The organism is Brevundimonas sp. GCM10030266 (assembly GCF_042666595.1).
Lineage (GTDB): Bacteria > Pseudomonadota > Alphaproteobacteria > Caulobacterales > Caulobacteraceae > Brevundimonas.
Genome location: NZ_JBHTCY010000006.1, coordinates 110,068 through 162,494 on the forward strand (window position 1 = coordinate 110,068; position 52,427 = coordinate 162,494).

The window sequence follows — 52,427 nt, forward strand, 5'->3', positions numbered from 1 at the left end:
CGGCCGGTGACGGATCATGGCCTCGCTGACGCCGTAGAAGGCCAGCACGCCTACGGCGATCAGGGCCGCGAGGCCCGCCACTACCCGCACGATCCATTTCCGCATCGTCACCCCTCCGGCGCGACTGGAAGATCATTGGTTTTTGGAAAGATGTCGAGCGGCGGGTGCTCAAGTCGGGGATTAGGGATCAGGAGGCCCCGGAGCTTCCTGCGCGGTCGGAGCCACAGGCTGGATCAACCTTAGTCCCTAATCCCTAGTCCCTAATCCCTCACCGCGCTAAACCGCCCCCAAATCCATCCGGAGAATCCCATGACCGTCGCCGCCCGTCTCGCCGAACTCGGCATCGAACTGCCCGAACCGGCCAAGGCCGTCGCCAACTACGTGCCCTACGTCCAGACCGGAAACCTGCTGCACATCTCCGGCCAGCTGTCGAACGACGCCTCGGGCGGGCTGAAGGGCACCGTCGGCGCGGACGTGTCGCAGGAAGACGCCGTGAAGGGCGCCCGCATGTGCGGCGTGAACCTGCTGGCCCAGATCTCGGCCGCGCTGGACGGCGATCTGGAGCGCGTGGTGCGCGTGGTGAAGCTGGGCGGCTTCGTCCAGGCCGCCGGCGATTTCGAAGCCATCCCCGCCGTCATCAACGGCTGCTCGGACCTGATGGTCGAGGTGTTCGGCGACAAGGGCCGCCACGCCCGCTCGGCCGTCGGCGTCTACAAGCTGCCGCTGGGCTTCGCGGTCGAGGTTGATGCGATCGTGGAAGTCCGCTGATCCTGAAAACGGCCCTCACATCCCGCTCATCCCGGCGAAAGCCGGGACCCAGTCCTGTCCAGCCTGACGCTGGCGTTTCAGGACTGGCGATCGCGCACACCCGGCAAGGACGGATCACCCAAAGCACTGGGTCCCGGCTTTCGCCGGGATGAGCGGAACGGGGTTCCAGATCCGCGTCCACAACACCGTCGCCGAGATCGGCCGGGAGGCTTGGGACGCCTGCGCCGGGCCGACCGGCGATCCCTTCGTCAGCTATGACTTCCTCGACGCCTGCGAGGCCTCGGGCAGCGCGGTTCCGCGCGAGGGCTGGGCCGGGCGGCATCTGGCGCTGGAGGACCAAGACGGACGTGTCATCGGGGTCATGCCCCTCTGGCTGAAGGCCCATAGCCAGGGCGAATACGTCTTCGACCACAGCTGGGCTGACGCCTATGAGCGCGCGGGCGGGCGGTATTATCCCAAGCTGCTGGGCGCCGTGCCGTTCACGCCGGTGACCGGGCCGCGCTTCCTGAGCCATCCCGACGCCGATGCGGCGACGGTGCGCGAGACCCTGATTCAAGGGGCGCTGACCCTGACCGAGCGGCTGGGCGCCTCCTCCCTGCATGTGACCTTCCCCGACCGCGCCGACTGGGAGGCTATGGGCGAGGCCGGGCTGCTGAGGCGGCAGGACATCCAGTATATCTGGCGCAACGGCGGCTATGCGACCTTCGACGACTTCCTCTCCGCCCTGTCGTCGAGCCGCCGCAAGACGGTCAGGCGCGAGCGGCGCGAGGCCAATACGGGGCTGGATATCCGGGTGCTGACCGGGGCGGAGATCCGCGAGGAGCACTGGAACGCCTTCTTCCGCTTCTACATGGACACGGGCGACCGGAAGTGGGGGCGGCCCTATCTGACGCGGGACTTCTTCAGCCGGATCGGGGCGACCATGGCCGACCGGATCGCGCTGGTCATGGCCTTCCGGGACGGGGAGCCGCTGGCGGGAGCGCTGAACTTCATCGGCCGCGACGCCCTGTACGGGCGGCAGTGGGGCGCGCTGGACGAGGTGCCCTTCCTGCATTTCGAGCTCTGCTACTACCGGGCCATCGACTTCGCCATTGAGCACGGCCTGTCGCGGGTCGAGGCGGGGGCGCAGGGGGACCACAAGATCGCGCGCGGCTACCTGCCGTCAGCGGTGTATTCAGCGCACTACATCGCCGACCCGGCCCTGCGCGGGCCGGTGGCCGACTATCTGGAGCGGGAGCGCCCGGCGGTGGAGGCCGAGATGCACGCCATGGCGGAGGAGCTGTCGCCCTTCCGCAAGGATGTGACCTAGCGGACCGGCTCGGGCCCGATGAACCAGCCGGCGATCCAGCTGACGATGCCGGTGACGATGGCCGCGCCAATGCCGGCGCCGAGGCCTGCGACAGCGAACCCGCCCAGCAGCCAGGCGACCAGACCGATCACCGCGGCGTTCACCACCAGCAGGAACAAGCCGAAGGTGATCATGGTCAGGGGGAAGGTCAGCACCGTCAGGATCGGCCGCACCACGGCGTTGGCGATGCCCAGCAGGATGGCGGCGAGGGCCAGGGAGCCGTTGTCGCTGAACGACACCCCCGGCACGATCCGCGCCGCCAGCCACAGGGCCAGACAGGTGACGAGGAACTGGACGATCAGGCGGATCATGGCGAACTCCGTGGGTGAACCTTGACCATAACACCTGAAGGCCGCGAGGGCTCCCCTCCCCGCGCGCGGATTGCTAGCCTGTCGCAAGACCGGAGCCCGACATGACCCTTCACGCCCCCTACGACCCCGACAACATCTTCGCGAAGATCCTGCGCGGCGAGATTCCGTCGGTGAAGGTGTGGGAGGACGACGACGTCCTGGTCTTCATGGACGTCTTCCCGCAGTCGGAAGGCCATACGCTGATCATCTCCAAGACCTCGACCGCCCGGAACCTGCTGGAGATGGAGCCGGAGGTGCTGGCCAAGGTCGCGGCGGCGACCCAGCGGACGGCGAAGGCCATCGAAAAGGCGCTGAAACCGGAAGGCTTCCAGATCGTGCAGTACAACGGCGAGGCGGGCGGCCAGACCGTCTTCCACCTGCATTTCCACGTCATCCCGCGCTGGGCCGACCGGCCCATGAAGGGTCACGGCCATGCGCCGATGGCCGATGCGGCGGTGCTGCGCGGACTGGCGGACCGGATCGCGGCTGAGCTTTAAACGCTAGCGTCATCCCGGGGGCGCGAAGCGAACCCCGGGACCCGGCGGCGCCGCGACGGCGGCGAAACACTGACGATCGACGTTCACGCGGCTGTGCTCTCGACAGCTTCGCGCTCTCGCGCGCCGCTGGGTCCCGACTTTCGTCGGGATGACGATAGCAGTGGGGGTGGTCGCAGCTACAGCGGCCCTCTGAAAATGAACCAGGCCCCGGCGATGATCAGCACGAAGCCGACCGCATGGTTCATCGTCAGCTTCTCGCCGAGGAAGGTGACGGAGAAGACGGCGAAGACGATCAGGGTGATCACCTCCTGCATCGTCTTCAGCTCTGCCGCCGAATAGACCTGATGGCCGATGCGGTTGGCGGGCACGGCCAGGCAATACTCGAAGAAGGCGATGCCCCAGCTGACGATCACCACGATCCACAGCGGCTTGGATCCGAACTTCAGGTGCCCGTACCAGGCCAAGGTCATGAAGATGTTGGACGCGACCAGCAGCAGCACCGGCGCGATGTGAGGAATCGAGATCGGCACGAGAGCCCCCGCTTGCGTATCGCCCCATGCGCCAGCATAAGGACCGCCCGTCAAGCGGGACGCCGGCTTAGCACAGCGGTAGTGCAGCGGTTTTGTAAACCGAAGGTCGGGGGTTCGATCCCCTCAGCCGGCACCATCCCCCTGCAGAGCCCCGTCGCTGTGTGCGTTCACCACGATGGGGCCGGAACGGAAATCTTACCCGTCGATTAAGGAAGGGCTCTGAAAGCGCCCTCTCATGATCGCACTCGTCCTCGCCTCCGCCCTGCTTTTCGACCCCGCGACCGTGGCTCCGGTCGCCGTGAAACCGGTTCGCCCGGCGCCGGCCCGCTCTCTCACAGCCGCTCCTCCGATCCTGAGCAGCGTGATTGTGACGCTGGAATGTACGGCGCGCGCGAATGGCCGGGTCGAGAACTGCCAGGTGCTGGAAGAGACCCACCCCGGACTGGGGTTCGGCGAGGCGGCTATCGCGCTGATGCGGGATGCCGAGGTCGCCCCCGGTCCGCGCGACGTTCAGTTCGCCCGCACCATCCAGTTCACGCCCTGATCGCGGTCTGTCAGCCCCCGCCCAGCGCCACCGCGACCCGGTAGGTCACGAAGGCGGCGAGGTAGGCCAGACCGAACATGTAGACGATCATGATCCAGGTCCAGCGCAGGGAGTTGGTCTCGCGACGGACCACGCCCAGCGTCGGCAGGCACTGGGGCGCGAAGATGTACCAGGCCAGGAAAGCCAAGCCGGTGGCCAGCGACCAGTTGGCGGCCAACACACCGGCCATGGCGCTGGTGGCGTTCTCGGCGTCGGCGACCGAATAGACGGTGCCCAGGGCGGCGACGGCCACCTCGCGCGCCGCCATGCCGGGCACCAGCGCCACCACCATCTGCCAGTTGAAGCCGATCGGGGCGAACAGGGGCTCCAGGGCGTGACCGATCATGCCGGCGAAGGAGTAGTCGATGGCCGGGCCGGTCGCGCCTTCCGGCGGATAGGGGAAGGTCGACAGGAACCAGACGGCGATCATCAGCGGCAGGATGATGCGGGCGGCGCGGTTGATGAAGATCTTGGCCCGGAGCCACAGATTGAACAGGACGTTCTTCAGGTCCGGCATCTTGTAGGCGGGCAGCTCCATCATGAAGGGCTCGGTCGAGCCCCTCCAGAAGATCTTGCGGATGACGAAGGAGACGGTCAGGGCGCTGAAGATGCCCGCGGCGTACAGGCCGAACATGACCAGACCTTGCAGGTTCACGAAGCCCCAGACGGTCTCGTTCGGGATGAAGGCGGCGATGATCAGCACATAGACCGGGATACGCGCCGAACAGGTCATCAGCGGCGCGACGAGGATGGTGGTCAGGCGGTCGCGGCGGTTGTCGATCACCCGCGTGGCCATGATGCCGGGGATGGCGCAGGCGAAGCTGGAGAGCAGCGGGATGAAGGCGCGGCCGTGCAGTCCGGCCCCGCCCATGATGCGGTCCATCAGGAAGGCCGCGCGGGACATGTAGCCGAAGTCCTCCAGCGCGATGATGAAGGCGAAGATGATCAGGATCTGCGGCAGGAAGACCAGCACGCTGGCCACGCCGCCGATCAGGCCGTCGACCAGCAGGCTCTGCACCAGACCCCACATCCCCTCGTCCGGGATGAGGGCGGCGACGCCCGTACCCAGCAGGCCGATCCCGGCCTCAATGCCGTCCATCGCGGGGGCGGCCCAGGCGAAGACCGACTGGAACATGACGAACAGGATGCCCAGCAGGATGATCAGGCCGGCCACCGGATGCAGCAGCACGCTGTCGATCTTGCCCGTGATCGTGTCCGGCCGCTCGGGCGGCAAGACGTAGGCCTTCATGATGCGCTCGGCCTCGCGGGCCTTGCCGCGCAGGGCCTCGGCGTCGGGGGCGACCCAGTCGCTGTCGCCGAAGGAGGCGTTGGCGGCCAGCGTGTTTTCGACCTCGGCGACCAGATCGCCGATGCCCCGGCGGCGGGTGGCCACCGTGGTGATGATCGGCACGCCCAGTTCGGCGCGCAGGCCTTCGAGGTCGATGCGCAGGCCCTGACGCTGGGCGATGTCGAACATGTTGAGCGCCAGCACCATCGGGCGCCCGATGGCCTTCAGCTCAAGGATCAGACGCAGGACGAGGCGCAGGTTGGTGGCGTCGGCCACGGCCACGATCACGTCCGGCGGCGTCTCGCCCGCCAGCCGGCCCAGAACGGCGTCGCGGGTGACTTCCTCGTCAGGGCTGCGGGCGCGCAGGGAATAGGTGCCCGGCAGGTCGAGGACGGAGATCGACCGCCCCGAGGCCGAGCGGATGAAGCCCTCCTTCCGCTCGACGGTGACGCCGGCGTAGTTGGCGACCTTCTGGTGCGAGCCGGTCAGGGCGTTGAACAGGGCGGTCTTGCCGCTGTTCGGATTGCCGACCAGGGCGATGCGGGCGGTCTTCAGCGCGACGTCCATCAGGCGGCGTCCAGCTGAATGATCAGGCTGGCGGCCTCGTGGCGGCGCAGGGCCACGCGCATGTCGTCCACCTTGATGGCGATGGGATCGCGGCCGAACAGGCCCTCATGCAGCAGTTCCACCCGCGCGCCCTCGACGAAGCCCAGCTCGATCAGGCGACGCTCCAGCTCGACCGCATCGTTCTGGTGATGGCAGTGCTCGCCGACCTTGAGGATGACGCCGCGGTCGCCCTTGCGGGCGTCGCTCAGTTTGAGGGTGTCGGACATGGAACTCATTCGGTCGTCGGCGCGAGGAGCGCTCTAATTTGGTGACAGTGATTATCAGGTGCGAAGCGTCAGCGTCCACCCCGCACAAGCGTCGCAGGGAGTTGTTCCGGCAAGCCATTGGTCTATCACTGGCGCGGAAATCCGGAGCCCGTCCATGCGCCGCCACGTCCCCCTGCCCCTCCTCGCCGCCGGCGCCCTGCTGGGCCTGTCCGCCTGTGGCGACGGCGGCGCCCCGAGCGCGCCCGCCCCGGTGAAACCCGCGCTTACGCCCGAGCAGAAGGCCGTGCTGCTGGCCGCCCTGCCCGCCCCCTACAACAGTGGCGATCTGGAAAGCGGACGCCGCGTCTTCGCCCGCTGCAGGTCCTGTCACACGGTCGCCGAGGGCGGCGCCAACCTGACCGGCCCCAACCTGTACGGCGTCTTCGGTCGTCAGGCGGGCGGCGTGGAGGGCTACAACTATTCCAACGCGGTGAAGTCGGCAGGCTTCGTCTGGGACGCGGAGAAGCTGGATCACTGGCTGGAGAACCCGCACACCTTCCTGAAGGGCACGAAGATGAGCTTCGCCGGTCTGGATAGTCCGGACGACCGCCGGGATGTGATCGCCTGGCTGAAGGTCGAAACGGGATATGTACCGGAAGGTGCGGCGGCGGCGGCTCCGGTGGCGGCGCCCGCTCCCGCGACGGTTCAATAACCGCAGGCGGTCGTCGTTTGTCGACGTCCGCTATCGGCGCATCGGCTAATAGCCGCTTTCGACCCACTAGCGACTTACGGACTGTCCGCTTTGGGCGAGGGGTGTGGCGGCGTGAGAGTCCCAGAACGCCTCCATGAATGAACGAAACCACCCGCTGTCCATCCCCATCGACCGGATTCCCTGATGGGGGGCGGCGAATACCAAGCCCCACGGCGACAGGGGGCCGAACCCATGCTCGCAGTAGACGATCAAGGTATCTGACTCCGCTTCGTGGTCGAACACGACCCACCCCTCAAACTGCTGTCCGCGAATTCCGTAATCCCAGCCGAGGGTGATCGGGCGGGGATCGACAAGCCCATGAAGAACTGCCTGCTTTACGTTGTCGTCTGTGAGGACGGACAACTCGCTGGCGATCAGCGTGGCGATATCGGCTGGTGGCGTCGGCATGTTTGGAGGCTAACTCCGCTCGATGCGAATGTCTCCTTTCCACCCTTAGGCGAACTTCGTCTCCCGACCCATTGCGGACGTTGCCGTCTCGCACGGCCCATTTGTGTCGGACGCTTCGCCGGTCTCACCGGGCGGCGGCACAGCCTGTAACTTCTTCGAAGTCCACTTCAGGCGATCGGTAGGCCTTCGTGTAACAAACACGGTCGCCAATTCGGCGTTCAGGTTGCCAACCGCTAGCATCGACTTCGATGGTGACGATCTCTCCCGGCAGCAGTGCCCGACACGAAGGTCCTCTATAACCAATAAATGGGTAGGCGCTGTTTCCCGGGACCTCTCGCGCCCGCCGGCGCACGCTAATTGACCTAACATCGGTGAGGCGTTCCGAAACGCAGATGCTACTGGAGGACCGATTGCGGAGGTCCACCTCGATGATGCCGGTTTCCGTCCAATTCTCGATGCGTAGATCGATAGTCAGGGCGGGCGGTGTCAGCGCCAACGTAAGGAGGGGTAACATCGTGACAATCGCGGCAATCATAGTCGGCACGATACCTGATCTCATCGGATATGTCCGCTAACCACCCATGGCGGACATCGCTGACGTCCGGGCTCAGCGGGCTCAGCTCCATACCCCAAATGCTATCATCATCCCGGCGAAGGGACCCAGCGGCGCGCGAGAGCGCGAAGTTGTCGGGAGCGCGGTTGATCAGTCAGCGAACTCTATCCGGAGGCGCCGGTGTTTCGCCGCCGTCGCGGCGCCGCTGGGTCCCGGGGTTCGCTGACGCGCCCCCGGGATGACGATAGCGATGGGGCTTCGCCCTACTCCGCCGCCGCCAGCTTGTCGTTGGCCGTGGCTTCCTGGGCTTCCCATTCCTCGATCTTGCGGGCGGTGTATTCCGGCGACTTGGTGAAGCGCGCCAGGACGCCGTAGATCACCGGCACGATGAACAGCGTCAGCACCGTCGCGAACATGGCGCCCGAGAAGATCACCACGCCGATGGTCTGACGGCTGCCGGCGCCCGCTCCCTGCCACAGCATCAGCGGCAGGGCGCCGAAGGCGGTGGCGATGGAGGTCATGATGATCGGGCGCAGGCGCAGGGTCGAGGATTCGATGATGGCGTCCCGGATCGAGCGCCCCTGATCGCGCAGCTGGTTGGCGAACTCGACGATCAGGATGCCGTTCTTGGCCGCCACCCCGATCAGGATGATCAGGCCGATCTGCGAATAGATGTTCAGGCTGGAGCCCGCCATCACCAGACCGAACAGGCCGCCCGCCGCCGCCAGAGGCACCGTCAGCATGATCACCGCCGGGGTGATCCAGCTTTCGAACTGGGCGGCCAGGACAAGGAAGACCAGCAGCAGGGCCAGGGCGAAGGCCCAGACCACCGCGCCGCCGGCTTCCTGCTGGTCGCGCGCCGCGCCGCCCCACTGGATCGTGCCCACGCCCTGCGGCTGTTCGGCGACGACGCCGTTCAGGAACTGGACCGCATCGGTGATGGTGTAGCCGGGGGCCAGGTCCGCCGCGAGGCTGATGGACCGCTGGCGATCCAGACGGCGACGGTCCGGGGTGTCGCCCGAGGTCTGGGTGGTGACCACCGACGACAGCGGCACCAGCTGACCCGAGCCGGTATTCACATACAGGGCCTCGAGGTCTCCGACCGAGCGACGGTTCTCGCGATCCGTCTGCAGGATGACGTCATACTCCTGCCCACCCTTCAGATAGGTGGTCGCGGTGCGCGAGCCGAACATGGTCTCCAGCGTGCGGCCGATGGCTTGCGACGACACGCCCAGCACGGCGGCCTTCTCCGGATCGACATCGACCAGCAGGCGCGGCGAGTTGGGCTCGTAGTTCAGACGCGGGCGCGACAGGTTCGGGTTTTCCAGCGCCGCGGCCAGAACCGGCTGCAGCCAGTTGTAGATTTCCTCATACTCCGAGCCGGTGACGACCATCTCGATGGAGTTCGAGCTGCCGCCGCCGCGCTGGAAGGCGCCGGGGGTCGAGGCGTTGACCTGGGCGTCCGTCTGGCCGCGCAGCTTGCGGTTCAGGTCCTGCGCGATCTCGTCGGCCGAGCGGCTGCGCTCGGACCAGTCCTTCAGCGTCAGGGTGGCGTTGCCGGAGTTGAAGCTGCCGCCGCCGAAACCGGGCGCGGAAACCAGATAGCTCTCGACCTCGCCGCCTTCCGCATACTCGGCCAGGATCGGCTCCATGCCCAGCATGATGCGGCGGGTGTAGTCGAAGCCGGCGCCCTCGGGGCCCTGCACACGCACGGTGACGCGGCCGCGATCCTCGGGCGGCACCAGTTCGTCCGGCAGGACCGCGAACATGACCACCGCCCCGGCGGCGACCAGCAGGATGACGCCGATCACGCCGATCAGGGCCACCCGCACGCCCAGCAGGGCGGACAGGGAGTTGCCGTAGGAGGTCTTGAGCCGGTCCATGGCCCAGTCAACGCGACGGGCGAGCCAGCCGCCGGTCTGGGCCGGCTTCAGGATCTTGGAGGCCAGCATCGGCGACAGGCTGAGCGCCAGGAAGGCCGAGAAGGCCACGGCCGCGGCGATGGCCGCCGCCAGCTCGACGAACAGACGACCGACGTAGCCGGGCAGGAACAGCAGGGGCGCGAACACCGCCAGCAGCACGATGGTGGTGGCGACGACGGCGAAGAAGACCTGACGCGCCCCGCGCTCGGCGGCGACCAGAGGCGGTTCGCCGTGGTCCAGGCGACGCTGAATGTTCTCGACCACGACGATGGCGTCATCGACGACCAGACCGATGGCCAGAACCAGCGCCAGCAGGGTCAGCAGGTTCAGCGAGAAGCCCAGCGGGGCCAGCACGATGAAGGTCGCCAGAAGACAGATCGGCGCCACGATGGACGGGATCAGGGCGGCGCGCAGGCTGCCCAGGAAGATGAAGTTGACCAAGGCCACCAGCGCCATCGAGATGCCGATGGTGATCCAGACCTCATCGATGGCGTGCTTGGTGAAGACCGAGTTGTCCGATCCGACCACCAGCTCCGTGCCCTCGGGCAGGCTGGGGCGGATCTCCTCGATCATCTGGTTCACGCCCTCGGAGATGGCCAGGTCGTTGGACTGGGCCTGACGGGTGACGGCCAGACCGATCTGGTCCAGCCCGTTGCCGCGGAACAGGCGACGGTCCTCCTCCGGCGCCTCCACGACGCGGGCGACGTCGCCCAGACGGGTGACATAGCCAGCCTGGCCCTGGATAGCCCCCGTGGCGCCGCTGGGCAGGCCCGCGCTGTTCGAGGCCTGACCGCTGGTGTTGTTCGAGGCGGCGGCGTTGGAGGCCGAGCCGCGCGTGCCGATGGGCAGCTGGCGGAAGTCCTCGGCGCGGGCGTAGTTGCGCGCCACGCGGACGGTGTAGTTCTTCTCACCGGACTCCAGCGCGCCGGCGGGCAGCTCGACGTTCTGGGTGGTCAGGGCGGTTTCGATGTCGGTGACGGTCAGGCCGCGCGCGGCCATGGCCGCCGGGTCCAGCCAGACCCGCATGGCGTAGCGCTGCTCGCCATAGATCTGCACCTGGGCGGCGCCGGGCACGGTGGCCAGACGGTCGATCAGATAGCGGTCGGCGTAGTCCGTCAGCTCCAGCCGGTTCAGGCTGGTCGAGCGCAGGAACAGGATGATGATCGGCTGGCTGTCGCTGTCGGCCTTGGCCACTTCGGGCGGATCAGCCTGATCCGGCAGGCGGCCCAGCACGCGCGAGACGCGGTCGCGCACGTCATTGGCGGCGTCGTCGATATTTCGGTCCAGCGAGAACTCGATGCTGACGCTGGAGCGGCCGTCGCGGCTGGTCGAATTGATGCGCTCGACGCCCTGGATGCCGGCGATCTGCTGCTCGATTGGCTCGGTGATCCGGCTTTCGATGACCTCGGCGGAGGCCCCGGCATAGCTGGTGTTGACCGAGACGATCGGCGGATCGACGTCCGGCAGTTCGCGCACCGGCAGGAAGAAGAAGGCCGCGGCGCCGATCACGCAGAGCACGATCGCCGCCACCGCCGCCATGACGGGGCGGCGGACGGAAACGTCGGACAGCATCATTGGGCGGCGCCCCGCTGGGCGGGCTGCTGACCGGCGGGCTGACGGGCCGCTTGCTGACCGCCGACGGTGACGGGGGCGTTGGGCTGGATGCGGTTCAGACCCGAGCCGACGACACGGTCGCCGTTGTTCAAGCCGCTGAGGATCTCGACATAGCCGCCCTCGACGGCGCCGGCCTCGACCTCGACGCGCTGGGCGACGGTCCCGCGCTCGCCATTGGCGATGCGATAGACGAAGGCGCCCTGCCCTTCATACTGGATGGCGGCCTCGGGCACGGCGACGGTGCTGCGCTGACCCTGCTGGACGGCGACGCGGACGGCCATGCCGGGGCGGATGCGGCCGCCAGGGTTGGCGATCTCGGCGCGGGCGGTGACCGACCGGCTGGACTCGTTCACGCGGGTGTCGATCAGGGCGATCTGGCCGGTGAAGACCTCGTCGCCATAGGCGTCGATGGTGGCGGTGATCGGCACGCCGGGGCGCAGGACCGACAGGTAGCGCTCGGGGATCGGGAAATCGACGCGGACGACGTCAATGTCGTCCAGGGTGGCGATGACGGCGCCCGGATTGACCAGGGTGCCGGCCGTGACGGTGCTGAGGCCCAGCACGCCGGCGAAGGGCGCGCGGATGGTGCGGTCGCCGGCGCGGGCCTGCGAGGCCTCCAGCGAGGCGCGGGCCGATTCCAGCTCGGTCTCGTACTGCTCCAGCATGGCCGCCGAGGCGAAGCCGCGCTCGTTCAGCGTCTTGTAGCGCTCGTACATGGTCTGGGCACGGGCCACCTGGGCCCGGGCCTCGGCGATAGCGGCGTCTTCCTCGCGTGCCTGCAACTGGACCAGCGGCGTGCCGGCGGCGACGCGCTGGCCGTCGGTGAACATGACGCGGGTGATCAGTTCGCTGGTCGAGGAGGTGATGTTGACCGAGCGGCGACCCCGGGCCACGCCCAGAACCCGGATCTGGTCGCTGAATTCGCGCGGCGCGGCGACGGCCTGGGACACGGCCTGGCCGCGCGCGCCGCCGCCCGGGCCACGGCCGCCCCCCTTCTCGTCGTCGGCGAAGGCCATGCGAAGCACCAGGGCGACGATCATCAGACCCAGCACGGCTGCGGCGGCGATGAGGAAGAAGTGACGCTTGATCACGCGGCTGACGCTCCGAATCCAGGGACGAGCCGACTTAGCGGCTGCCGCCGTCGACGCAACTAAAGTTCATGTAACGGAGGCGGTTTCGATTTCCGTCGCGGCGGATCGGGGCGACATGTCGCAGCTCAGAACCGGCGCCAGAGGCCCACTACCAAGCCCGAGGCGTCCGGCGTTTCACGCCCGGCCAAGGTCGTGCGCCAGCCCAGCTGGGCGCTCCAGTCGCCGAAATGCCGGACGAGGGAGTTCTCCAGCGAAGCCCAGCGGGCGCCGCCGTCGTCGGTCTGGCCCGCGTAGATCTGGTTGAGCACCATCCAGCGGGGGCCGAAATGGGCGCCGAGGGTGGCTTCCAGCCGGGTTTCGTCCGGCAGGCCCGATCGCATCCGGCGCGCCGCCTCGAAGGTCGCGAAGCCACCCGTGGTCTTCGGGCCGAGCACGCGCCATTCGCCGAACGAGCGCCCGACGGCGATCCGCGCCTCCCAGTCCTGCGCGCCGACGCCCGGGGCGGCATAGCCGGCGTTGCGCCCCTCCCCGCCATCGGCGACCGCGCCGTACAGGGCCACGACGGTTCGGTCATCGCGCCAGACCTGCCAGTTGAGGCCGATCTCGACCGGTCCGCGGCCCTCATAATCGACAAAGGCGTCCTCGCCCGACTGCCAGTCGCCCTTCAGGCGCAGGGTCAGGTCGCGCGTCAGGCCATATTCGGCGAAGACCGAGACCGTCGTGTCGCGTCGCTCGGCCGGAAGGGGCAGGAGGACGCCGTCAGGATCGTAGCCCTGATCGGCGCGCATATCCTCGAACTTGACGATCACCTGCCCTTCGCCCCGGGGCATGACCCACGGACCGGCGGCGGCCGGAGCGGCGACCGCGAGGGCCGCCAGCGTCAGAAGCAGCCCCCCGGCCCGCTTCACGTATCGTAGCCAGGTAATTTCCTGTCGAGCATACGCAACGCGCCCGGCCAGGCGAGGGAGGAGATCGCGCCGACCCCCATGCCCTGTTCCTTGGTTACTTCCTGCGCCGCATCCGGCGCGAACAGCACATGCTCGCGACCGCCGGACAGGGCGGCGACCTGCTGGGCGCAGGCGCGCTCCAGGAAGAAGATGCCGATCCAGGCCTGCGCCGCCGTCTGGCCGACGGCCAGGGTGCCGTGATTGCGCAGCAGCATCAGCGGCTTGTCGCCAAGGTCCGCCACCAGCCGCTCGCGCTCGTCATGGTTCAGGGCCAGCCCTTCATAACCGTGATAGGCGACCTGATGCTGCAGCAGGCAGGCATTCTGGCCGATCGGCAGCAGGCCCTCCTTCTGGGCCGCCACGCCGACTCCGGCGACGGTGTGCAGATGGATGACGAATTTCGCGTCTTCACGCGCGGCATGGATCGCCGAATGGATGGTGAAGCCGGCCGGATTGATGAAGCTCTCGGTCTCCTGGACGACGTTGCCGTCCAGATCGACCTTCACCAGCGATGAGGCGGTGATCTCCTCGAAATACCAGCCGTAGGGATTGATGAGGAAATGATGCTCCGGCCCCGGTACGCGGGCCGAGATGTGGGTGAAGATCATGTCGTCCCACCCGTGCAGCGCCACCAGCCGGTACAGCGCCGCCAGTTCGACGCGCGTCTTCCACTCCGCCTCCGACACCTTCGACCGGATCGTCGTGATCGCACCGTCAGCCATGATCGTTTCCTCTGCCCTGCTTGTTGTTGGGCCTGTTCTGGACCGGCACGCTCGCGCTTACGTTGATCTGCGTCAAGATTCAGGTTCCGTTAACCGCGTCTTAGCTAGCGAGCGTTACGGTAAACGGCGTCGAATTCCGTCGACGCTCCGGAGACGTTCGTGACCGTCCTCGTCCAGCTTGATCCCTCCCGGATGCCCGACCGCGCCCCGCGCGCGCAGGATCTGCTGGCCCTCGCCCGCGAGCAGAGCCCGGACGCCCGCCAGCGGCTGCTCCTCGGCGTCATGGCCTTGTGCGACGCCAGCCCACCGGACGGCCAGCTGTCCCCCATCCTGGGCGAAATCTTCCTGTCGCTGGCCCGTCAGGCCGAGCGCGACATCCGCAAGGCGCTTTCGATGCGCCTCGCCCACGCGGACTGGGCGCCCGCGGCCCTGGTCAATGTGCTGGCGCTGGACGAGATCGAGATCGCCGCGCCGATCCTGGCCTCCAGCCCGGTGCTGCAGGACGAAGACCTGCTGCGCATCCTCATCGAGGCCTCGCTGGACCACCAGATCGCCGTCGCCCGCCGCCCGCAGCTGAGCGGCCGCGTCTCCGACGCCGTGATCGAACGCGGCGTGCCCGCCGTCATGGCCGCGCTGGCCACCAATCGCACCGCCCAGATCAGCGGCGACGGCTTCCGCCGTCTGGTCGAACAGTCTCGCCGCGTCGCCGCCCTGCGCGGGCCGCTGCTGCGCCATCCGGGGCTCGACAAGGCCCTGGCCGAACAGATGTACCAGTGGGTCGGCGCCGCCCTGCGCGAGTCGATCGCCACCCGCTTCCAGGTCGATGAGAGCAAGCTGGGCTCGGCCGTCTATGACGCCGTCGAGGGCGTGATGAAGAAGCGGCTCGACGAAATCCTCGAGGACACGCCCGAGCGGGAGGAGATGGAGCGCCGTCTCGTCGCCAAGCTGCAGGCCGCCGGCCAGCTGAAACCCTCAATCCTGATCCGCGCCGCCCGCGAAAAGCGCTACAGCCTCGTCATCCACAGCCTGTCGGCGCTGGGCGGGTTCACGGTGAAGCAGGTCCAGCAGGCGCTGAATTCGTCGACGCCGGAAGCCTTCTACTACGCCTGCGCCTCGGTCGGCATCGACCGGGCGGTCTTCCCCACCCTGCTGGCCGAAGTGCGCAAGCTGAACCGCGGCCTGCCGGGCGATCAGGGCCAGGCCATCTGGCAGCGCGGCGCCCTGTCGCCGGCCTCGGCGGCCCGCGCCTTCCGCGCCCTGGTCGAGCCGGACACGCCCGACCAACGCATCGCCGTTTGACTTCACCGTCCCGCTCGGCTTGCGTAGCCCGGTGAGCCCGCCTTCCGAACCCGTCCTGCGCATCGCCTTCACCGCCTCGGATCGTCCCGAGGCGATCGAGGCCCGTGACCGCCTGATCGCCCGCTACGGCGCCGCGCCGGAAAGCGAGGCGGATGTCATCGTGGCGCTCGGCGGCGACGGCTTCATGCTGGAGACCCTGCACACGGTCATGGAGCGCCGCACCCCGGTGTTCGGGATGAACCGGGGCTCTGTCGGCTTCCTGATGAACGACTATGAGGAAGAGGGCCTGCTGGAGCGGCTGTCGGACGCCGGGCGCGCCGTCATCCACCCACTGCAGATGGACGCCTGGACCGAAAGCGGACAGGTCCACAGCGGACTGGCCATCAACGAGGTGTCCCTGCTGCGCCAGACGCGTCAGAGCGCCAAGGTACGGATCAGCGTCGACGACCGGGTGCGGCTGGAGGAGCTGTCCTGCGACGGCTGTCTGGTGGCCACGGCGGCGGGATCGACCGCCTACAACCTGTCGGCCCACGGCCCGATCATCCCGCTGGATTCCCGCGTCCTGGCCCTGACCCCGATCAGCGCCTTCCGGCCCCGGCGCTGGCGCGGCGCCCTGCTGCCACATCAGGCGAAGGTCTGTTTCGAGATTCTCGAGGCCGACAAACGCCCGGTCAGCGCCACCGCCGACAATTTCGAGGTCCGGCGAGTGGTCAAGGTCGATGTGCGCGAGCGGCGGGACATCGCCCTGACCATGCTGTTCGACGCCGGGCGCTCGTTCGAGGAGCGTGTCCTGGCCGAGCAGTTCGCGTCCTGATCGCCTGAAATTCAGACCGTGCACGGCTTCTTAAGGTCGTTTGTGCGACCTTGACCGTCAGTCAGTTACGGGAGCGCCCGGTGAGCAATTCAGCCCAGGTCATTCGTCCGCCCAACACCCTTCGCATGAAGGTCGGCGGCGCGTTCGGCGGCATCGACGCCAACGCCATCGCCAAGGCCGAGGAAGCCCTGAAGGCCATGTCGGCCCAATTCGGCCAGTGGCTGAAGGACGAGATCGTCAAGCTGGACAAGGCCCAGTCGGACATCCGCGCCCAGGGCTATAACGCCCAGACCGCCGAGACCCTGTATTTCCGCGCCCACGACCTGAAGGGCCTGGGCACCACCTACCAGTATCCGCTGGTCACCCGTCTGGCCGCCTCGCTGTGCAAGATGATGGACGATCCGGCCAAGCGCATGGCCGCGCCGCTGATGCTGATCGACGCCCACATCGACGCCATCAAGGCCGTGGTCCGCGACCAGATCCAGACCGACGACCACCCGACCGGCAAGATCCTGGCCGAAACGCTGGAAGCCAAGGTGGCCCAGCACTTCGCCTGATCCCAGTTTCGGATCCAAGAGATTGAAACGCCCGCCCTCACCGGCGGGCGTTTTGCTGTGCGGCGATCAGGCGGCGACGCTGCCAACGCCGCGCGGGGCGGCGGGCGCCTGATCGAGGCGCTCCATCAGATAGGCCAGATCCTCACGCGGGGCGTTCGGGCGCTGGGTCAGGAAGCGCTCCAGCATCTGCTGGCGGAAGGCGTCGTCCGTGGTGTCCACGCCCTCGGCCTGAAGATTGCGCCAGGTGTCGACCCCGGCGCGGAAGGCCTGGAACAGGCGCGGCGGCAGGCCGGCGCGGTCGTAGATGGCCTTGAGGCCCAGCGGACCGGCGTCGTGGATCATCAGCCAGGCGCGCTGGTGCGGTGTCCCGGCCAGCTCGGCCAGTCCATGCTCGAACAGGCCCATCTGGCCGCGCGCCAGCGCCCGCAGCAGCAGGGAGCCGGTCAGGGCCCGGCGGGCGTTCAGGCCGGCCACGAACTGGGTCAGGTCGGCGTGGCTGGAGGCCTGATCGACCAGATCGACCGTCGCCCGCTCGCGCGCGAAGGACGCCAGACGGATGGCCGTCTCGGGCGCCACGGCGTGGCGGGTCACCAGATGCTCGCGCACCGCGTCCGAGGCCAGTTCGACCAGCCGCTCGGTGACGGACAGCGGCAGGGCCTGACGATAGGCCAGGGCCGCGACGATCTCGGGCGCATCGCCGAAGCGATCGACGCAGCGGCCCAGGGCGGCCTCGGCGATGTCGGCGTTGTCGTTGGCGGCCAGTGCGCGGACGGCGGTCTCGGCCCCGACCTCGGCCACGGCGTCGGCGACGTCACGGCTGACGCGCGGGCGTCCGGCGACGGCGGTCTGACGCAGGGCCGACCCGGCCTGGACGATCTCGATCAGATCCTCGTCCGAGAAGGCCGGCGAGAAATGGATCATCGGCAGAGCCACGCTGTCGACGTCGGCGGCCAGACGGCGGGCCACGTCGCGCGGGATCAGGTCCGAGGATTTCAGCGTCACCGCCATGGCCCGGCGCACCAGTTCGGCGGCGTCATTGGCCAGCAGGCGCAGGATCTTGTGGGCGGCGGCGCGATCTTCCTCGTCCAGCTCGGCCCGGTCCATGCTGCGGCACAGCTTGTGGGCGGCGGCGGCGCGTTCGTCTTCATCGTCCGCCTTGATCAGACGGCGGATGTCGATCTCGGTGAGACGGGCGCGGAAGGTGGTCATGGAACGCTCAAGGTCTGGCTTCGGACCACCATCGTCCGACCATCGTTAACGGGCGGTTCACCATGACCGGATTCGGCCTCAGATGTCTGATCGGCTTCCGGTTCCGAAGGCGCCGCCGAAGCCGCCGCCCTTGCCCTCCCCGTCCTGGCCCAGCAGCAGGGCCAGCAGGCTTTGATCCTGCTTCAGGCGATCCAGCCGGGCGGCCAGCATCTGGTCGCGCTCGGACAGCGGCGGCGCCGCGGACTGGATATCATTGCTGCCCGCGCCCGAGGCCGGGGAGCCCTCGCCCGCCGAACGCTGCAGATTGGCGTGGACCTCGGCCACCGTCGCCGGACGGCCGTTGCGGTAGAAGATCGAGCGGTTCGCCGCCGCCGCCTCGGGGAAGATCGAGGCCGCGCTGGAGCCCGGACGGCGATCCATCGCCTCCATCAGCTGGGCCGCGCCCGCCGGACCGAGGAAGTGGGCGGCGTAGAGGTCGCCGGCGCCCGGTTCACGCCCTGTCCGGCCGCGCAGATAGGCGGCGTTCTGGGCGGTCAGCTCCGCCGCCATGGTCGAGGCTGCCTGCGGATCAAAGCGCAGGTCGAGCACCACATTGCGCGCCGAGCCCTCGACCCGCCAGCGCCCGTCCGAGCCGCGATAGATCAGGTCGGCGTACTGGCCGTAGCCATGCTTGGCGCCGTGCTGCTTCACCGTCGCCAGCCAGGTCTGCTCGATGAACTGAAACAGACCCGAGGCGGACGAGGTCGACGCCCGCGCATTCGGGTTCATCGCGCTTTCCCGCCGGGCGGTGCGCACGAGGAAGTCGGCGTCCACACCCGTTGCGCTGGACGCACGCCGGATGGCCGCCTCTACCCCGCCTGACGATGGAATCGCCCTGATGGTCATAATCGTTAATGCTGGTGAACTCTGGTTAACGAGGCCTTAACGTGACTGAAAAGCCACGTTCTGCGAAGCGCCAAATCCCGCCTGATCCTCGCCGCAAACCCGCCCCAACGGCAGCGCTCCATTTCCGTCAGGGAAAGCTGCGGGGGCAGCAAGACAGGGATGAAGGCCATGATGATCAGAACCGCAGGCGGCCCCGGACTGGTGAGCCCCCTCGACTTCCACGAACGCAAGAGCCCGGGGCTGTCACGCTCCAGCTGGATCGCCATCGGCATCGTCGCCATGGCCCACGTCGGGGTCGGCATAGCGCTGTATTATCAGCGTTTTGAGATGCCCCAGCCGATCACGCAGAGCGAACCGCCGATCACCGGCACGGTGATCGAGCTGCATCGGCCGGAGCCGATCGAGCCCAAGCCGGTGGAGCAGAAACCCGCCGCGCCGAACCCGCCGGTGAACGACACTCCGCTGCCGACCACGCCCACGGACGTGATCCATGCCGTGCGCAATCCGGACGCTACGCCGACCACCGGCCCGACCATCAGCATCTCGCAACCGGTCGACAAACCTGTGGATGTGGCGCCGCCGGCGGACACGCCCCAGCCCAATCCCCCGGCGGCCCGCGTGATTCGGGATCCCAGCTGGATCAGCCAGCCGAACGGCGATCAGATGATGCGGGCCTATCCGCCGCGCGCGCTGGACCGGGGCCTGGCCGGTTCGGCGTCGCTGAACTGCATGGTCGAGGCGAACGGTCGGGTCTCGGGCTGCAACGTGACGGGCGAGAGCCCCGCCGGAAACGGTTTCGGCCGCGCCGCCCAGCAGCTGTCGCGCTACTTCCAGATCAATCCGCGCACCGTCGACGGCGCCGCGGAAGGGTCGCGGGTCTCCATCAACCTGCGCTTCGTGCCGCCGGCTGAATAAAGACCCGCAGGGGCGAGAGGGCCGCCGCGTCCGCCCGAGGCGCGCGGCCCTCAAGTCCGTCGGCGACGATGCCGCCGACCATCGGCCCCAGCAGCCAGCCGTTGCGGCGCGGGGCCAGGGCCAGATGCAGGCCCGGCGTTCCTGAGGGTCCGGCGATCGGCAGGCCGTCCGGCGAGGCGCCGCGAATGCCGACGCGCGGCTCGCCCGCCTGCCCTTGCGCGCCGGTCAGGGACAGGCCGTTGGCGATCTGCCTGGCCGTGATGTCCGGATCCGCCACCGGCTCCCGCTCACCCGACTGCATGGTGGCGCCGCACAGCACGCCGTCCGCCGTGGGGGTCGCATAGCCGCCCGGCCCGCGGATCACCCGGCCCGGCGCCACACAGGTCACGGGCGTCAGTTGCCCGCGGATCGGCTCGATGGCGTTGACCAGCGCCGCCACGGGCTCCGGCAGCCCCTCCAGCGCCGTCGCCGCTCCGGTCGCCAGCACCACCGAAGGCGCGGACCAGCGGCGCCCGTCCCGGGCGGTCATCGTCCAGCCGTCGCCGTCGTTCGACAGGCGCGCGACGGTGGCTTCGATCCGGCTGACGCCGGAAACGTCGGACAGCTGGTCCAGGGCGATCCGGGCCTCGATGCGCCAATCATCCGGGGTGAACAGCGCCTCCCCCGCCCGTTCAGCGGCGAAGCCGAGGGCGTGAAGGCGGGCGACTGCGCCGTCAGGGTCGGTCCCTCGCCACTCAGCGCCGTCCAGATACAGCGTCAGGCCAAAGGCGCTGGCGAAGGCGGGCCACAGGTCGCGCCCGCGCTTCAGCAGGGCCGCATGATCCAGCGACAGGCCGTCGATCAGGCTCTCCATCGCCGGCGCGATCATCCCCGCCGCCGCCGAAGAGGCGTTGGGGCCGCCCGGATCCAGCACGGTCACCGCATGGCCGCGCGCAGCCAGTTCGGCGGCGCTGGACAGACCCAGCACCCCCGCGCCGATGACAATCACATCCGGGGAAGAAGACACGGCGGCTCAAATCGACCCGCCGCGCCTCTTTTGCAAGTGGACGCTATGTCCCCGCGCCTACTCCGCGGCGATGGCGGCCGCGCGGTTCGCTTCGATGCGGGCCGTCAGGGCCGCATGCTGGTCCCACAGGGCCTTGGGCAGACGGTCGCCGAAGGTCTCGTAGAAGGCGGGGATCAGGGCGGCTTCCTCGGCCCAGACCTCGGCATCGACGTCCAGCAGGGTGGCCAGATCGGCGTCCGACAGGGTCAGGCCCGACAGATCCAGCGCCTCGACCGAAGGCACGCGGCCGACCGGGGTGTCCACGGCCTCGGCCTTGCCGTCCAGTCGCTCGGAAATCCACTTCAGGACGCGGGCGTTGTCGCCGAAGCCCGGCCAGATGAACTTCCCGTCCTCGTTCTTGCGGAACCAGTTGACGAAGTAGAGGCGCGGCAGCTTGGCCGCGTCCGTCTTGCCGCCCATGGCCAGCCAGTGGGCGAAGTAGTCGCCCATGTTGTAGCCGCAGAAGGGCAGCATCGCGAACGGGTCGCGGCGCAGCTCTCCGACCTTGTTCTCGGCGGCGGCGGTGCCTTCCGAGGCGACCGACGAGCCCATGAAGACGCCGTGCTCCCAGTCGAAGGCCTCCGTCACCAGCGGCACGGCCGAGGCGCGGCGGCCGCCGAACAGGATGGCGTCGATCGGCACGCCCTTGGGATCTTCCCACTCGGGCGCGATGGTCGGGCACTGGTAGGCGGGGGCGGCGAAGCGGGCGTTCGGGTGCGCCGCGGGCTCGCCCGAGGCCGGGTCGTGGACCGCGCCCTTCCAGTTGGTCAGGCCTTCCGGCGCTTCCTTGGACAGGCCCTCCCACCAGACGTCGCCGTCATCGGTCAGGCCGGTATTGGTGAAGACGGTGTTGGAGGCCAGGGTCGCCAGGGCGTTCTGGTTGGTGTTGCGGCTGGTGCCCGGCGCCACACCGAAGAAGCCCGCTTCCGGGTTCACAGCGTACAGGCGGCCGTCGTCGCCGAAGCGCATCCAGGCGATGTCGTCGCCGACCGTCTCGGCCTTCCAGCCGGGAATGGCGGGCTGGAGCATGGCCAGGTTGGTCTTGCCGCAGGCCGAGGGGAAGGCGGCGGCGATGTATTTGGCCTGCCCTTCCGGGTTGGTCAGCTTGAGGATCAGCATGTGCTCGGCCAGCCAGCCCTCATCGCGGGCCATGACCGAGGCGATGCGCAGGGCGTAGCATTTCTTGCCCAGAAGGGCGTTGCCGCCGTAGCCCGAGCCGTAGGACCAGATCTCGCGGGTCTCGGGATAGTGGACGATCCACTTGTCGTCATTGCAGGGCCACGGCACATCCGCCTGACCGTTGGCCAGCGGAGCGCCGAGGGTGTGGATGGCGGGCACGAAGACGCCGTCCTCGCCCAGCACGTCCAGCGCCGGCTGGCCCATGCGGGTCATGATGCCCATGGAGACGGCGACATAGCCGCTGTCGGTGATCTCGACACCCAGGGCGCTGATCTTCGAACCCAGCGGGCCCATCGAGAACGGCACGACATACATCGTCCGGCCGGCCATGCAGCCGTCGAACAGGCCGCTCATGCGAGCGCGCATCTCGACCGGATCGGCCCAGTTGTTGGTCGGGCCGGCGTCGATCTCATTGGCCGAGCAGATGAAGGTGCGGCTCTCGACGCGGGCGACGTCGCGGGGGTCCGAGGCGGCGTAGTAGCTGCCCGGGCGCTTGACCGGGTCCAGCGCCTTCAGCGTCCCCTTGTCGATCAGGTCGGCGACGATCGCGGCCTTCTCGGCTTCGGAGCCGTCGCACCAGTGGACGCGGGCGGGCTTGGTCAGGGCGGCGATCTGCTCCACCCAGGCGATGAGACCGGCATGGCGGGTCGGGGCCGGCAGAAGGCCGGGGATCGAGTGGGTCACGTGAGGTCTCCTGAACCGTCTGGCCCGGAGGTCTTGCCGCCCCCGTGACCGCTCCCTGATGCGTGTTTCATCACGCAATGTTTCAGCCGGAATGACACCGAACCCGGAGCGTCGTCAACCGGCGCAAGTTTCAACCTCGGCCGTGAACCGACCGCGATCGCCGTCGCACTTTCCGGTCGCGATCCGGGCCTCGCCGGGGTATCGGGCGGCATGCAGACCATGGACGCCCTGACCGCGACTCCCGAAGGCGGGCTGAACTCCCCCGCCTCGCTCCGCAACGCCGGGCCGATCCTGGAAGTGCTGAAGGCGCACATGCCCGCGCGCGGCCGGGTGCTGGAGATCGCGGGTGGCTCGGGCCAGCACTCCGTCGCCTTCGCCGGCGCCCTGCCCGGTCTGGACTGGACGCCCAGCGATCCGTCCGCCGAGGCCCGCGCCAGCATGACCGCCTGGGCCGGTCAGGCGAAACTGCCGAACCTGAACCCGCCGGTCGCGCTGGACATGTTGGACGAAGGCGGCTGGCCGACCGGGCCCTATGAGGCGATGGTCTGCATCAACATGATCCACATCAGCCCGTGGGCGGCGACCGAAGGCCTGATGCGGCTGGCGGGCCGGTCGCTGGTCCGTCCGGGCGGCCTGCTGGCGGTCTACGGCCCCTATCGCGAGGCGGAGATCGAACTGGCCCCGTCCAACGCCGACTTCGACGTCAGCCTCAAGAGCCGCAACCCCGACTGGGGCCTGCGCGACCGGGATGCGGTCGTGGCGGAGGCGAAGACGGCGGGTCTGGCCCTGACGCTCAGGGTCGAGATGCCGGCCAACAACATCATGCTCCTGTTCCGGGCGGTCTGAGATGGCGTGGACGAAGACCTATGACGGGGCCGAACCCGTCCGCATCAACAAATGGCTGGGCCAGTCGGGGGTCTGCTCGCGGCGCGAGGCCGACGCCCTGATCGCCGACGGGCTGGTGTCCATCGACGGCGAGGTGGTCCGCGACGCGGGCCGCAAGCTGGAGACCGGCCAGACCCTGACCCTGAGCGACGGCGCCACCGCCGAACTGGCGCAGGGCCAGACCCTGATCCTGCACAAGCCGGTCGGCTATGTCTCGGGCCAGCCCGAGCCGGGGAAGATCCCGGCGGTGCGGCTGATGACCATCGCCAACCGCATCGGCGACGCCGAGCCCCCGGGCCGCGCCTCCCTGCCCCCGATCGGGCGGCTGGACGAGGACTCCCGCGGCCTGCTGCTGTTGTCGTCAGACGGCGTGGTGGCCAAGGCGGTGATCGGGCCGGAGTCCGATCTGGACAAGGAGTATCTGGTCCGGGTGCGCGGTCAGGTGACCGAGGCCAAGCTGACCAAGCTGCGCCACGGACTGGAGCTGGACGGTCGCAGGCTGAAGCCCGCCCGGGTGACCGTGGTCGAGCCCCAGCTGCTGCGCTTCATCCTGAAGGAAGGCCGCAACCGCCAGATCCGCCGCATGGCCGATCTGGTCGAACTGCGCGTCATCGACCTGCACCGCATCCGCATCGGCCCCCTGCATCTCGGCGACCTGCCCGAAGGCAAGTGGCGCGCCCTGACGGCGGCCGAGCGCGAGGCGCTAATCAAGGGTGGTCAGGCCGGTTCGTAGGTCAGCAGGATGGCCTCGGCTCCGATCCGCTGATGGCTGACCAGATGCAGCGGCGGGCGAGGCCCGGCGAAATAGGGCGCGCCGCCGCCGGTGACATAGGGGTGCAGATAGATGCGGTACGCATCGATCAGGCCCATCTCGCCCAGGCTTTTGGCCAGCTTCGGCCCGCCGACCTCGATCTCGCCCTCGACCTCGGCCTTGAGTTTGCGAACCGCCGCCTCGACGTCGCCGGAGATCAGGGTGGTGTTGGGGCCGACGGACTTCAGCGACTGCGACACCACCCATTTGGGATGGGCGCGCCAGGCCGCGGCGAACTCCTGCTCGTCGGCGGTCCATTCGGGATGGTCGTCGTCCCAGTAGGCCATGATCTCATAGAGGCGGCGGCCGTACAGCCCGCCCGCCTGCCCCTTCACTTGATCGATGAAGTGTCGGAACAGGGTCGCGTCGGGCGCGAAGGCGTCGTGGTCGACATAGCCGTCCAGCGACTGGTTCATGCCGAAGACCAGACGGGCCATCTCAGGCGGCGCCGCCGGTCAGGGCCGGGTTCTTCGCCTCCGCCGCCCTGAACGGCTTCAGCTGGTCCTCCAGCGCGCGTTTGAAGGCGGGGCGCCCCTCACAGCGGGCGACATAGTCCGTCAGCGCCGGGAAGTCGGCGAGAATGTCGGTGTGGCGCAGGTCGCGCAGGACATGGGTCATCAGGATGTCGGCGGCGCTGAACCGGTCATTGGCGAACCAGCGGCGGTCGCCGAGCGCCGTCTGCAGATCGCCCAGCCGCTTGCGCAGGAAGGCCTCGACCTCCGGGCGGCGAGCCTTCGCCCAGTCCTTGTCGGCGTTGAACAGGTCGATGATGGCCAGCTCGGCGACATGGGGCTCGACGCTGTTCATGGCCGCGAACAGCCAGGTCAGGACCATGGCCCGGCCCGCGTCATCGGCAGGCATCAACTGGTCCGAGCTCTGGGCGATCCACAGGACGATGGCGCCGCTCTCGAACATCTCGACCCGGTCATCGCGATAGGCCGGCACCTGACCGAAGGGCTGCATCGCCCGGTACTCGGGCGTGGCCTGGTCCTCGAAGCCGATCAGCCGGTCGTCATAGCCCAGCCCCGCCTCCTCCAGCGCCCAGCGCACCCGGATGTCGCGCACCGAGCCCTGGGCGAAGGGCGGCACCCATTTGAAGGCGGTGACCTGGATCATGGGGGCGTTCCTTCCACGCGGGCCCGGCGCCGTCCGCGCCAGATTCATTGACGAATAGGTTGATATCAAACTATCCAGATCGGCATGTCAAACGTGCCCGAGCCCTTCGCCACCACCCTGCACATCCGGGATCACTGCCTGTGTCTGGCGACCCAGCAGGCGGCGCGGGCGCTGTCGCGGCGGTTTGACGAGGTGTTCCGGCCGCTGGGCCTGACCAGTGGCCAGTTCTCGCTGCTGAACAGCCTGAACCGCCCGGCCCCGCCGACCGTCGGTCAGGTGGCCGAGACCCTGGCCATGGATCGCTCGACCGTGACCGCCAACCTGAAGCCGCTGGAGCGATCAGGCGTGGTCATCAGCACCGTCGACCCGGACGATCGGCGGGGCCGTCGGGTGGCCCTGACCGCGGTCGGGCGGGATCTGCTGGCCAAGGCGACGCCGATCTGGGTCGAGACCCACCGGACGGTCGAGGCGGAGCTGGAGACCGGCGGCGGCGACCGGGTGCGGGGCGACCTGCGCCGCCTGCTGGGCCGCTGATCAGACCACCGCGCCGTCGTGGTCGTCCCGTCGGCGGAACAGGCCCCGGACGCGACGGCCGACGGTCATCAGGCGGCTGGAGCAACCGTCCTTGAGCCCCCGCGCCGGCAGCGGCGTCTCGCTGCGGCACAGGCACATGTAGCAGGTGAACGGTCGCCCGCTGTCCAGCTCGATACGGGTGCGCCAGTCGGCCTCGCAGCACTCGGGGCAACGCACGCGCACCGCCCCCTCCAGTCCTCGCATCCACATATCCGGCCTCGCCTGACGGGCATAGAAACCGCGATTACTCGCTATACGTGCATACTTCGTGCGCTGATTCCCGCGTCACGTCACCTCATCGAACGTCAGTGCATGACCGCCAGCATCCAGACCGCCATGGCGATCATCATCAGGTTCTCGGTCAGGGAGACGAAGCCCAGCGGGACATTGGTCGAGCCGCCGACGCAGGCGCATTTCAGATGGCGCTTGTCGACATAGACCGCCTTGAACACCGAGACCGCTCCGATCCCCCCGATGAACAGGGCCACGGGCGCCGACAGCCAGGTCAGCACGCCCGCCAGCATCAGCACCCCCGCTCCCAACTCGGCGAAGGGGTAGATGTAGCCGTACGGCGGCCATTTCTGCGCCAGCAGGTCGTAGTTGAGGAACATGGTCGAGAATTTCTCGACGTCCTGCAGCTTCAGCATGGCCAGCAGGCACATGGCGATGGAGATGAAGGCGGGCGGCAGGTTGGCCAGCACCGGCCCGTCCATCCACCAGACCACCACCAGCGCCAGCAGCAGGGCCACGGCGAACACCGCCAGCACGGGGACATAGCTGGTCGCGCCGGCCTCCGGGACCTTCTGGCCGAAGAAGCGGCGCAGGTCGTCGTAGCCGCCGATCCGCACACCGTCGATGAAGGTCTGGGGCGTGGTCTTCACGTCGTGTTCGGCCTTGAAGGCGTCGGTTCCGGCCCGCGTGGTCAGGTGGCGATCCTCGACCGCATAGCCCTTGCGCTTCAGCAGCCACACCGCTTTTCGCCCATAGGGACAGACATGGTCGGGCATGACCATGCGGTAGAGGATAGCGGTCTTTCGCGGCTCTGACATCGGGATCTCCGGCTTGTTCACAACGGCCCGCGCCCTATCTGGGGTCCGTACCATGGTACGGAGTCAAGGGATGCGCGATCTGACCATTTCAGGTCTCGCCCGCGAAGGCGGCGTGGGGGTGGAGACCATCCGCTACTACCAGCGGCGCGGCCTGCTGGAGACGCCGCGCGGCGATGGCGTGCGCCGGTACGGCGAAGAAGCGATGCGCCGCCTGCGCTTCATCCGCTCGGCCCAGACGGCGGGGTTCACCCTGGAGCAGATCAGCGAACTGCTGGCGCTGGACGCCGGGCAGGACCGGGCGCGGGCGCGTGAACTGGCGCAGGCGCGGCTGACGGAACTGGACGCGAAGATCGCGGAGCTGGAGGCCGCGCGGGCGTCCCTGCGCCGGCTGGCGAAGGCCTGCGGCGACGGTGGCGCAGGGCCCTGCCCGATCATCACGGCGTTCGAGGGCTAAGGGCGGCGGCCCCGATAGACGGTCGAAATACACCGTCTATGCCGTCTATCCCGTCTACGCCCGACCTGATTTTCAAAGACCCGAAAGCGGCATTCTAGCGGGCCGATGCGTCAGGATTGGACGTATGGCCTAACCCGTCTCCCCGCCGGAGCTCCGGTTCGCTAGGGTGGCGCCATGTCCGCCAGCTTCACCTGCGCCGTTTGCAATGAGCCGCACGAGGGATTTCCCGCCCTTGCGTTCGTGGCGCCCGATCCCTGGGACTGGGCCTCGGAGGCGGAACGCGCCGCGGACTGGTCTCTCGACAGCGACTTCGCCGAGTACCGCGAGACAGACTTCTATGTCCGGGGCGTGCTGGATATCCCGATCATCGGTCGGGACGACGTGCTGTCCTTCGGCGTCTGGTCGACGGTCAGCCGCGATAATTTCGCCCGTTGTCAGGACGCTTTCAACGACGAGGACCAGTCGAAGCTGGGGCCGATGTTCGGATGGTTCTCGAACAACATCCCCGGGTATCCGCAAACCCTGCTGCTGAAGTGCAACCTGCTGCCCCGCGATGGACGACTGCGCCCCCTGATCGAGCTGGAGCCGACGGATCACCCGCTGGCGGTCCAGCAGCGCGAAGGCGTCTCACTGGAAGCGGCGGCGGAGTATTTCCACGCCTACGGACTGGGAGATCGGGACTGAGCCCTCGATAATCGTCGTCAGGGACCGGTTCATGTTTCCCTGCAAGGCTCACCCCGCTCCGGGAGACCCGCCCATGTTCCTGACCATCCTGCGTTCGGTCGAAGAGCTGCTCTACGAGGTCATGTCGTGGCTGCTGTTCTATCCGCGGACGCTGTTCATGACGCTGCGCCATCCGCTGAAGACCATGCGCTATTCGGACAGCGAACAGCGCGACAAGCCCGAGAAGCAGTATCTGGAGACCCTGAGCCCGCCGATGTTCCTGGTGCTCAGCATCCTGCTGGCGCACGGGCTGGAGATGATGCTGGGGTTCGGGGTCGAGCAGCACCGGAACGGCATCGGCGAACTGGTCACCTCCAGCGACCAGAACCTGCTGATCTTCCGCGCCCTGATGTTCAGCCTGCACCCGCTGATCTTCGCCTGGGCCTGGCTGAAGCTGTCGGGCCGCAAGGTCGACCGCGACACCCTGCGCCCGCCCTTCTTCGCCCAGTGCTACCTGTCCGGCGCGACGTCCATTCTGGTCAGTCTGGGCAGCATGGCGGTGCGGGATCCGGCGGAATGGACGACGCTGGCGGGGGTGCTGGTGATCGTGATCAGCACGATCTGGTACATCGCCATCCAGCGCCGCTGGCTGATGTCGGTGGAGGGGATGGGCGGCTGGAAGGCCGGCCTGTGGGCCGTGGGGCTGTTCGTCCTGACCACCGGGGTGGTGGCGACGGTGAATGTGCTGGTGGAGTGAGGGCTTGCGGCCGATGGGCCGGCGGGCCACCGTGGCGCCATGATCCTCGCCCTGCTCGCCGTCGCCCTGTTCCCGCTGCCCGAAGCCGCACCGCAATCCGCGCCTCAGGCCGCGCCGCCCGCAATGACCCAGGCCGCACTGGATGTCTGGATCGAACAGACCCTCGAGCTTGACGGCTGGACCGTCCTCGCCGCCGACCAGGTGGCCGTGGCGCTGGGAGAAAGCGCTGGCGTCACCCGGGACGGCGACATTGTCACCGCCCTGATCCGGCACGAGTACTATGCGCCGCTCGAGATCGGCGGCTACCGGAGCAGTTCCAACCTGCAGCGGCGCGAACTGGATTGCGTGAACCTTCGCCACCGTACGCTGGAGATGACGCTCTACCGCGACAATAACCTGAAGGAGCAGTTGGCCAGCCGTCGTATGGACGACGCAGAATGGCAGGCGACCTCTCCGAACTCGGTCGCCCGGACGGTGATGGAACGGGCCTGCTCCGGAACCCGCCTGCAGTAGTCAGGGCAGATACGCCCCCACCCTCTTCTCCAGCAGGGCGACCAGTTCCGGCTGCATGAAGGCGTAGTCGTCGGGGATGTCGAGGCAGATCACCCGGGCATGCTTCAGGTGTTTTCCGAAGCGGCGCTGCAGCTTCGACCGGTGCGCCTTCTCCATGACGAAGATGATGTCGGCCCATTCGACCAGCTCGACCGAGCATTCCTCCTCCGCGTCCGGCGCCAGCCCGGCGGAGGCGGTCTCGACGCCGGGGCGACTGGCGAAGAGCTGCTCCGCCGTGGGTGAACGCAGGCGGTTGCGGGAGCAGAGGAAGAGGAGGTTTTTCAGGGCTGGCGCGCCTTCAGCCAGCTCCGGAAGACGGCGTCATCCTCCGGTTCGTAAGCTTGCTCATCAGACCGCGCGGCGCGCACGTTCGTCCCGCCCTCGGGCAGGGCGTCGGCGAAGGCGGTGCGAACAGCGGGGGTAATCAGGTTGCGTCCGGTCGGTAGGGCAGTTCCGGCATCGGCGGCCTGTGGCAGTTGGTCCGGTTCGGTCCGCAGACCATCATCGGGCTTTCCCACACGATACGAACCGCATCCGACGCATCGCATTTCACCCGATAGTTCGCGGTGGCGGCATCGACACAGATGGCGTTGGTGTCCGGGGTCGCCCACGCGAAGCGCCAGAGTGGCCCCTCTCCCGCGTCCTCAGCGATGAGAAGGCCGATGCAGGTGTTGGCGCCGACGGCGTCCAGACACTCAGCAGGCACCTCGGCCTTGTTGCGCAGCGCCGCCGCCGGGTCCGAATGGGACTCATCCGCGAAGCCCAGAGTCTCCGCCCCCGCCCCGGTGGACAGGAACGCCGCCATCACTGCGATGCCGAACAGGCCATACCTCATGCTTTCCCCCTCAACTCCCCAAGTGACCTGCGTAAAAGCGCTCTGTCGCGATGGCAAGCCGTGGGCCAAACCTACCCCCCAGCCAGCCTCTGCAGCTCCGCTACATGGGCCCTGAACGCCAGCTTTCCCGTCATGGAGAAGCTGATCCAGGTCCGTTGCCGCCCGTCCTGCGCCGCCTTGGTCAGCTTGATGTAGCCGGCCTCCTCCATCTGTTTCAGGTGTTTGGACAGGACCGAGTCCGAGACCTTGATGGCGTCGCGGATCATGGCGAACTCGGCCTCGTCGACGCGGGACAGGATGGCGCCGATCTGCAGGCGGCCCGGGGCGTGCAGGATCGGATCGAAGACAGGGACGTCGCTCATGCGTCCGTCTCCGCCAGCTCCCGGCGGTAGACGATCATCCAGACGCGGCTGCCGATGCCCATGATGATCCAGGCGAGGACGGCGTTGACCAACGGCAGCCACCAGGGACCGTCCCCGAGACTGGTCCACAGGCACGCCAGCATCAGCGGCAGGATCAGGGCGATCATGGCGAAGGAGACCCAGCGGGCCCTCTTCGGGCTGTAGCCGTTGACCCACCAGCCGTAATGGGCCTTCCAGGCGTTCATCGACCAGACCACGCCGAGAATGCCGAACACCACCGTCAGGGTGCTCCACGGCGGCGGCAGGCCCTGCCCGCCGACCATGATGGCGACCGGGATGCCCGAAATCAGGTCCCAGACCGGGTGATAGTCCAGCGATCGCCCCACCTCGCCGCGCGCGGCCTTGATGGCGGCGAGCGCTTCCTCGGGGGTTGGGTTCTCCGTCATGGCGACCTCCTCACTTTCCATGTTGGAAAGCTAGACGTCACTTTCCATGATGGCAAGTGACAATTTTCCAGATTGGAAAGTGAGGGGGCGCGTCACCCCTCCACCACCCTTCGGGTGGTCCCCCTCCCCGGCTTCGCCGGAGAGGTGAGGGTTCCCGTTCACCTCTCCACGCAGTGGGGAGGTGGCTCGGAGGCGAAGCCGGAGAGACGGAGGGGTTCGGTCAGCCCAGCGCCCGGAACCACCGGTCGAACAGCACAGCCTCGGCGCGGCGGGCGGCGGTGCGGGCGGCGTTTTCCTCGTCGACGCCCCAACGGGATTCCTGGAAGGCCTCGTCGAGGCGGGACAGGTCGAAGGCGGCCTCACCGGTGAGGGCGCCGCGCTGGACCGCCAGACCCAGCACGGCCGAACCCAGCAGGGGGACGGCCGCGGCCAGGCCGGTCAGGGCGAAGTCATCCAGTTCCAGCGCCAGTTCGCGCACGCGGGCGACGGCGGCAGGGTCCTGCGGCTTGTGGGTGATGCCCTCGGCGACCGCCAGCGGCACGCCCAGATCCCCGGCCCAGTCGCGCCACGGGCCCCATTCGCGGGCCTGCTGGGCGACCAGCGAGCCGGGCGCCTCGGCGGGATAGCAGAGCAGGTCGGTCCCGGCGTAGGCGGCGACCTCGTCGGCCACGGCCTCGCGCACCTGACTGACCCGGTCGATGGCGGTGGAGGCCAGACGGGTGGCGGGCATGGTCTCGGGCGCGATAAACTCGCCCTGCGCGGCCCATTCGTCGGCGACCAGACGCGCGGCGGCTTCGGTCGGCAGGGTCAGTTTCGCATGAGCCGGGGTCTTGGGCGCGCGGCCGTCGAGCAGGACGGTCCATTCACGCCCTTTGGCCCCCTCACCTTCCGCCACATCGACCGTCTTCCAGAAGCGTTTCAGCCGCTCTTCGGACTCGCGGAAGCCCTTCTTCGCGGCGACCATGGGATCAAGCGGGGGGATGTGGGACATCGGGTCTCTCAGGTCAGGCGGTGGCGCGGGCGAAGCCGTCCAGCACCACATTCAGCTCGCCGAAGCTCTTCGACACATGGCGGGCGCCGCCGGCGATCTGTTCCTCGGCCGTGTGGAAGCCCCAGCCGACGCCCAGCGGCAGGACACCGGCGTTGACGGCCATGGTCGCGTCATGGGCGGTGTCGCCGATCATGACGGTCGAGGCGGGCTCAGCCCCGCAGGCGGCCATGGCGGCGTGCAGCATGGCCGGGTCCGGCTTGCCGGGGCCATCCTCGGCGCAGTGCGAGGACAGGAAGATCTCGGCCCAGCCCTGACGGGCCAGATTGCGGGCCACGCCCCGGCGGTTCTGGCCGGTAGCCAGGGCCAGACGCCAGCCGTCGCGATGCAGGCGACGCAGGTGGTCCATGGCGCCGTCGTACAGCGGCTCCTCGTGCCCGGCCTCGTACATCCGGCGGAAGCTGGCCTGAAAACCGGCGACGAAGTCGGCCAGCTCGGCGTCGGTCAGCTGAGGCTCCAGCGTGTGCAGGGCCTTGTGCAGGCTCAGGCCCACGATCATGCGGACCCGGTCATACTCGGGTTCCGGCAGGCCCATGGCCCGCGCGGCGTCACAGGCCGCACGATGGATGGAAGCGCGGCTGTCCACCAGGGTGCCGTCGATATCGAAGACTGCGAGGGGACGGGTCATCGCTGGCGGCGGACTCCCTCGAACGGGTCCTCGCCGTCGGCCTCGTGCGGGTCGAAGCCGAAGTGGGCGAAGCCGGCCTTCATCTCGGGGCTCAGCGGCGCCTCGACGATCAGCTTGCCGCCCGCGGGGTGGTCCAGCTCGATGCGGCGGGCGTGCAGCTGCAGCTTCAGCGGGCCGGACAGTTCGCGGGACTTGTCGTCGCCATACTTGGGATCGCCGAGGATCGGGTGGCCGATGGCGGCCATGTGGGCGCGCAGCTGGTGGGTCCGGCCGGTGAAGGGGCGCAGGGCCATCCAGGCGGCGCGATGGGCGGCTCTGGAGATGGTGGTGAAGGCCGTTTCGGCCGGTTCGGCGCGCGGGTCCTTGCGCTCGGCCGGGCGCATCATCTCGAAGTCGTTGATGCCGGTCTTCTTCAGCGGCATGTCGATCTGGCCCGCCGAGGGCTTGGGATTGCCGATGACGATGGCCCAGTAGGTCTTCTTGGCCTGACGGCGGGCGAAGGCTCCGGCGAGGCGCTTGGCCGCCTCCGGTCCCTTGCCGAGCAGCAGCACGCCCGAGGTGTCGCGGTCGAGCCGGTGCACCAGACGCGGGCGCTCCATCCCCTCGCCCCAGGCGCCCAGCAGGCGGTCGACGTGGCGGCTGGTCTTGGTGCCGCCCTGCACGGCCAGACCGTGCGGCTTGTTCAGGGCGATGACCATGTCGTCCTCATAGAGAACGAGGGATTTGGCGAAGGCGATGTCCTTCTCGGACAGGGTGTGGGCGTCACCGGCCTGCCGCGAGGTGTCGTCCGGGATCGGCGGCACGCGCACGGCGGCGCCGGCGGTCAGGCGGCCTTCGGGCTTGATGCGGGCGCCGTCCACGCGGATCTGGCCGCTGCGGGCCATCTTCTGAACCTGAATGTTCGACAGGTGCGGCCAGCGGCGGCGGAACCAGCGGTCCAGCCGGATGCCGTCCTCGGCCTCGGCGACGTAGATCGTCTGGACCTCGCGCTTGGGGGCGTCTTTCGGCGCGTCGTCCGGCTCGCCGTCAGCGGGATTATAGGCTTCGTCAGTCAAATCGCGGCTCCGAAAGCGCGGCGGGCCAGGATCAGGCCGATAAACAGGGCGATGACCGAAGCGGCCACCGAAATCGCGACATAACCACCGGCCATGGCGAACTGACGGCGCTCGATCATCAGGACCGTCTCCAGCGAGAAGGCGCTGAAAGTGGTGAAGCCGCCCAGAACGCCGACAGCGGCGAACAGGCGGATCGTCTCGCCGTTCGTCCCGCCCTTGAAGGCCAGCCAGCCGGTCAGCACGCCCATCAGCAGCCCGCCGACCACATTGGCCGCCAGCGTCGGCCAGGGCCAGCCGCCGGTCACGGGCAGCAGTCGTCCCAGCCCGTAGCGGGCCATGGCGCCGAGCGCGCCCCCGGCTGCAACGATGAGAAAACGTGTCATGGTGCGGGCTTATAGCGCCGATTGCGGCATTGCGAAGGGAACCCGATGACAGGCCTGATCACCGGTACACTGGCGGCGTTGATCCTGATCGCACCGCAACAAGCACCCGCCACGCCAGAAACACCTTCGATCGAGCAACTCATCGCGCGCCTCTCGATTCCCTCCGCTGAGCGCGAGCGCGCCGTCTATGAGGATGTCCTGGTCCTCGCCCGAGGGGACAGTACGCAACAACCAACTTGCGGCGTCCTCGATTCAAAAGTCGCTGTTAAGGGGCGGCTTTCGTCAGGCGACACCACCTTTTTCTACGTCACCTGGTGTGCCGCTGGTCAGGCGATGCCACCGGTTTCGGGACGGTGCCGGTTCGAGGTGGTGCTGATGCAGGGGCTCGATGCATTTGTGTCCGGGGAACACGACATGCCAGCGGCGGACGCGCCTTTGCAAAGCAAGCTGGCCTACGTTGGCAAGCAGGTTGAACAGTTTGACTGCACGATCTCATCCAACAGCCCTGTGGTTGAGCCGCCTGAGATCTCTCGGTGGGACTTCTCCTCCTGACCGAAACTTCACTTGCCCCAAAGCAAGGTTAACGGCGATAGCTGAACGGCGGCGCTTCGCGTCGTGAGAGAACGTCGTCGGCCCGGCGGCGTGATCTGCCATAGTCGCGTTCATCGAGACTCAAGGGACCGCCGAAGCGCCATGTCGCACGACGATCACAACCACGCCCCCAACCCGAACGCGCATCCGCACAATGCGCCGGAGCCCGAGCCCTTCGGCGCCCTGAACGACGGGGGACACGGCGGCCATGGCCACGACCAGCGCCTGCAGGCCGCGCCGAACCCGCCGCCGCCGGGCGGTCAGGACAGCGTCGATCGCGCCGCGCCGCCGCCGACCTCGCAGGTCGAGGCCCCGGCGCTGCGCAGCGCCGACGGCATCCTGCGCCCGATTCAGGACAGCGAGTATTTCTCCTACGACCCGGCCTCGGTGGCCGCGGTGTCGAGCCATATCGACGAGTATTTCAACCAGCCGCTCGACATCTTTCCCTTCTGGGAGAGCGAGGGGAAGCCGGACCGCTTCCACGTCCTGTTCAGCCGTCAGATCGAGGAGCGTTTCCCGGTCGACAGCGACATCCGCAAGCTGATCCATGACTATGGCCGCCGCGTCTTCAAGGCGCTGATCGTGCACGTGACGGTCAAGCGCGGCAGCCAGCTGGCGGCGCTGGTCGCCTTCACCCTGCTGGCGACGCTGGGGCCGACCTGGTTCTCGACCTGGACCGGCTCGCCGCCGATGGGGCTGGGCCTGGCCTTCGCCGCCATGCTGGCGACGGTGGGGATCTTCTGGGCCGCGCAGGCGATCCTGTTCATCCAGTACCGCTTCCAGCTGGAGAACGACTCCTATGAGCTGTCGCGCGAGATCGTGACGCGGACGCGCGAACTGCAAAACCTGTTCACCAGCGCCCGCGCCATGGCCGATCAGGCCGAGACCCAGTACCAGATGGACGGCAAGGGCTGGGGCCGCCGCGCCCTGTATCTGACCCGCCTGACCATGTGGATCGGGGCGCGGATGGAGTACCTCGAAAAATACGTCCAGATGGAGCTGTGGCGCGTCCGGCGCGAGCGCTACTGGATGCGCTGGGCGCAGCGGATCATGACGCCGCTGGTCTTCGTGGTCTGGCTGGCCCTGTTCCTGCTGGAGCCCGCCCCCGCCGACGCCGGCGCCTTCCGCGCCCTGCAGGCCTTGGCCATCATCCTGGGCGCAGGCGTCAGCTGGCTGTCCTACTTCCGCTGGCGCACCCCGGTGGCCGCCGTTCAGGACAAGCTCGGCGTCGACGGCTGGGTCCGCTACGCCTCGCTGGACGTCGACAACGCCGTCGCCGATCAGGTCCGCCGCGACAAGGAGCGGCTGGTGGAATACCGGGCGCTGACGCGGGGAAGGTAGGTTCCAGGCTCTAGGGGTTCAGGTTCCAGGGACAGATGCAGGAAGGCCTGAGCCTCGTCCTCGGAACCGGTAACCTAGAACCTGCAACCTAAAGCCTAGAACCTCCCCAGCGCATCCCGCACGCCCCGCGCATCATAGGCTTCGGGCCGATCCGGCTTGGCGCCGCGGCCCATGACGACTTCAAGCGAGGTCGAGGTCGGGGACGGGCCGCTGAAGTTCAGGCCGACGCCCAGACCCACGCCGGAGCTGGAATAGCGGCCATAGGGGCTGGAGTAGCGACCGCCGCCATAGCTGACGCCGACGCTGGGCCGGACGCCGCCGGCGCTGTCGGGGCGGCCGTCGGTCCAGCGCTGGGTGACCTCGAACCAGTCATAGCCCTGCGAGGTGGTCAGCTCGGCCGCGCGCAGCAGGGCGTAGTCGGCCACCGGCCCGGGCGCGCCGACGCCGTTGTAGGTCACCCGATAGCGGTTGCTCTCGATTCGCTGCTCCGAATAGCCCTGCCCGTTCGGCCCGGCCTGGGCGCCATAGGGGGCGAGGCTGGCGCAGGCCGACAGGCCCAGACCGGCGGCGAGGATCACAGGCAGGACAAGACGTTTCATGACGGCGCTCCGTGTTCGGGAGAGTAACCGTAGCGGCGGACGGGGGTTCCGGCGAGTAGGCGTGGGAGGTGCCAGGTTCTAGGGGGCAGGTTCCAGGTGCACGGCTTCACGGCGAGTCCCGCACATGCCCTGAAACATGATCCCTGGAACCTAGAACCTTGCGCCTAGAACCTCACAACCCCGCCGCCGCCTTCAGCGCCAGAAAATCCTCGGGCAGAGGGGCCTCGACGGTGACGTAGCCGCCGGACGGATGCGGGAAGACCAGCCTGGAGGCATGCAGCATCAGGCGCGGCGCGGCCCTGCCCGCGAACGTCAGGGCGCCGCCATAGCGGACGTCGCCGGCCATTGGCCTGCCGATGGAGGCCATGTGGACGCGCAGCTGATGCATGCGACCGGTGGCGGGGTCCAGCTCGACCAGAGCCCCCTCCTCCGACGCCGACAGGGTGCGATAGCGGCTCAGGGCGGCCTGGGCGCCCGGCGTGTCGGCGGTCACGGCGCGGGTATAGCTCTCGCGCCCGATCTCCTGCCGCATCAGCGGAGTGTCGATGGTCCCGGCGCGGGGCTCGGGCGCCGCCGACAGCAGGGCCTGATAGGTCTTCCTGAACCGCCGCGCCTGCATCGCCTTGCCGAGGAAGCCCGCGGCGGGCTTGGTCCGGGCGGCGATGATGACGCCGGAGGTGTCGCGGTCCAGCCGGTGCACCAGCTCGGGCCGCTTGCCGTTCGAGCGCATGAAGGCCCACAGCAGGTCGTCCAGCGTATGCGCCTGTATCCGCCCGCCCTGACTGGACAGGCCCGACGGCTTGTTGAAGGCCAGAACGTGCTCGTCCTCGTGGATCACCCACGCGCGGACGGCGGCGATTTCTTCGGGCGTCAGGGATACGGGCGCGCGTTTGGTCATGGTCAGGCCTGCGGCTGTCCGGGGCGACGCCCGAAACGCGCGATCAGGATCGTGACAATGCCGGTGGCGACGCCGGCGAGTGGTCCGATGAACCATGTCGCAGCGACTTGGCGAAGACCACTCCACGAATACGCGCCGCCATGGCGAACATAGAGCGTGGTCGCCCAGCGCGTGTTCAGATCCACCGCCAGAAACATCAGCACGAGAGCCAGCAGTCCGGCCAACAAGGCGTGCTTGCGTCCCAGACGGACGCAGATCAGGACGATAGCGATCGCATACGCGAGCCAGGCCAGCATCTCCGCGGCTCGCCCCGCTTCACTACTGACACGGAAGCCCGCCAAGGCCTGCCAGGCCAGCGCCACCCCGACCAGAACGGCGGGAACGACGAAGGCGGACCAACGGCTTCGGCCCTCGGCAGCCTCGCTCACGACGCGGCCCTGGGCGCAAAGCGGATGCGCTCGGCGCGGACCAGCAGGCCGCTGATGATCCCGACGATCAGCCCGGCGAACGGCGCCGCGAACAGGGTGGCCAGCAGGATGCGGTGGGCGGCGATGACGTCGCCCCCGGCCTCGGTCTCGAGGAAGACGGACAGGCGGGCGTTCAGATGCACCGCCCAGCACATCAGGATGAAGCCCAGCCCCGCGCCCATCAGCGGCCGTCCCCGCGCCTGCGGCGCGACCATCAGGATGATGGCGGCGCCATACAGGACCAGCGCCACGATCTCGACCATCGGCGCCGAGGCCGGGTTGAGGCTGTAGCCCAGCAGCCACTGGATCAGCACGCCCGCCCCGATCAGGCAGGCGGCGGCGAGGATCAGGGTGCGACGGGGAGCGACGATCTGCATGGCCGACCGCTTAGCACGATCCGCCGCCAACCCTAGCCGTCACTTCAGCGCAGCACGCCCTTCTTCGCCATGCTCCAGGCGTACCAGAGCAGGGCCGCGGCGATCAGCAGGATGACGAACGGCATCCAGACCATAACCTCCATGCCCGGCGAGGGCGGCGGCGGCGGGCTGATGAATTTGCCGTAGATCAGGCTGACCAGCGCGCCGAGGAACGACAGGGCGAAGGCGTGGACCGCCCATTTGCGGCGCACCAGCAGCAGGATCGAACCGATCACCGCGCCCCAGACGCCGAGCACCCACGGCCCGTACATCCACGTCGGCATGGCGTTGAAATAGTCGATCATCGGCTGATCGAACCCGACCTCGCGCATATAGGTCTCGCCGCGCGTGGTGGTCTGGATGAAGTCCCATCCCCCGTAGGCATTCCACAGCAGCGACAGAACCCCCACCACCCACAGGTGCCAGGGTGTGCGGACGGTCATCGTGTTGGTATCGTTCATGGTCCCCTCCCAAGGTCATGTGACGCGGTGAAGCTAGGCTGAGCCGGCGCCGGGAACAATGAACAGCGTTCAGCCTGCCCCCCAGCTATCGTCATCCCGACGAAAGTCGGGACCCAGCGGCGGCGGCATAGCCGAAGTCCGCCCAGACCCATTTGGACGTGCGGTACTGGCTCTGGAGCTCCTTGAACGCCTCACTGGCCGCACTGAAATCCGGTGTCTCGCTATAGAGACCTTCCCGTATCGCACCGAGCCCGGCGAAGTAGGCGTCGCTGTCGGTATGCCACGGTGTCGTCGCCGCGACCGCCAGCAGCCCGGCGCCGATCAGCATCAGCACCCCCGCAATGATAAACAGCCCCCCGCGTCCCATCAGCCGCCCTGCTTCCGCGCCCTGAGCTCGGCCCAGCGTTCCAGCCGCTCCTTGACCTTGGCTTCGTGCCCCTCGCCTTTCGGCTTGTAGAAGGTGCGGCGCTCCATGCCTTCGGGGAAGAAGTTGGCGCCCGAGAAGCCGTCCTCTGCGTCGGGGTCGTACTGATAGCCCTCACCGTAGCCGAGCTGTTTCATCAGCTTGGTCGGGGCGTTGCGGATATGGGCGGGCGGCATCAGGGAGCCGGTCTCGGCCGCCGCGCGCTTGGCCGCCTTGTAGGCCTCGTACACCCCGACCGACTTGGGCGCGGTGGCCAGATGGACCACCGCCTGGGCCAACGCCAGCTCGCCCTCGGGGCTGCCGAGGAAGTCGTAGGTGTCCTTGGCGGCGTTGGCGACGAGGATCGAAAGCGGGTCGGCCTGACCAATGTCCTCGACCGCCATCCGCACGATCCGGCGCGCCAGATAGAGCGGGTCCTCGCCCCCGTTCAGCATCCGCGCCAGCCAGTAGAGGGCCGCGTCGGGGTCCGAGCCGCGAACCGATTTATGCAGCGCGGATATGAGGTTGTAGTGCTCTTCTCGACTCTTGTCGTAAGCAGGCGCGCGCTTCTGGAGGATGCCGGCCAGCGCCTGCACATCGAGCGGCTCGACGCCCTGAAGGTCGAACAGGACCTCCGACATGGTCAGCAGGTAACGCCCGTCCCCGTCGGCCAGGGCCAGCAGGGCGTGACGGGATTCCGGGGTCAGGGGCAGCGGCTTGCCCTCCATCGCCTCGGCCCGGATCAACAGTTGATCCAGCGCCGCATCGTCCAGCCGCTTCAGCACATAGACCTGCGAGCGCGACAGCAGGGCCCCGTTCAGCTCGAACGAAGGGTTCTCGGTCGTGGCCCCGACGAGGGTGACGATCCCCTCCTCCACGAAGGGCAGGAAGCCGTCCTGCTGGGCGCGGTTGAAGCGGTGAATCTCATCGACGAACAGCAGGGTGCTCTGACCGGCGGCCCGGCGCATCCGCGCCTGCTCGAACGCCTTCTTCAGATCGGCCACGCCCGAGAAGACGGCGCTGATCTGCTGGTACTGATAGCCCGCCGCCTTCGCCAGCAACCGGGCGATGGTGGTCTTTCCGGTGCCGGGCGGCCCCCACAGGATCATCGAGCCCAGACGACCCGCCTCGATCATCCGCCGGATCGGTCCGCCCTCGCCCAGCAGATGGTCCTGCCCGACCACATCCTCGAGCGTCTGCGGCCGCAGACGGTCGGCCAGCGGGGCGTCGGGGGGATGGATGCCGGAGGCTTCGAAAAGATCGCTCATGTGCGCCCAGAGATAGGCGTAACCGCCCCGTATTTCACGCGTTAGTGTGTGCAGGATTCGAGGAGAATGAGATGGCCGAACCGCATCAGGTCCCGCCCGGCGGGGTCATCCCCTATCTGACCATCCCCTCGCGGGGCGGACAGGCCGCCGTGGAGTTCTATCGGGCCGCCTTCGGCGCCGAGGAGCTGTTCCGGAATTCGGCGGAGGACGGCGAGCGGCTGATGCACAGCCGCCTGCTCATCAATGGCGGCCTGGTCTTCCTGTCCGACGAGTTTCCGGAGTACGGCCACCCGACGGACATCGTCCCCACAGGGGTGGTCATGCATCTGCAGGTCGATGACGCGGACGAGTGGTGGAACCGCGCCATCATCGCCGGCTGCGTGCCGGTCACGCCTCTGGCCGACCAGTTCTGGGGCGATCGCTACGGCCGCATGAGCGATCCGTTCGGCCACACCTGGTCGATCGGATCCCCCAGCCGCAAGTGACGCCCTAGCGGACGACCAGGATCCCGCGCTGCCCGCGCCGCTCGACCGTCAGGCGGGCGCCGCGGGGCACATTGGTCAGCTGGCTCACCGCCGTCACCGGACGATCATTGAGGGCCACCAGAACGTCGCCGGACATCAGGCCCACGCCACGGCGCGCATAGCCGCGACCGTCGATGCCGCCGATGATGACGCCGCTCAGGAACGGATCGCCGCCCAGCCGGTCCGCCAGCGCCGGGTTCAGCACCAGCACCTGGGCGCCGGACAGGCCGCCCTGCTGGATCACCGTCGCCTTCTCCACGTCCGGATCGCCCGGCAGGGGAGAGACGCGGGCGTTCAGCGTCTGGCGACGGCCGTCGCGCAGCAGGGTCACCTCGACCGCCTCGTTCGGGTCATGCAGGCCGACGCGGAAATTCAGCCCGCCCTGATCATTGACCTCGGCGCCGTCGATGGCGGTGATCAGGTCGCCCTCGCGGATGCCGGCGCGCTCGCCGGGGCCATTGTTCCAGACCTGGGTGACGATGACGCCCTGCGGCCGTTCGAGACCGAGGCTGCGGGCGATATCGGCGCTGATGGTCTCGCCCTTCACGCCCAGCCAGGGTCGCACGACCGTGCTGGCGCCGCCGACGGCGTTGTCCACCACACGCCGCACCATCGTCGCCGGAATGGCGAAGCCGACGCCTGACGAGGTGCCCGAGCGCGAAAAGATGGCCGAGTTGATGCCGATCAGGTCGCCGTCCATGTCGACCAGCGCCCCGCCGGAGTTGCCCGGGTTGATGGCCGCGTCGGTCTGGATGAAGGAGCCGCTGTCGGAAATGTTGGTCTCGGTCCGGTTCAGGGCCGAGATGATGCCGTTGGTCACCGTCTGGCCGACGCCGAACGGATTGCCGATGGCCAGCACCAGATCGCCGACCTGCTGCTCCTCGCGGTCGTCGATGTTCAGCACCGGCAGACGCTCGTTGACGCCCTCCAGCTGAAGCACGGCCAGATCGGAGCGCTCGTCGCCCAGCACCACGCGGGCGTTGAATTCCCGGCGGTCGTTCAGCACGACGCGGATTTGCTGCATGCCGTTGACGACGTGATAGTTGGTCACCACCACCCCGTTCTCGCGCACGATCACGCCCGAGCCGACCGAGCCGGTCTGGCGCTCCGCCGGGGCGCCGAACATCCGGAAGAAGGGGTCGTTGGGCTGCACGCCCCGGGCCGAGATATTGACCACGGCGGGGGCGGCGGTGCGCACCACGGGCGCGAAGCTGGACTTCATCGCCATCGCGTCGCCGGGCACGACCCGGTTGTCCGCGAAGACGCCGTCCTGGGCCTTTGAGTTTCCGGGTTGCCCGCAGGCGGCGAGGGTCAGGGCGAGTGCGATCGCGAGAGGGGCAGTCTTCATCATCGTCCGTAAAGCAAAGGCAGGAGAGACGTTCCCATTACGGCTACGTCTTTCGGGCCGGATCAAGGCGGCGAAGTTACGCGCCCGCGGCCTCTTCACGCCCCGCCTCTTCACGATTGGCCTGCCGACCGACGCGCCAGCCGATCACCGCCGCCAGCAGCAACACGACCGCCGCCAGATAGAAGGCCAGCCCGGGATCATAGAGCCCGCCGACCAGCAGGCGCGACAAGGGCCCCTGCCCCGCCCAGCTTTCGATCCAGCGCGCGACGCTGCTGAAGTTTCCGCCGGTGGAGTGGGTGTAGATCCAGCCGAAGAACAGCGGCGACAGCACCCCGGCGATGGCCCCGACGCTGTTGTTGGCACCCTGCAGCTGGCCCTGCTCGTCCTCGCCCACGCGGCGGGTCATCAGGGCCTGGATGGTCGGCATGGCCAGGCCCCACAGGGCGTTGGGCAGCATGGCGGTGATGAAGGCCCAGCCGGTCGGCGCCCAGCCCATCAGACTGATCCCGACAGTGCCGCCGATCAGGCCGACGACCAGCGTCCTGCGCTCGCCCAGCTTCTTCGAGACAGGGCCGACCAGCAGCCCCTGCACGATCATGTCCAGCACGCCGACCAGCGCCAGCAGCAGGCCGACCTGCCACGGCCCCCAGCCGTAGCGCAGGCCCGCATAGAGCACGAAGACCGCCGAAAAGACGTGGTGCGAGAAGTAGAGCAGGAAGTTCACGACCGCGAGGCCGGTCAGTTCGGCGTGACGCTTCAGCAGGATCAGGGCGCCGATCGGGTTGGCCCGCTTCCAGCTGAACGGCATCCGCTTCTCCGGCGCCAGGCTCTCGGGCAGGACGAACAGGCCGTACAGGAAGGCCACGCCCGACAGGACGGCGGCGAACCAGAAGGGCGCGCGCGGGCCCAGCTCGCCGAGGAAGCCACCCAGCACCGGGCCCAGCACGAAGCCCAGCGAGAAGGCCGCGCCGATCAGCCCGTAGGCCCGCGCCCGTTTCTCCGGCGCGGTGATGTCGGCCATGTAGGCGAAGACCGTGGTGAAGCTGGAGGAGGTCAGGCCCGCGATGATCCGCCCGGCGGCCAGCCACCAGAGGTTCGGCGCCACCGCCATCAGCACATAGTCCAGCGCCAGCCCGGCGCAGCTGATCAGGATGACCGGACGCCGGCCGAACTTGTCCGACAGCGACCCGATGATGGGCGAGCAGAGGAACTGCATCCCCGCCCACAGGGCCACGAAGACGCCGTTGATCCATCCCGCCTCGGCGTTCGAGCCGACGAACTCCTCGATCAGATGCGGCAGCACGGGGATGATGATCCCCATGGCGATGATGTCCAGCACCGCCGTCACCAGGATGAAGGCGATGGCCGCGCGGCGGACTTTCAGATCGGACAGGGCGTTCATCGGCGGGCTTTCAGGCGGACGCGCCTTCTAGCCCGCCGTACGTCAGCGCGCCATCGCCGGAAGAGTGTGCTCGGCGCGGCCGTCGCCCGGAAGGGCTTCCACCCCCAGCAGGCGGGCCAGCAGCGGGTTCACATCGACGCTGTCCATGTTCGCCAGCCGGCCGCCCTGCACGAAGGACGGGCCGCGGGCGATGAACAGGGCGCGCATCTCGGGCGCTTCATTGTCGTAGCCGTGGGCGCCGCCGCGGATGCGGGCCGGATCGGTGCGGTCGCGCGTGCCGATGGTCCAGCCGGTCTCGACCAGACAGACGATGGCCGGAACGCGCGGATGGGTTCCGTAGGCCAGACGCGCCGGCACCTCGCCCTTGCGCCAGCATTCCATGTGCGGCTTCACGCCCAGCAGGGCGGCTTCCACCTCGGCCTCGCGGCCCGGGACGGGGTCCAGGGTCACGACCGCGCCCGCCGCCGTCACCCGGATCGCCGTCGGATCGACCAGATCGTCAAGGAAGGCGACCCGCTCGCTCGACAGGGCCGCCATGCCGTGGTCGGCGACGATGACCAGATCGGCCTCGATCCCCCGCGCCTCCAGTCCGGTCAGCAGGGCCGCGACCGCACCGTCCACCTCGGCGGCGGCGGCCCTGGCCTCGGCGGAGTCCGGGCCGTGGCGGTGTCCCATGGTGTCGACGACGTCGAAGTAGAGGGTGGTCAGATGCGGCCGCTCCTCGACCGGCAGGGTCATCCAGCCCAGCACCATGTTCACCCGCGACATCGAGGGCACCGACTGCTCGAACGGCAGCCAGTAGGTCGGGCGCACGCCGTGCACGGGCGCTTCCGAACCGGGCCAGAACAGGGTGGCGCTGCGCAGCCCCGCCTTCTGGGCGGTCACCCAGATCGGCTCGCCGGCGTCGTACCAGACCCGATCCATCACCTCGGTGCGGTTCGACAGGGCGAAGGTGCGGCCCGGCAGGTCCGGATCGGTCATCCGGTTATAGACCAGCCCGTGATGGTCCGGATGCAGGCCGGTCGCCAGGGTGTAGAAATTGGGGAAGGTCACGCTGGGCCAGGACGGCTTCATCCCGCCCTCGGCCTGCACGCCCTCCTGCGCCAGACGGTACAGGGTCGGGGTGTTGGTCGGATCCAGATAGTCCGCGCGGAATCCGTCGACGCCGATCAGGATGACCGGCCGGGCCGGCGTTGCGTTCGCCTCCCGGGCCGCCACGGGGGCCACGGCCAGCGCCGAGACGGCGGCGACGGTCAGGAACAGGGCGCGAAGGAACATGGCGAACTCCGTACTGGGTGCGCCTGCCTAGCCCGGAAGCGCGACAGAAGCACGACGCGCGGCGAGGCTGCGACGATGCGGTTGCAAAACCTTAATGCGAAGCCGGGTTGCCAGCGGCGGCGACGCACGTTCAACCTGTGCCTTATGAGCGCTGTTATCGAAACTCGAGGCCTGACCAAGACCTATGGCGCCGTGCGCGCCCTGGACGGTCTGGACCTGACCATTCCCAAGGGCGGCGTCTACGGCGTGCTGGGACCGAACGGAGCGGGCAAGTCGACCCTGTTCCGCATCCTTCTTGGGCTGATCAGTCCAACGGAAGGCTCGGCCACCATCATGGGCGGCGCCGTCGGCGACGTGGCGGCCATGCGCCGGATGGGCTCGATGATCGAGACCCCGCGCTTCCCGCCCTACATGACCGCCCGGCAGGTGCTGACCTGGCTGGCGAAGGAACACGGGCTGGGTGACGAGGCGCAGATCCCGCACTGGCTGGAGCGTGTCGGCCTCCGCCAGGCGGCGGACCGCAAGGTGCGCGGCTTCTCGGTCGGAATGATGCAGCGTCTCGGCGTCGCCGCCTCGCTGATGAGCCGCCCCGATCTGGTCATCCTCGATGAGCCCACCAGCGGCATGGACCCGCCCGGCATCCAGGAGATGCGCGGCCTGATCCGCTCGCTCGCCAACGACGACGGCGTGACCATCGTTCTGGCCAGCCACCAGTTGAGCGAGGTCCAGCGCATCTGCGACCGCGTCGCCATCATGAACAAGGGCAAGCTGGTGCGCGAAGGCGCGGTCAGCGAGCTGACCGCCGCCGGCGGCGAGCGGCTGCGCCTGATCGGCGCGCCGATCGAAAAGGTTCTGGGCCACCTCAGCGTCCGCGCCACCCGCGACGGCGAGGCCGTTCTGGCCGAGATCAAGCGGTCCGAGGCCCCTGCCCTCATCCGCGCCCTGGTCGAACAGGGCGTCGACATTCACGAAGCCAAATGGGTCGGCGCCGACCTCGAAAGCATCTTCTTCACCGAAACCGGCGCCGTGCAGGAGGCCGCCGATGCTCGTTGATGCGCTGAAGGCCGAGGCCTACCGCTTTTCGCTGAACCGGGTGCTGGTCTTCATCTCGGTCCTGTTGACGCCTCTGCTGTTCGCCCTGGGCGGCGTGCTGTTCCACTGGATCACCAAGACCAATGGCGACAAGGCGGCGCAGGCCGCCAACCTGCCGCTCGACATGCCCGCCGAGGCCGTGAACCTGGCCGACGCCCTGGGCTTCGCCGCCGCGGGCTGCGCCAACGGCTTCGTCCTGATCTGCGTGCTGATCGCCGCCGCCACCATCTACGCCGGCGACTACCGCTGGGAGACCTGGCGGCTGATCAGCGCCCGCAACGACCGTATCTCGCTGATCCTGGCCAAGGTCGGGGTGGTGAAGATCATCGCTATCGTCAGCAGCCTGTTCTTCCTGATCGCCAGCTTCATCTTCATGCTGACCCAGGCGATGGTCTATGACCGGAGCCTGACCTTCGCCATCGAGGGCAAGGAGCTGGGCGGGGCGGCCCTGACCTGGCTGCTGTCCTATATCCGCATCGTCCAGTTCACCCTCGTCGGCCTGCTGGCGGCGGTGTTGACCCGCTCCCTGCTGGCCGCCCTGATCGTGCCGTGGGGACTGGGCTTCATCCAGAGCCTGCTGGGCGGCGTCGGCCCGGCCCTGCTGGGCATGGACCCCACCGGCTGGACGCTGCAGCTGCTGCTGCCGGGTCTTGCCTATGACACCCTGAAGGCCGCCGTCGCAGGGCCGCTGGAGGCCCCGATGACCGCCGCCGTGGTGTGGAAGTCGATCACCGGCCTGGCCCTGTGGACCCTCGTCCCGCTGGGCGGCGCGCTGGTCTGGTTCAAGCGGCAGGACCTGTCTAAGGAATAGGCCAGCCCTCGCGGGCGCGGGCGATCGCCGGCGACAGGTCCGGCGCCACCCCGCCCGCCGCTGCGCACGCCTGTATCAGGGCCGGGTTCGCCGTCCAGGTCGCCGGATCGTCCAGCAGCCGGGCCAGCTCGCCCGGCCAGTCGACCTCGCGCCCGCCGGTGTGCATCAGGCCTCTTGGCACGAACACCCGCGGTGCGGCGGCCTCGACGGCGGGACGAGGACGAACGCAGGCGAACGCCTCAAACCGCGCGCGAACCTGTCCGGTGAGATGCAGCCTCCGTCGCGTGCTGACCGCATAGGCGTACTCCTGCCCCAGCCGCATCAGACAGGCCCCGTCCAGTTCGGCGCGACGGCGATAGAGGTCGGCGCGGATGATCTGGTCCGACGGCCAACTTCCGTCGCCCTCGCGGCGGACGGAGGCGATGCAGGGATTGTAGAGCGCCGGGACATCCGCCGCCCAGGGCGCGGTGAAGGTCTGCGGGCCGCCGGTCAGGGCCCTCTCCAGCCCCTCCGCCGCCTCATTGGCCAGCACGATCGGCGTGAAGGGCGCAGCGACCGCATAGCCCCACCAGGGCGTGTCCGGAACCTCCCGAGTCTCCAGCCTCACGACGCTGGCGGCGGACAGGCAGGCAGGCGACAGGGTCATCGAACAGATCAGCCCGTCCGCCGTCACCGCATCCTCCAGAAGCACGCTCCGGCCGTCCGGGAGTTCGCCCCGGACCGCCTCGCCCTTGCGCACATGCTCCAGAACCTGACGGGGTTCGGGCTGGTGATACAGATGGGGTTTGGCCATCGCGCAGCCCCCCAGCCCCAGCAGGGCGATCAGGGCGACCAGTCCGTTGCGCATCCGGAACCTCCTGTTTTCCTCAACCTGACGGATGGCGCCGGACAGGCAAGCGCACCGGCGTCGCGGTCAGGTTTCATCAGGCCCGCGCGATCGAAAAAAACACCCCTGACTTGCAGAACTGAACAACCACAAGCATGCTCAGCGGATACAGGCGTTCGAAGGGTCATGAAGATGCGGCTCCCCTACCGGCTGGTGTCCTGCCTTGGCCTTGGCGTCGCAGGCCTGATCGCTTTCGCGCTGATCTTCCCCTCGCCCCTGCTGTTCAGCGCGACGGTCCGAACGGGCTGGATGCTGGCGCTCGCGGCGGGCGGCGCCGGAGCCCTTCTCGGGTGTGCCGGGATCCTGCGGTCCCGCGCGATGGGCCGCCGGAAGGTCGCGGCGGCGATGGTCAGCGTCGGGGTGGTTCTGCAGTTCGCCGTCAGCCTCGCGGCCTGGAACGACCTGCCCGCGACGCCCGGACTGGCGCAGGCGCTGCTCTATCTCGAATGGGGCATCGTCGCCCTGTTGCTACTCGGGAGTGTCCTGTTGAGCCGGGCCCCCGACGCGCAACAGCCCGCGCCGGCGCCCGTCTGAAACGCCCGTCGGGATCACACCGCGCCGGACGGGGTCCGCAGGGCCTCGCTCATCGCAGCGCTACGGAAACGAGAAAGGGGCGACCGGTTCTGCACCGGCCGCCCCTCTTTGCCCCAACGAGCGAAGCCTTAGGCTTCGTCGTCGCCCTCGATTTCGTAGACCGGACCCGAGTCCTGGCCCTTGGCGTCCACGTCGCGATCGACGAACTCGATCACGGCCATGGCGGCGTTGTCGCCGTGGCGGAAGCCGGCCTTCATGATGCGGATGTAGCCGCCGTTACGTTCGGCGTAGCGCGGGCCGATCGTTTCAAACAGCTTGCCGACTTGCGGCACGTCACGGACCTGGCTGATGGCCTGACGACGAGCGTGCAGGTCGCCCTTCTTGGCGAGGGTGACCAGCTTCTCGACGAAGGGACGCAGTTCCTTCGCCTTCGGCAGGGTGGTCGTGATCTGCTCGTGCTTGATCAGCGAGGCAGCCATGTTGGCGAACATGGCCTGGCGGTGGCTGACCGTACGGCCGAGCTTGCGATAGGCGGCGCCGTGGCGCATCGGGGTCTCTCCTACTCAACCCTGGTTTCCACGATACGGTGTGGACCTGGGGCTCTCTCATTCTAACCGCTCCGCGATCCCGAAAGGGTCATGGGCGGAGGGTTGAAACTAGATCTGGTCGTCGAACTTCTTGGCCAGGTCTTCGATGTTTTCGGGCGGCCAGTTCGGCACGTCCATGCCGAGGCTGAGGCCCATCGTCGCGAGAACTTCCTTGATCTCGTTCAGCGACTTGCGGCCGAAGTTCGGGGTGCGAAGCATTTCGCCCTCGGTCTTCTGGATCAGGTCGCCGATGTAGACGATGTTGTCGTTCTTCAGGCAGTTGGCCGAACGGACCGACAGCTCCAGCTCGTCCACCTTCTTCAGCAGGGCCGGGTTGAAGGGCAGGTCGGGCTTGCCGTCCGACTGCTCAACAGCCTTCTTCGGCTCGTCGAAGGTGATGAAGATCTGCAGCTGGTCCTGCAGGATGCGCGAGGCGTAGGCCACCGCGTCAACCGGCGAGACAGCGCCGTTGGTTTCGACTTCCAGCACCAGCTTGTCGTAGTCCAGCGACTGGCCCTGACGGGTCGGCTCGACGCGATAGGCGACGCGCTTGACCGGCGAGTACAGGGCGTCGACGGCGATCAGGCCGATCGGGGCGTCTTCCGGACGGTTGAACTCCGAAGCCACATAGCCCTTGCCGTTCTGGACGGTCAGTTCCATGCGGATCGAAGCGCCGTCATCCAGAGTGCAGATGACGTGATCCGGGTTCAGCACCTCGATGTCCGCCGGGACGTCGATCTGGCCGGCCGTCACGACACCGGGGCCCGTGGCGCGCAGGGTCATGCGCTTCGGACCTTCGGCGTGCATGCGCAGCGCCAGTTGCTTGATGTTCAGCACGATGTCGACGACGTCTTCCCGCACGCCTTCCAGCGACGAGAATTCGTGGACGACGCCGTCGATCTGGATCGCGGTCACCGCGGCGCCTTGCAGCGACGACAGGAGAACACGACGCAGGGCGTTGCCGAGCGTCACGCCGAAACCGCGTTCCAGGGGCTCAGCGACCAGGCGCGCCTTGCGCTGGGGGTCGGAGCTCGCCTCGATCTGCGGCTTCTCGGGACGGATCAGCTCTTGCCAGTTTCGTTCGATCATGGATGTCCCTCGAGTCGGTGTTCGCCGCTCCCCGCCTCGTCAGGCGTCTCGGGAGCGACGGAGAATAGAGTCGGCGGCGGTACGCTTAGACGCGGCGGCGCTTGGGCGGACGGCAACCGTTGTGCGGCATCGGGGTGACGTCGCGGATGGTCGTGATGGTCATGCCCACGGCCTGCAGGGCGCGCAGGGCCGATTCACGGCCGGAACCCGGACCCGACACGTTGACCTCGAGGGTCTTGACGCCGTGTTCAGCGGCTTTCTTGCCGGCGTCTTCAGCAGCCATCTGGGCGGCGTACGGGGTCGACTTGCGCGAACCCTTGAAGCCCATGTGACCCGCCGACGACCACGAGATCGCGTTGCCCTGGGCATCCGTGATCGTGACCATCGTGTTGTTGAACGAAGCATTCACGTGGGCGACGCCCGAGGTGATGTTCTTGCGCTCGCGCTTCTTAACGCGACCCGGTTCCTTGGCCATGTGTCAGCTCTTACTTCTTCTTGCCGGCGATCGGCTTGGCGGGACCCTTGCGGGTGCGGGCGTTGGTGTGCGTGCGCTGGCCGCGGACCGGCAGGCCCTTGCGGTGACGCAGGCCGCGGTAGCAGGCCAGGTCCATCAGACGCTTGATGTTCATCGAGGTCTCACGACGCAGGTCGCCTTCCACGGTGTGATCGCGGTCGATCGTCTCGCGGATCTGCAGGACTTCAGCGTCCGTCAGTTGGTTCACGCGACGGGCGGACTCGATGCCGACCTTCTCGGTGATGTCCTTGGCGGCCGCGGGGCCGATGCCATGGATGTACTGAAGCGCGATTTCAACGCGCTTGTTGGTCGGGATGTTGACGCCAGCAATACGGGCCACGAAGCTCTCCAGATACGCGTGTGCGGACGCAATAAACGCTCCGGTCAACAGACCAGGAGCGTGTCGCGCCCTTCGCGGAAGCGGGCCTTATACAGGGGATTCAGTTTCCGTCAACGCCTGAGACGCGGCGTCACCCCACATGGCGGCGGTAATCGACGGAGAAGGTGATGACGTGCCCCTCCACCGGTCGACCGTCCCGCATCGGCGGCTGATACCGGTACTCATTGGCCAGCGTGACGGCCGCCTCACCGAATCCATGGCGTTCAGGGGTCTCGCGCAGAACCCGGCAACTCCTCAACTTCGTGTCGCTCCCGATGACGCAGGAGATGACCGCCTGACCGTTCAGCCTGCGCACACGCGCCATGGCCGGGTAGGAGCGGTCGATGTCGATCTGGGTCGGACGCCGCAGGAGTTGAGGGCCGACGAAACTGCCGCCGGTCGCCCGTTCTCCACCACGCCCCGAGCCGACCCCGGCTCCGATGCCGGATCCGCTGCCGCCGCCTACGCCCGTCCCGGAGCCGCCCGAGGCGGAGCCGGAGCCGGCCTCCTCCGTCGCCGCGCTCACAACCGTCGTCGCGGGGCCGGGCTCCACCGCGCCCAAACCGACCAGCAGTTCCGACGGCGAGGCGTCGGTCCGGGCCGGCGGCTGGTTGTCCCAGGGCTCTACAACTTCGGGAATCCGGGCGGACGCAGGCGCGACACTCCCCGTGGAGGCCTCGGTCCCGGCATCCGCGGACGCCGGGGCGCCGCCGCCACCGGGCGGGAACAGCCGTATCTCGATCGTCGGGACCGTCAGCGGTGGCTGAGGCTCGACCAGCCCGCGCGTCATGGCCATCCACACAATGAGCGCCAGATGCAGAAGCAGGACGACCATGATCGCCAGCAAACGTCTGGACGGCTCCACCCGAACGGGGCGGTGTTCCACGATCAGCATGCGCGGCCTCCTCTCCGGAGGCCATCATGTAACAGCATTCCGCGAATGGAAAGCCGCCAGGATCAGGGCCAGATCACCCCGATGGTGATGCGGCCGCCCGGGATCGGCCGGCCCGAGGCGGTCATGGGCGGGCGGACGCGGAAGCGGCCCTCGGCCACCCGCACGGCCACGGCGCCGAACCCCTGCCCCGGCGGACGTTCCTCCACCACGCGACAGCCGCTCAGTCGTTCATCCAGCCGGATCTCGCAATTGACCG

Annotated in this window: 65 protein-coding genes and 1 tRNA gene (2 of these 66 only partly in view); 23 read left to right on the forward strand and 43 right to left on the reverse strand. The window is 68.3% G+C overall.

Features of this window, described 5'->3' with window-relative positions; genetic code table 11:
* Positions 1 to 105: the beginning of a cytochrome c4 gene (locus tag ACFQQC_RS17760; protein ID WP_376863878.1), read on the reverse strand. The gene continues 735 nt to the left of window position 1, outside the view; only the first 105 of its 840 coding nucleotides appear in the window; it begins with the start codon at positions 103 to 105; the stop codon falls past the left edge of the window.
* 204 nt (positions 106 to 309) lie between these two features.
* Here ACFQQC_RS17760 and ACFQQC_RS17765 point away from each other — a divergent pair, with 204 nt between their 5' ends.
* Both ACFQQC_RS17765 and ACFQQC_RS17770 read left to right on the forward strand, forming a co-directional pair.
* On the forward strand, positions 310 to 768 hold the full coding sequence (locus ACFQQC_RS17765) for a RidA family protein (RefSeq protein WP_376863879.1): 459 nt from the start codon (positions 310 to 312) through the stop codon (positions 766 to 768).
* A 148-nt stretch (positions 769 to 916) separates the two neighbouring features.
* Positions 917 to 2,077 carry a GNAT family N-acetyltransferase gene (locus ACFQQC_RS17770; protein WP_376863880.1) on the forward strand — a complete coding sequence of 387 codons (1,161 nt, stop codon included), beginning with the start codon at positions 917 to 919 and terminating at the stop codon, positions 2,075 to 2,077.
* On the opposite strand, the gene ACFQQC_RS17775 is transcribed toward ACFQQC_RS17770, so the two are convergent.
* Entirely contained in the window at positions 2,074 to 2,427 is a 354-nt protein-coding gene (locus ACFQQC_RS17775) for a phage holin family protein (RefSeq protein ID WP_376863882.1), read from the reverse strand. The two genes, ACFQQC_RS17770 and ACFQQC_RS17775, sit on opposite strands and share 4 nt — an antisense overlap.
* Positions 2,428 to 2,528: 101 nt before the next feature.
* Between ACFQQC_RS17775 and ACFQQC_RS17780 the strand changes: the two genes are divergently transcribed.
* Positions 2,529 to 2,963 (forward strand): HIT family protein, encoded by a 435-nt coding sequence (locus ACFQQC_RS17780; RefSeq protein WP_376863883.1) that lies wholly within the window; start codon positions 2,529 to 2,531, stop codon positions 2,961 to 2,963.
* Positions 2,964 to 3,139: 176 nt separating this feature from the next.
* Here the strand turns inward: ACFQQC_RS17780 and ACFQQC_RS17785 are convergent, their stop codons facing one another.
* Positions 3,140 to 3,493, reverse strand: coding sequence for a DMT family protein (locus ACFQQC_RS17785; protein WP_376863884.1), 354 nt, complete (start codon positions 3,491 to 3,493; stop codon positions 3,140 to 3,142).
* 61 nt (positions 3,494 to 3,554) lie between these two features.
* Here ACFQQC_RS17785 and ACFQQC_RS17790 point away from each other — a divergent pair.
* Positions 3,555 to 3,629, forward strand: a tRNA-Thr gene (locus tag ACFQQC_RS17790).
* Between the two features lie 99 nt (positions 3,630 to 3,728).
* Complete coding sequence (locus tag ACFQQC_RS17795; RefSeq protein WP_376863885.1) at positions 3,729 to 4,037, forward strand: TonB family protein; 309 nt, start codon at positions 3,729 to 3,731, stop codon at positions 4,035 to 4,037.
* Positions 4,038 to 4,047: 10 nt separating this feature from the next.
* Here the strand turns inward: ACFQQC_RS17795 and ACFQQC_RS17800 are convergent, their stop codons facing one another.
* Positions 4,048 to 5,931, reverse strand: coding sequence for a ferrous iron transporter B (locus ACFQQC_RS17800; protein ID WP_376863886.1), 1,884 nt, complete (start codon positions 5,929 to 5,931; stop codon positions 4,048 to 4,050).
* On the reverse strand, positions 5,931 to 6,197 hold the full coding sequence (locus tag ACFQQC_RS17805) for a ferrous iron transport protein A (protein WP_376863887.1): 267 nt from the start codon (positions 6,195 to 6,197) through the stop codon (positions 5,931 to 5,933). Before ACFQQC_RS17805 ends, ACFQQC_RS17800 begins: the two co-directional genes overlap by 1 nt.
* A 154-nt stretch (positions 6,198 to 6,351) precedes the next feature.
* Between ACFQQC_RS17805 and ACFQQC_RS17810 the strand changes: the two genes are divergently transcribed.
* Positions 6,352 to 6,888, forward strand: coding sequence for a c-type cytochrome (locus ACFQQC_RS17810; protein WP_376863888.1), 537 nt, complete (start codon positions 6,352 to 6,354; stop codon positions 6,886 to 6,888).
* A gap of 66 nt (positions 6,889 to 6,954) precedes the next feature.
* Here the strand turns inward: ACFQQC_RS17810 and ACFQQC_RS17815 are convergent, their stop codons facing one another.
* From ACFQQC_RS17815 to ACFQQC_RS17835, 5 genes are all read right to left on the reverse strand, one after another.
* Positions 6,955 to 7,335 carry a hypothetical protein gene (locus ACFQQC_RS17815; protein WP_376863889.1) on the reverse strand — a complete coding sequence of 127 codons (381 nt, stop codon included), beginning with the start codon at positions 7,333 to 7,335 and terminating at the stop codon, positions 6,955 to 6,957.
* 816 nt (positions 7,336 to 8,151) lie between these two features.
* On the reverse strand, positions 8,152 to 11,382 hold the full coding sequence (locus ACFQQC_RS17820; protein ID WP_376863963.1) for an efflux RND transporter permease subunit: 3,231 nt from the start codon (positions 11,380 to 11,382) through the stop codon (positions 8,152 to 8,154).
* The gene (locus ACFQQC_RS17825) at positions 11,382 to 12,515 is read right to left on the reverse strand and encodes an efflux RND transporter periplasmic adaptor subunit (RefSeq protein WP_376863890.1); all 1,134 of its coding nucleotides are present in this window, start codon (positions 12,513 to 12,515) and stop codon (positions 11,382 to 11,384) included. The genes ACFQQC_RS17820 and ACFQQC_RS17825 overlap by 1 nt, the downstream gene beginning before the upstream one ends.
* A 125-nt stretch (positions 12,516 to 12,640) precedes the next feature.
* Positions 12,641 to 13,423: a hypothetical protein gene (locus ACFQQC_RS17830; RefSeq protein ID WP_376863891.1), complete on the reverse strand. Its 783-nt coding sequence runs from the start codon at positions 13,421 to 13,423 to the stop codon at positions 12,641 to 12,643.
* Positions 13,420 to 14,184: a class II aldolase/adducin family protein gene (locus ACFQQC_RS17835; protein WP_376863892.1), complete on the reverse strand. Its 765-nt coding sequence runs from the start codon at positions 14,182 to 14,184 to the stop codon at positions 13,420 to 13,422. Before ACFQQC_RS17835 ends, ACFQQC_RS17830 begins: the two co-directional genes overlap by 4 nt.
* 159 nt (positions 14,185 to 14,343) lie before the next feature.
* Between ACFQQC_RS17835 and ACFQQC_RS17840 the strand changes: the two genes are divergently transcribed.
* The 3 genes from ACFQQC_RS17840 (at position 14,344) to ACFQQC_RS17850 (ending at position 16,854) form a co-directional block, all read left to right on the forward strand.
* Positions 14,344 to 15,483, forward strand: a complete 1,140-nt coding sequence (locus tag ACFQQC_RS17840; RefSeq protein ID WP_376863893.1) for a DUF2336 domain-containing protein — start codon at positions 14,344 to 14,346, stop codon at positions 15,481 to 15,483.
* A 31-nt stretch (positions 15,484 to 15,514) separates the two neighbouring features.
* Complete coding sequence (locus tag ACFQQC_RS17845) at positions 15,515 to 16,297, forward strand: NAD kinase (RefSeq protein WP_376863894.1); 783 nt, start codon at positions 15,515 to 15,517, stop codon at positions 16,295 to 16,297.
* 80 nt (positions 16,298 to 16,377) lie between these two features.
* Positions 16,378 to 16,854, forward strand: coding sequence for an Hpt domain-containing protein (locus ACFQQC_RS17850; protein WP_376863895.1), 477 nt, complete (start codon positions 16,378 to 16,380; stop codon positions 16,852 to 16,854).
* A gap of 66 nt (positions 16,855 to 16,920) precedes the next feature.
* On the opposite strand, the gene ACFQQC_RS17855 is transcribed toward ACFQQC_RS17850, so the two are convergent.
* Complete coding sequence (locus ACFQQC_RS17855) at positions 16,921 to 18,063, reverse strand: DUF2336 domain-containing protein (RefSeq protein WP_376863896.1); 1,143 nt, start codon at positions 18,061 to 18,063, stop codon at positions 16,921 to 16,923.
* A gap of 78 nt (positions 18,064 to 18,141) precedes the next feature.
* Positions 18,142 to 18,948: a transglycosylase SLT domain-containing protein gene (locus ACFQQC_RS17860; protein WP_376863897.1), complete on the reverse strand. Its 807-nt coding sequence runs from the start codon at positions 18,946 to 18,948 to the stop codon at positions 18,142 to 18,144.
* A 168-nt stretch (positions 18,949 to 19,116) separates the two neighbouring features.
* Between ACFQQC_RS17860 and ACFQQC_RS17865 the strand changes: the two genes are divergently transcribed.
* On the forward strand, positions 19,117 to 19,863 hold the full coding sequence (locus ACFQQC_RS17865) for a TonB family protein (RefSeq protein ID WP_376863898.1): 747 nt from the start codon (positions 19,117 to 19,119) through the stop codon (positions 19,861 to 19,863).
* Here ACFQQC_RS17865 and ACFQQC_RS17870 read toward each other — a convergent pair.
* Together ACFQQC_RS17870 and ACFQQC_RS17875 are read right to left on the reverse strand one after the other, a co-directional pair.
* A complete protein-coding gene (locus tag ACFQQC_RS17870; protein WP_376863899.1) occupies positions 19,832 to 20,869 on the reverse strand; it encodes an NAD(P)/FAD-dependent oxidoreductase in 1,038 nt (345 codons plus the stop codon). The genes ACFQQC_RS17865 and ACFQQC_RS17870 overlap by 32 nt on opposite strands.
* Before the next feature lie 57 nt (positions 20,870 to 20,926).
* Complete coding sequence (locus tag ACFQQC_RS17875; RefSeq protein ID WP_376863900.1) at positions 20,927 to 22,771, reverse strand: phosphoenolpyruvate carboxykinase (GTP); 1,845 nt, start codon at positions 22,769 to 22,771, stop codon at positions 20,927 to 20,929.
* A gap of 210 nt (positions 22,772 to 22,981) precedes the next feature.
* Here ACFQQC_RS17875 and ACFQQC_RS17880 point away from each other — a divergent pair, with 210 nt between their 5' ends.
* Positions 22,982 to 23,617 (forward strand): DUF938 domain-containing protein, encoded by a 636-nt coding sequence (locus ACFQQC_RS17880; RefSeq protein WP_376863901.1) that lies wholly within the window; start codon positions 22,982 to 22,984, stop codon positions 23,615 to 23,617.
* Between the two features lies 1 nt (position 23,618).
* Positions 23,619 to 24,389, forward strand: coding sequence for a pseudouridine synthase (locus ACFQQC_RS17885; RefSeq protein WP_376863902.1), 771 nt, complete (start codon positions 23,619 to 23,621; stop codon positions 24,387 to 24,389).
* Here the strand turns inward: ACFQQC_RS17885 and ACFQQC_RS17890 are convergent.
* Positions 24,374 to 24,904: a dihydrofolate reductase family protein gene (locus tag ACFQQC_RS17890; protein WP_376863903.1), complete on the reverse strand. Its 531-nt coding sequence runs from the start codon at positions 24,902 to 24,904 to the stop codon at positions 24,374 to 24,376. The two genes, ACFQQC_RS17885 and ACFQQC_RS17890, sit on opposite strands and share 16 nt — an antisense overlap.
* A 1-nt stretch (position 24,905) precedes the next feature.
* Positions 24,906 to 25,583, reverse strand: a complete 678-nt coding sequence (locus tag ACFQQC_RS17895) for a glutathione S-transferase family protein (RefSeq protein ID WP_376863904.1) — start codon at positions 25,581 to 25,583, stop codon at positions 24,906 to 24,908.
* Between the two features lie 84 nt (positions 25,584 to 25,667).
* On the opposite strand from ACFQQC_RS17895, the gene ACFQQC_RS17900 reads away from it, so the two are divergent.
* On the forward strand, positions 25,668 to 26,117 hold the full coding sequence (locus ACFQQC_RS17900) for a MarR family winged helix-turn-helix transcriptional regulator (RefSeq protein ID WP_376863905.1): 450 nt from the start codon (positions 25,668 to 25,670) through the stop codon (positions 26,115 to 26,117).
* Here the strand turns inward: ACFQQC_RS17900 and ACFQQC_RS17905 are convergent, their stop codons facing one another.
* Together ACFQQC_RS17905 and ACFQQC_RS17910 are read right to left on the reverse strand one after the other, a co-directional pair.
* Entirely contained in the window at positions 26,118 to 26,360 is a 243-nt protein-coding gene (locus ACFQQC_RS17905) for a hypothetical protein (RefSeq protein ID WP_376863906.1), read from the reverse strand.
* 101 nt (positions 26,361 to 26,461) lie between these two features.
* A complete protein-coding gene (locus ACFQQC_RS17910) occupies positions 26,462 to 27,205 on the reverse strand; it encodes a MauE/DoxX family redox-associated membrane protein (protein WP_376863907.1) in 744 nt (247 codons plus the stop codon).
* A gap of 70 nt (positions 27,206 to 27,275) precedes the next feature.
* Between ACFQQC_RS17910 and ACFQQC_RS17915 the strand changes: the two genes are divergently transcribed.
* From ACFQQC_RS17915 to ACFQQC_RS17930, 4 genes are all read left to right on the forward strand, one after another.
* On the forward strand, positions 27,276 to 27,659 hold the full coding sequence (locus tag ACFQQC_RS17915; protein ID WP_376863908.1) for a MerR family transcriptional regulator: 384 nt from the start codon (positions 27,276 to 27,278) through the stop codon (positions 27,657 to 27,659).
* Positions 27,660 to 27,833: 174 nt separating this feature from the next.
* Positions 27,834 to 28,343, forward strand: a complete 510-nt coding sequence (locus ACFQQC_RS17920) for a DUF2199 domain-containing protein (RefSeq protein WP_376863909.1) — start codon at positions 27,834 to 27,836, stop codon at positions 28,341 to 28,343.
* Positions 28,344 to 28,416: 73 nt separating this feature from the next.
* The gene (locus ACFQQC_RS17925) at positions 28,417 to 29,079 is read left to right on the forward strand and encodes a hypothetical protein (protein WP_376863910.1); all 663 of its coding nucleotides are present in this window, start codon (positions 28,417 to 28,419) and stop codon (positions 29,077 to 29,079) included.
* A gap of 39 nt (positions 29,080 to 29,118) precedes the next feature.
* A complete protein-coding gene (locus tag ACFQQC_RS17930) occupies positions 29,119 to 29,592 on the forward strand; it encodes a surface-adhesin E family protein (RefSeq protein WP_376863911.1) in 474 nt (157 codons plus the stop codon).
* Here ACFQQC_RS17930 and ACFQQC_RS17935 read toward each other — a convergent pair whose 3' ends face one another.
* From ACFQQC_RS17935 to crcB, 8 genes are all read right to left on the reverse strand, one after another.
* A complete protein-coding gene (locus ACFQQC_RS17935; protein ID WP_376863912.1) occupies positions 29,593 to 29,748 on the reverse strand; it encodes a hypothetical protein in 156 nt (51 codons plus the stop codon). It abuts the gene before it with no gap.
* A gap of 307 nt (positions 29,749 to 30,055) precedes the next feature.
* Complete coding sequence (locus tag ACFQQC_RS17940) at positions 30,056 to 30,466, reverse strand: hypothetical protein (RefSeq protein WP_376863913.1); 411 nt, start codon at positions 30,464 to 30,466, stop codon at positions 30,056 to 30,058.
* 71 nt (positions 30,467 to 30,537) lie between these two features.
* A complete protein-coding gene (locus ACFQQC_RS17945; RefSeq protein ID WP_376863914.1) occupies positions 30,538 to 30,828 on the reverse strand; it encodes a transcriptional regulator in 291 nt (96 codons plus the stop codon).
* Entirely contained in the window at positions 30,825 to 31,274 is a 450-nt protein-coding gene (locus ACFQQC_RS17950; protein ID WP_376863915.1) for a hypothetical protein, read from the reverse strand. Before ACFQQC_RS17950 ends, ACFQQC_RS17945 begins: the two co-directional genes overlap by 4 nt.
* A gap of 220 nt (positions 31,275 to 31,494) precedes the next feature.
* Positions 31,495 to 32,265, reverse strand: a complete 771-nt coding sequence (locus ACFQQC_RS17955) for an ATP12 family chaperone protein (RefSeq protein WP_376863916.1) — start codon at positions 32,263 to 32,265, stop codon at positions 31,495 to 31,497.
* A gap of 13 nt (positions 32,266 to 32,278) precedes the next feature.
* Complete coding sequence (locus ACFQQC_RS17960) at positions 32,279 to 32,950, reverse strand: HAD-IA family hydrolase (RefSeq protein ID WP_376863917.1); 672 nt, start codon at positions 32,948 to 32,950, stop codon at positions 32,279 to 32,281.
* Complete coding sequence (locus ACFQQC_RS17965) at positions 32,947 to 33,924, reverse strand: RluA family pseudouridine synthase (protein WP_376863964.1); 978 nt, start codon at positions 33,922 to 33,924, stop codon at positions 32,947 to 32,949. The genes ACFQQC_RS17960 and ACFQQC_RS17965 overlap by 4 nt, the downstream gene beginning before the upstream one ends.
* 77 nt (positions 33,925 to 34,001) lie before the next feature.
* Positions 34,002 to 34,388 (reverse strand): fluoride efflux transporter CrcB, encoded by a 387-nt coding sequence (gene crcB / locus ACFQQC_RS17970; protein WP_376863918.1) that lies wholly within the window; start codon positions 34,386 to 34,388, stop codon positions 34,002 to 34,004.
* A 45-nt stretch (positions 34,389 to 34,433) separates the two neighbouring features.
* Between crcB and ACFQQC_RS17975 the strand changes: the two genes are divergently transcribed.
* Positions 34,434 to 34,940 carry a hypothetical protein gene (locus tag ACFQQC_RS17975; RefSeq protein ID WP_376863919.1) on the forward strand — a complete coding sequence of 169 codons (507 nt, stop codon included), beginning with the start codon at positions 34,434 to 34,436 and terminating at the stop codon, positions 34,938 to 34,940.
* A 141-nt stretch (positions 34,941 to 35,081) separates the two neighbouring features.
* Complete coding sequence (locus tag ACFQQC_RS17980) at positions 35,082 to 36,320, forward strand: hypothetical protein (RefSeq protein ID WP_376863920.1); 1,239 nt, start codon at positions 35,082 to 35,084, stop codon at positions 36,318 to 36,320.
* 95 nt (positions 36,321 to 36,415) lie between these two features.
* Here the strand turns inward: ACFQQC_RS17980 and ACFQQC_RS17985 are convergent, their stop codons facing one another.
* The 7 genes from ACFQQC_RS17985 to ACFQQC_RS18015 form a co-directional block, all read right to left on the reverse strand.
* Positions 36,416 to 36,919 (reverse strand): hypothetical protein, encoded by a 504-nt coding sequence (locus ACFQQC_RS17985; protein ID WP_376863921.1) that lies wholly within the window; start codon positions 36,917 to 36,919, stop codon positions 36,416 to 36,418.
* 172 nt (positions 36,920 to 37,091) lie between these two features.
* Positions 37,092 to 37,817 (reverse strand): RluA family pseudouridine synthase, encoded by a 726-nt coding sequence (locus ACFQQC_RS17990; protein ID WP_376863923.1) that lies wholly within the window; start codon positions 37,815 to 37,817, stop codon positions 37,092 to 37,094.
* A gap of 2 nt (positions 37,818 to 37,819) precedes the next feature.
* Entirely contained in the window at positions 37,820 to 38,245 is a 426-nt protein-coding gene (locus ACFQQC_RS17995; protein ID WP_376863924.1) for a hypothetical protein, read from the reverse strand.
* Positions 38,242 to 38,661, reverse strand: a complete 420-nt coding sequence (locus tag ACFQQC_RS18000) for a hypothetical protein (RefSeq protein ID WP_376863925.1) — start codon at positions 38,659 to 38,661, stop codon at positions 38,242 to 38,244. The genes ACFQQC_RS17995 and ACFQQC_RS18000 overlap by 4 nt, the downstream gene beginning before the upstream one ends.
* A 44-nt stretch (positions 38,662 to 38,705) precedes the next feature.
* A complete protein-coding gene (locus ACFQQC_RS18005; protein ID WP_376863926.1) occupies positions 38,706 to 39,161 on the reverse strand; it encodes a hypothetical protein in 456 nt (151 codons plus the stop codon).
* Positions 39,162 to 39,252: 91 nt separating this feature from the next.
* Positions 39,253 to 39,489: a hypothetical protein gene (locus tag ACFQQC_RS18010; protein WP_376863927.1), complete on the reverse strand. Its 237-nt coding sequence runs from the start codon at positions 39,487 to 39,489 to the stop codon at positions 39,253 to 39,255.
* Positions 39,490 to 39,527: 38 nt separating this feature from the next.
* The gene (locus ACFQQC_RS18015; RefSeq protein ID WP_376863928.1) at positions 39,528 to 40,832 is read right to left on the reverse strand and encodes a replication-associated recombination protein A; all 1,305 of its coding nucleotides are present in this window, start codon (positions 40,830 to 40,832) and stop codon (positions 39,528 to 39,530) included.
* A 71-nt stretch (positions 40,833 to 40,903) separates the two neighbouring features.
* Here ACFQQC_RS18015 and ACFQQC_RS18020 point away from each other — a divergent pair, with 71 nt between their 5' ends.
* Entirely contained in the window at positions 40,904 to 41,317 is a 414-nt protein-coding gene (locus ACFQQC_RS18020; protein ID WP_376863929.1) for a VOC family protein, read from the forward strand.
* A gap of 4 nt (positions 41,318 to 41,321) precedes the next feature.
* Here the strand turns inward: ACFQQC_RS18020 and ACFQQC_RS18025 are convergent, their stop codons facing one another.
* From ACFQQC_RS18025 to ACFQQC_RS18035, 3 genes are all read right to left on the reverse strand, one after another.
* Positions 41,322 to 42,704, reverse strand: coding sequence for a trypsin-like peptidase domain-containing protein (locus tag ACFQQC_RS18025; RefSeq protein WP_376863930.1), 1,383 nt, complete (start codon positions 42,702 to 42,704; stop codon positions 41,322 to 41,324).
* Positions 42,705 to 42,780: 76 nt separating this feature from the next.
* Positions 42,781 to 44,106 (reverse strand): TCR/Tet family MFS transporter, encoded by a 1,326-nt coding sequence (locus tag ACFQQC_RS18030; protein ID WP_376863931.1) that lies wholly within the window; start codon positions 44,104 to 44,106, stop codon positions 42,781 to 42,783.
* A gap of 42 nt (positions 44,107 to 44,148) precedes the next feature.
* Positions 44,149 to 45,384 (reverse strand): ectonucleotide pyrophosphatase/phosphodiesterase, encoded by a 1,236-nt coding sequence (locus ACFQQC_RS18035; protein ID WP_376863932.1) that lies wholly within the window; start codon positions 45,382 to 45,384, stop codon positions 44,149 to 44,151.
* 144 nt (positions 45,385 to 45,528) lie between these two features.
* Between ACFQQC_RS18035 and ACFQQC_RS18040 the strand changes: the two genes are divergently transcribed.
* Together ACFQQC_RS18040 and ACFQQC_RS18045 are read left to right on the forward strand one after the other, a co-directional pair.
* A complete protein-coding gene (locus ACFQQC_RS18040; RefSeq protein WP_376863933.1) occupies positions 45,529 to 46,437 on the forward strand; it encodes an ABC transporter ATP-binding protein in 909 nt (302 codons plus the stop codon).
* Positions 46,427 to 47,287 carry a hypothetical protein gene (locus ACFQQC_RS18045; protein ID WP_376863934.1) on the forward strand — a complete coding sequence of 287 codons (861 nt, stop codon included), beginning with the start codon at positions 46,427 to 46,429 and terminating at the stop codon, positions 47,285 to 47,287. Before ACFQQC_RS18040 ends, ACFQQC_RS18045 begins: the two co-directional genes overlap by 11 nt.
* Here ACFQQC_RS18045 and ACFQQC_RS18050 read toward each other — a convergent pair.
* The gene (locus ACFQQC_RS18050; RefSeq protein WP_376863935.1) at positions 47,277 to 48,134 is read right to left on the reverse strand and encodes a hypothetical protein; all 858 of its coding nucleotides are present in this window, start codon (positions 48,132 to 48,134) and stop codon (positions 47,277 to 47,279) included. The two genes, ACFQQC_RS18045 and ACFQQC_RS18050, sit on opposite strands and share 11 nt — an antisense overlap.
* A gap of 165 nt (positions 48,135 to 48,299) precedes the next feature.
* Here ACFQQC_RS18050 and ACFQQC_RS18055 point away from each other — a divergent pair, with 165 nt between their 5' ends.
* Positions 48,300 to 48,707, forward strand: a complete 408-nt coding sequence (locus ACFQQC_RS18055) for a hypothetical protein (protein ID WP_376863936.1) — start codon at positions 48,300 to 48,302, stop codon at positions 48,705 to 48,707.
* A gap of 128 nt (positions 48,708 to 48,835) precedes the next feature.
* Here the strand turns inward: ACFQQC_RS18055 and rplQ are convergent, their stop codons facing one another.
* The 6 genes from rplQ to ACFQQC_RS18085 form a co-directional block, all read right to left on the reverse strand.
* Positions 48,836 to 49,255, reverse strand: a complete 420-nt coding sequence (gene rplQ, locus ACFQQC_RS18060; protein WP_141626277.1) for a 50S ribosomal protein L17 — start codon at positions 49,253 to 49,255, stop codon at positions 48,836 to 48,838.
* 108 nt (positions 49,256 to 49,363) lie between these two features.
* Entirely contained in the window at positions 49,364 to 50,383 is a 1,020-nt protein-coding gene (locus ACFQQC_RS18065; protein ID WP_376863937.1) for a DNA-directed RNA polymerase subunit alpha, read from the reverse strand.
* A gap of 85 nt (positions 50,384 to 50,468) precedes the next feature.
* Complete coding sequence (rpsK, locus tag ACFQQC_RS18070; RefSeq protein WP_141626275.1) at positions 50,469 to 50,858, reverse strand: 30S ribosomal protein S11; 390 nt, start codon at positions 50,856 to 50,858, stop codon at positions 50,469 to 50,471.
* A gap of 10 nt (positions 50,859 to 50,868) precedes the next feature.
* Entirely contained in the window at positions 50,869 to 51,237 is a 369-nt protein-coding gene (rpsM, locus tag ACFQQC_RS18075; protein WP_331046916.1) for a 30S ribosomal protein S13, read from the reverse strand.
* Positions 51,238 to 51,367: 130 nt separating this feature from the next.
* Positions 51,368 to 52,171, reverse strand: a complete 804-nt coding sequence (locus tag ACFQQC_RS18080; protein WP_376863938.1) for a TonB family protein — start codon at positions 52,169 to 52,171, stop codon at positions 51,368 to 51,370.
* A gap of 62 nt (positions 52,172 to 52,233) precedes the next feature.
* Positions 52,234 to 52,427: the 3' portion of an energy transducer TonB gene (locus ACFQQC_RS18085; RefSeq protein ID WP_376863939.1), read on the reverse strand. 565 nt of this gene lie beyond the right edge of the window; 194 of the gene's 759 nt are visible here — the last part of the coding sequence; its start codon lies off the right edge, out of view; the stop codon is at positions 52,234 to 52,236.

Bases quoted from the DNA above. Each gene is read 5' to 3' on its own strand.
- ACFQQC_RS18025 (WP_376863930.1), bottom strand. From the start codon at position 42,704: ATGAAGACTGCCCCTCTCGCGATCGCACTCGCCCTGACCCTCGCCGCC.
- ACFQQC_RS17910 (WP_376863907.1), bottom strand. From the start codon at position 27,205: ATGTCAGAGCCGCGAAAGACCGCTATCCTCTACCGCATGGTCATGCCC.
- ACFQQC_RS17895 (WP_376863904.1), bottom strand. From the start codon at position 25,583: ATGATCCAGGTCACCGCCTTCAAATGGGTGCCGCCCTTCGCCCAGGGC.
- ACFQQC_RS17820 (WP_376863963.1), bottom strand. From the start codon at position 11,382: ATGCTGTCCGACGTTTCCGTCCGCCGCCCCGTCATGGCGGCGGTGGCG.
- ACFQQC_RS17835 (WP_376863892.1), bottom strand. From the start codon at position 14,184: ATGGCTGACGGTGCGATCACGACGATCCGGTCGAAGGTGTCGGAGGCG.
- ACFQQC_RS17950 (WP_376863915.1), bottom strand. From the start codon at position 31,274: ATGACGGAGAACCCAACCCCCGAGGAAGCGCTCGCCGCCATCAAGGCC.
- ACFQQC_RS17855 (WP_376863896.1), bottom strand. From the start codon at position 18,063: ATGACCACCTTCCGCGCCCGTCTCACCGAGATCGACATCCGCCGTCTG.
- ACFQQC_RS18040 (WP_376863933.1), top strand. From the start codon at position 45,529: ATGAGCGCTGTTATCGAAACTCGAGGCCTGACCAAGACCTATGGCGCC.
- ACFQQC_RS17905 (WP_376863906.1), bottom strand. From the start codon at position 26,360: ATGCGAGGACTGGAGGGGGCGGTGCGCGTGCGTTGCCCCGAGTGCTGC.
- ACFQQC_RS17990 (WP_376863923.1), bottom strand. From the start codon at position 37,817: ATGACCAAACGCGCGCCCGTATCCCTGACGCCCGAAGAAATCGCCGCC.
- ACFQQC_RS18030 (WP_376863931.1), bottom strand. From the start codon at position 44,106: ATGAACGCCCTGTCCGATCTGAAAGTCCGCCGCGCGGCCATCGCCTTC.
- ACFQQC_RS18020 (WP_376863929.1), top strand. From the start codon at position 40,904: ATGGCCGAACCGCATCAGGTCCCGCCCGGCGGGGTCATCCCCTATCTG.
- ACFQQC_RS17985 (WP_376863921.1), bottom strand. From the start codon at position 36,919: ATGAAACGTCTTGTCCTGCCTGTGATCCTCGCCGCCGGTCTGGGCCTG.
- ACFQQC_RS17805 (WP_376863887.1), bottom strand. From the start codon at position 6,197: ATGTCCGACACCCTCAAACTGAGCGACGCCCGCAAGGGCGACCGCGGC.
- ACFQQC_RS17810 (WP_376863888.1), top strand. From the start codon at position 6,352: ATGCGCCGCCACGTCCCCCTGCCCCTCCTCGCCGCCGGCGCCCTGCTG.
- ACFQQC_RS17940 (WP_376863913.1), bottom strand. From the start codon at position 30,466: ATGAGGTATGGCCTGTTCGGCATCGCAGTGATGGCGGCGTTCCTGTCC.
- crcB (WP_376863918.1), bottom strand. From the start codon at position 34,388: ATGACACGTTTTCTCATCGTTGCAGCCGGGGGCGCGCTCGGCGCCATG.
- ACFQQC_RS17765 (WP_376863879.1), top strand. From the start codon at position 310: ATGACCGTCGCCGCCCGTCTCGCCGAACTCGGCATCGAACTGCCCGAA.
- ACFQQC_RS18065 (WP_376863937.1), bottom strand. From the start codon at position 50,383: ATGATCGAACGAAACTGGCAAGAGCTGATCCGTCCCGAGAAGCCGCAG.
- ACFQQC_RS18005 (WP_376863926.1), bottom strand. From the start codon at position 39,161: ATGAACGATACCAACACGATGACCGTCCGCACACCCTGGCACCTGTGG.
- ACFQQC_RS17780 (WP_376863883.1), top strand. From the start codon at position 2,529: ATGACCCTTCACGCCCCCTACGACCCCGACAACATCTTCGCGAAGATC.
- ACFQQC_RS17770 (WP_376863880.1), top strand. From the start codon at position 917: ATGAGCGGAACGGGGTTCCAGATCCGCGTCCACAACACCGTCGCCGAG.
- ACFQQC_RS18015 (WP_376863928.1), bottom strand. From the start codon at position 40,832: ATGAGCGATCTTTTCGAAGCCTCCGGCATCCATCCCCCCGACGCCCCG.
- ACFQQC_RS17935 (WP_376863912.1), bottom strand. From the start codon at position 29,748: ATGGAGAAGGCGCACCGGTCGAAGCTGCAGCGCCGCTTCGGAAAACAC.
- ACFQQC_RS18000 (WP_376863925.1), bottom strand. From the start codon at position 38,661: ATGCAGATCGTCGCTCCCCGTCGCACCCTGATCCTCGCCGCCGCCTGC.
- ACFQQC_RS18035 (WP_376863932.1), bottom strand. From the start codon at position 45,384: ATGTTCCTTCGCGCCCTGTTCCTGACCGTCGCCGCCGTCTCGGCGCTG.
- ACFQQC_RS17955 (WP_376863916.1), bottom strand. From the start codon at position 32,265: ATGTCCCACATCCCCCCGCTTGATCCCATGGTCGCCGCGAAGAAGGGC.
- rpsK (WP_141626275.1), bottom strand. From the start codon at position 50,858: ATGGCCAAGGAACCGGGTCGCGTTAAGAAGCGCGAGCGCAAGAACATC.
- ACFQQC_RS17980 (WP_376863920.1), top strand. From the start codon at position 35,082: ATGTCGCACGACGATCACAACCACGCCCCCAACCCGAACGCGCATCCG.
- ACFQQC_RS17960 (WP_376863917.1), bottom strand. From the start codon at position 32,950: ATGACCCGTCCCCTCGCAGTCTTCGATATCGACGGCACCCTGGTGGAC.
- ACFQQC_RS17885 (WP_376863902.1), top strand. From the start codon at position 23,619: ATGGCGTGGACGAAGACCTATGACGGGGCCGAACCCGTCCGCATCAAC.
- ACFQQC_RS18050 (WP_376863935.1), bottom strand. From the start codon at position 48,134: ATGCGCAACGGACTGGTCGCCCTGATCGCCCTGCTGGGGCTGGGGGGC.
- ACFQQC_RS17975 (WP_376863919.1), top strand. From the start codon at position 34,434: ATGACAGGCCTGATCACCGGTACACTGGCGGCGTTGATCCTGATCGCA.
- ACFQQC_RS18045 (WP_376863934.1), top strand. From the start codon at position 46,427: ATGCTCGTTGATGCGCTGAAGGCCGAGGCCTACCGCTTTTCGCTGAAC.
- ACFQQC_RS17815 (WP_376863889.1), bottom strand. From the start codon at position 7,335: ATGCCGACGCCACCAGCCGATATCGCCACGCTGATCGCCAGCGAGTTG.
- ACFQQC_RS18010 (WP_376863927.1), bottom strand. From the start codon at position 39,489: ATGCTGATCGGCGCCGGGCTGCTGGCGGTCGCGGCGACGACACCGTGG.
- rplQ (WP_141626277.1), bottom strand. From the start codon at position 49,255: ATGCGCCACGGCGCCGCCTATCGCAAGCTCGGCCGTACGGTCAGCCAC.
- ACFQQC_RS17920 (WP_376863909.1), top strand. From the start codon at position 27,834: ATGTCCGCCAGCTTCACCTGCGCCGTTTGCAATGAGCCGCACGAGGGA.
- ACFQQC_RS18055 (WP_376863936.1), top strand. From the start codon at position 48,300: ATGAAGATGCGGCTCCCCTACCGGCTGGTGTCCTGCCTTGGCCTTGGC.
- ACFQQC_RS17890 (WP_376863903.1), bottom strand. From the start codon at position 24,904: ATGGCCCGTCTGGTCTTCGGCATGAACCAGTCGCTGGACGGCTATGTC.
- ACFQQC_RS17945 (WP_376863914.1), bottom strand. From the start codon at position 30,828: ATGAGCGACGTCCCTGTCTTCGATCCGATCCTGCACGCCCCGGGCCGC.
- ACFQQC_RS18080 (WP_376863938.1), bottom strand. From the start codon at position 52,171: ATGCTGATCGTGGAACACCGCCCCGTTCGGGTGGAGCCGTCCAGACGT.
- ACFQQC_RS17865 (WP_376863898.1), top strand. From the start codon at position 19,117: ATGATGATCAGAACCGCAGGCGGCCCCGGACTGGTGAGCCCCCTCGAC.
- ACFQQC_RS17915 (WP_376863908.1), top strand. From the start codon at position 27,276: ATGCGCGATCTGACCATTTCAGGTCTCGCCCGCGAAGGCGGCGTGGGG.
- ACFQQC_RS17775 (WP_376863882.1), bottom strand. From the start codon at position 2,427: ATGATCCGCCTGATCGTCCAGTTCCTCGTCACCTGTCTGGCCCTGTGG.
- ACFQQC_RS17800 (WP_376863886.1), bottom strand. From the start codon at position 5,931: ATGGACGTCGCGCTGAAGACCGCCCGCATCGCCCTGGTCGGCAATCCG.
- ACFQQC_RS17880 (WP_376863901.1), top strand. From the start codon at position 22,982: ATGCAGACCATGGACGCCCTGACCGCGACTCCCGAAGGCGGGCTGAAC.
- ACFQQC_RS17900 (WP_376863905.1), top strand. From the start codon at position 25,668: ATGTCAAACGTGCCCGAGCCCTTCGCCACCACCCTGCACATCCGGGAT.
- ACFQQC_RS17795 (WP_376863885.1), top strand. From the start codon at position 3,729: ATGATCGCACTCGTCCTCGCCTCCGCCCTGCTTTTCGACCCCGCGACC.
- ACFQQC_RS17860 (WP_376863897.1), bottom strand. From the start codon at position 18,948: ATGACCATCAGGGCGATTCCATCGTCAGGCGGGGTAGAGGCGGCCATC.
- ACFQQC_RS17925 (WP_376863910.1), top strand. From the start codon at position 28,417: ATGTTCCTGACCATCCTGCGTTCGGTCGAAGAGCTGCTCTACGAGGTC.
- ACFQQC_RS17930 (WP_376863911.1), top strand. From the start codon at position 29,119: ATGATCCTCGCCCTGCTCGCCGTCGCCCTGTTCCCGCTGCCCGAAGCC.